This window comes from Microbacterium sp. NPDC003461 (assembly GCF_053588335.1).
Map to the genome: position 1 here is coordinate 1 of NZ_JBSFPT010000003.1, position 55685 is coordinate 55685.

General features: G+C 70.5%; 50 protein-coding genes. 18 read left to right on the plus strand and 32 right to left on the minus strand.

Going from position 1 to position 55685, the window contains the following annotated elements:
* Nucleotides 1-67 precede the first annotated feature (67 nt).
* Nucleotides 68-274 (plus strand): hypothetical protein, encoded by a 207-nt coding sequence (locus tag ACWDR7_RS02205; RefSeq protein ID WP_449853305.1) that lies wholly within the window; start codon nucleotides 68-70, stop codon nucleotides 272-274.
* A gap of 71 nt (nucleotides 275-345) precedes the next feature.
* On the opposite strand, the gene ACWDR7_RS02210 is transcribed toward ACWDR7_RS02205, so the two are convergent.
* Both ACWDR7_RS02210 and ACWDR7_RS02215 read right to left on the minus strand, forming a co-directional pair.
* Nucleotides 346-714 carry a hypothetical protein gene (locus ACWDR7_RS02210; protein WP_449853306.1) on the minus strand — a complete coding sequence of 123 codons (369 nt, stop codon included), beginning with the start codon at nucleotides 712-714 and terminating at the stop codon, nucleotides 346-348.
* 49 nt (nucleotides 715-763) lie between these two features.
* Nucleotides 764-1102: a hypothetical protein gene (locus ACWDR7_RS02215; RefSeq protein ID WP_449853307.1), complete on the minus strand. Its 339-nt coding sequence runs from the start codon at nucleotides 1100-1102 to the stop codon at nucleotides 764-766.
* A 297-nt stretch (nucleotides 1103-1399) separates the two neighbouring features.
* Here ACWDR7_RS02215 and ACWDR7_RS02220 point away from each other — a divergent pair, with 297 nt between their 5' ends.
* Both ACWDR7_RS02220 and ACWDR7_RS02225 read left to right on the plus strand, forming a co-directional pair.
* Nucleotides 1400-1894, plus strand: a complete 495-nt coding sequence (locus ACWDR7_RS02220) for a hypothetical protein (protein ID WP_449853308.1) — start codon at nucleotides 1400-1402, stop codon at nucleotides 1892-1894.
* A gap of 50 nt (nucleotides 1895-1944) precedes the next feature.
* Complete coding sequence (locus ACWDR7_RS02225) at nucleotides 1945-2439, plus strand: N-acetyltransferase family protein (protein WP_449853309.1); 495 nt, start codon at nucleotides 1945-1947, stop codon at nucleotides 2437-2439.
* Nucleotides 2440-2460: 21 nt separating this feature from the next.
* On the opposite strand, the gene ACWDR7_RS02230 is transcribed toward ACWDR7_RS02225, so the two are convergent.
* Together ACWDR7_RS02230 and ACWDR7_RS02235 are read right to left on the minus strand one after the other, a co-directional pair.
* Nucleotides 2461-3540 (minus strand): DNA polymerase IV, encoded by a 1080-nt coding sequence (locus ACWDR7_RS02230; protein WP_449853310.1) that lies wholly within the window; start codon nucleotides 3538-3540, stop codon nucleotides 2461-2463.
* 96 nt (nucleotides 3541-3636) lie between these two features.
* Complete coding sequence (locus ACWDR7_RS02235) at nucleotides 3637-4296, minus strand: transglycosylase family protein (protein ID WP_449853311.1); 660 nt, start codon at nucleotides 4294-4296, stop codon at nucleotides 3637-3639.
* A gap of 227 nt (nucleotides 4297-4523) precedes the next feature.
* Between ACWDR7_RS02235 and hrpB the strand changes: the two genes are divergently transcribed.
* Nucleotides 4524-7070, plus strand: coding sequence for an ATP-dependent helicase HrpB (hrpB, locus tag ACWDR7_RS02240; protein WP_449853312.1), 2547 nt, complete (start codon nucleotides 4524-4526; stop codon nucleotides 7068-7070).
* Nucleotides 7071-7132: 62 nt separating this feature from the next.
* Here hrpB and ACWDR7_RS02245 read toward each other — a convergent pair whose 3' ends face one another.
* The 4 genes from ACWDR7_RS02245 to map all read right to left on the minus strand — a co-directional run bounded on the left by ACWDR7_RS02245 (nucleotide 7133) and on the right by map (nucleotide 9841).
* Nucleotides 7133-7876 carry a formylglycine-generating enzyme family protein gene (locus tag ACWDR7_RS02245; RefSeq protein ID WP_449853313.1) on the minus strand — a complete coding sequence of 248 codons (744 nt, stop codon included), beginning with the start codon at nucleotides 7874-7876 and terminating at the stop codon, nucleotides 7133-7135.
* 34 nt (nucleotides 7877-7910) lie between these two features.
* Nucleotides 7911-8324 carry an iron chaperone gene (locus ACWDR7_RS02250; protein ID WP_449853314.1) on the minus strand — a complete coding sequence of 138 codons (414 nt, stop codon included), beginning with the start codon at nucleotides 8322-8324 and terminating at the stop codon, nucleotides 7911-7913.
* 99 nt (nucleotides 8325-8423) lie between these two features.
* Complete coding sequence (locus tag ACWDR7_RS02255; protein WP_449853315.1) at nucleotides 8424-8897, minus strand: hypothetical protein; 474 nt, start codon at nucleotides 8895-8897, stop codon at nucleotides 8424-8426.
* A 164-nt stretch (nucleotides 8898-9061) separates the two neighbouring features.
* The gene (gene map, locus ACWDR7_RS02260) at nucleotides 9062-9841 is read right to left on the minus strand and encodes a type I methionyl aminopeptidase (protein WP_449853316.1); all 780 of its coding nucleotides are present in this window, start codon (nucleotides 9839-9841) and stop codon (nucleotides 9062-9064) included.
* Between the two features lie 45 nt (nucleotides 9842-9886).
* Between map and ACWDR7_RS02265 the strand changes: the two genes are divergently transcribed.
* Together ACWDR7_RS02265 and ACWDR7_RS02270 are read left to right on the plus strand one after the other, a co-directional pair.
* Entirely contained in the window at nucleotides 9887-10153 is a 267-nt protein-coding gene (locus ACWDR7_RS02265; RefSeq protein ID WP_449853451.1) for a helix-turn-helix domain-containing protein, read from the plus strand.
* Nucleotides 10154-10222: 69 nt separating this feature from the next.
* Nucleotides 10223-10915 (plus strand): esterase/lipase family protein, encoded by a 693-nt coding sequence (locus ACWDR7_RS02270; protein WP_449853317.1) that lies wholly within the window; start codon nucleotides 10223-10225, stop codon nucleotides 10913-10915.
* A 29-nt stretch (nucleotides 10916-10944) separates the two neighbouring features.
* Here the strand turns inward: ACWDR7_RS02270 and ACWDR7_RS02275 are convergent, their stop codons facing one another.
* The gene (locus tag ACWDR7_RS02275; RefSeq protein WP_449853318.1) at nucleotides 10945-12429 is read right to left on the minus strand and encodes a DUF222 domain-containing protein; all 1485 of its coding nucleotides are present in this window, start codon (nucleotides 12427-12429) and stop codon (nucleotides 10945-10947) included.
* 286 nt (nucleotides 12430-12715) lie between these two features.
* On the opposite strand from ACWDR7_RS02275, the gene ACWDR7_RS02280 reads away from it, so the two are divergent.
* Nucleotides 12716-13009, plus strand: a complete 294-nt coding sequence (locus tag ACWDR7_RS02280) for a cupin domain-containing protein (RefSeq protein ID WP_449853319.1) — start codon at nucleotides 12716-12718, stop codon at nucleotides 13007-13009.
* A 194-nt stretch (nucleotides 13010-13203) separates the two neighbouring features.
* Here ACWDR7_RS02280 and rpsA read toward each other — a convergent pair whose 3' ends face one another.
* The 5 genes from rpsA to ACWDR7_RS02305 all read right to left on the minus strand — a co-directional run bounded on the left by rpsA (nucleotide 13204) and on the right by ACWDR7_RS02305 (nucleotide 23300).
* Nucleotides 13204-14667 carry a 30S ribosomal protein S1 gene (gene rpsA, locus ACWDR7_RS02285; RefSeq protein WP_449853320.1) on the minus strand — a complete coding sequence of 488 codons (1464 nt, stop codon included), beginning with the start codon at nucleotides 14665-14667 and terminating at the stop codon, nucleotides 13204-13206.
* 287 nt (nucleotides 14668-14954) lie between these two features.
* On the minus strand, nucleotides 14955-17084 hold the full coding sequence (locus ACWDR7_RS02290; protein ID WP_449853321.1) for a hypothetical protein: 2130 nt from the start codon (nucleotides 17082-17084) through the stop codon (nucleotides 14955-14957).
* Between the two features lie 74 nt (nucleotides 17085-17158).
* Complete coding sequence (locus ACWDR7_RS02295) at nucleotides 17159-20260, minus strand: type I restriction endonuclease subunit R (RefSeq protein WP_449853322.1); 3102 nt, start codon at nucleotides 20258-20260, stop codon at nucleotides 17159-17161.
* Nucleotides 20260-21567 carry a restriction endonuclease subunit S gene (locus ACWDR7_RS02300; RefSeq protein ID WP_449853323.1) on the minus strand — a complete coding sequence of 436 codons (1308 nt, stop codon included), beginning with the start codon at nucleotides 21565-21567 and terminating at the stop codon, nucleotides 20260-20262. The genes ACWDR7_RS02295 and ACWDR7_RS02300 overlap by 1 nt, the downstream gene beginning before the upstream one ends.
* On the minus strand, nucleotides 21564-23300 hold the full coding sequence (locus ACWDR7_RS02305; protein WP_449853324.1) for a type I restriction-modification system subunit M: 1737 nt from the start codon (nucleotides 23298-23300) through the stop codon (nucleotides 21564-21566). The genes ACWDR7_RS02300 and ACWDR7_RS02305 overlap by 4 nt, the downstream gene beginning before the upstream one ends.
* Before the next feature lie 129 nt (nucleotides 23301-23429).
* On the opposite strand from ACWDR7_RS02305, the gene ACWDR7_RS02310 reads away from it, so the two are divergent.
* The 3 genes from ACWDR7_RS02310 to ACWDR7_RS02320 are packed head-to-tail and all read left to right on the plus strand — an operon-like array spanning nucleotide 23430 to nucleotide 27922.
* A complete protein-coding gene (locus ACWDR7_RS02310; RefSeq protein ID WP_449853325.1) occupies nucleotides 23430-25493 on the plus strand; it encodes a GmrSD restriction endonuclease domain-containing protein in 2064 nt (687 codons plus the stop codon).
* Nucleotides 25494-25553: 60 nt separating this feature from the next.
* Complete coding sequence (locus ACWDR7_RS02315) at nucleotides 25554-27299, plus strand: NERD domain-containing protein (RefSeq protein ID WP_449853326.1); 1746 nt, start codon at nucleotides 25554-25556, stop codon at nucleotides 27297-27299.
* Nucleotides 27278-27922, plus strand: coding sequence for a hypothetical protein (locus tag ACWDR7_RS02320; RefSeq protein ID WP_449853327.1), 645 nt, complete (start codon nucleotides 27278-27280; stop codon nucleotides 27920-27922). Before ACWDR7_RS02315 ends, ACWDR7_RS02320 begins: the two co-directional genes overlap by 22 nt.
* 5 nt (nucleotides 27923-27927) lie before the next feature.
* Here the strand turns inward: ACWDR7_RS02320 and ACWDR7_RS02325 are convergent, their stop codons facing one another.
* Both ACWDR7_RS02325 and ACWDR7_RS02330 read right to left on the minus strand, forming a co-directional pair.
* Complete coding sequence (locus ACWDR7_RS02325; protein WP_449853328.1) at nucleotides 27928-28410, minus strand: hypothetical protein; 483 nt, start codon at nucleotides 28408-28410, stop codon at nucleotides 27928-27930.
* Nucleotides 28407-29822, minus strand: a complete 1416-nt coding sequence (locus tag ACWDR7_RS02330) for an ADP-ribosylglycohydrolase family protein (protein ID WP_449853329.1) — start codon at nucleotides 29820-29822, stop codon at nucleotides 28407-28409. Before ACWDR7_RS02330 ends, ACWDR7_RS02325 begins: the two co-directional genes overlap by 4 nt.
* Nucleotides 29823-29945: 123 nt before the next feature.
* On the opposite strand from ACWDR7_RS02330, the gene ACWDR7_RS02335 reads away from it, so the two are divergent.
* From ACWDR7_RS02335 to ACWDR7_RS02345, 3 genes are all read left to right on the plus strand, one after another.
* Nucleotides 29946-30701, plus strand: coding sequence for an NUDIX hydrolase (locus tag ACWDR7_RS02335; protein WP_449853330.1), 756 nt, complete (start codon nucleotides 29946-29948; stop codon nucleotides 30699-30701).
* A 150-nt stretch (nucleotides 30702-30851) separates the two neighbouring features.
* A complete protein-coding gene (locus tag ACWDR7_RS02340; RefSeq protein ID WP_449853331.1) occupies nucleotides 30852-31250 on the plus strand; it encodes a DoxX family protein in 399 nt (132 codons plus the stop codon).
* A gap of 116 nt (nucleotides 31251-31366) precedes the next feature.
* On the plus strand, nucleotides 31367-31570 hold the full coding sequence (locus ACWDR7_RS02345; protein ID WP_449853332.1) for a hypothetical protein: 204 nt from the start codon (nucleotides 31367-31369) through the stop codon (nucleotides 31568-31570).
* Nucleotides 31571-31625: 55 nt separating this feature from the next.
* On the opposite strand, the gene ACWDR7_RS02350 is transcribed toward ACWDR7_RS02345, so the two are convergent.
* On the minus strand, nucleotides 31626-33563 hold the full coding sequence (locus ACWDR7_RS02350) for a glycogen debranching N-terminal domain-containing protein (RefSeq protein ID WP_449853333.1): 1938 nt from the start codon (nucleotides 33561-33563) through the stop codon (nucleotides 31626-31628).
* Between the two features lie 184 nt (nucleotides 33564-33747).
* Between ACWDR7_RS02350 and ACWDR7_RS02355 the strand changes: the two genes are divergently transcribed.
* Nucleotides 33748-34653, plus strand: coding sequence for a DUF72 domain-containing protein (locus tag ACWDR7_RS02355; protein ID WP_449853334.1), 906 nt, complete (start codon nucleotides 33748-33750; stop codon nucleotides 34651-34653).
* On the opposite strand, the gene ACWDR7_RS02360 is transcribed toward ACWDR7_RS02355, so the two are convergent.
* The 11 genes from ACWDR7_RS02360 to ACWDR7_RS02410 form a co-directional block, all read right to left on the minus strand.
* Entirely contained in the window at nucleotides 34638-35090 is a 453-nt protein-coding gene (locus tag ACWDR7_RS02360) for a hypothetical protein (RefSeq protein ID WP_449853335.1), read from the minus strand. The two genes, ACWDR7_RS02355 and ACWDR7_RS02360, sit on opposite strands and share 16 nt — an antisense overlap.
* Nucleotides 35091-35251: 161 nt before the next feature.
* Nucleotides 35252-36355, minus strand: a complete 1104-nt coding sequence (locus tag ACWDR7_RS02365; protein ID WP_449853336.1) for an NAD(P)-dependent alcohol dehydrogenase — start codon at nucleotides 36353-36355, stop codon at nucleotides 35252-35254.
* A 118-nt stretch (nucleotides 36356-36473) separates the two neighbouring features.
* Nucleotides 36474-37238, minus strand: coding sequence for an amino acid ABC transporter ATP-binding protein (locus tag ACWDR7_RS02370; protein ID WP_449853337.1), 765 nt, complete (start codon nucleotides 37236-37238; stop codon nucleotides 36474-36476).
* On the minus strand, nucleotides 37235-38089 hold the full coding sequence (locus ACWDR7_RS02375; RefSeq protein ID WP_449853338.1) for an amino acid ABC transporter permease: 855 nt from the start codon (nucleotides 38087-38089) through the stop codon (nucleotides 37235-37237). The genes ACWDR7_RS02370 and ACWDR7_RS02375 overlap by 4 nt, the downstream gene beginning before the upstream one ends.
* A 16-nt stretch (nucleotides 38090-38105) precedes the next feature.
* Complete coding sequence (locus tag ACWDR7_RS02380) at nucleotides 38106-38996, minus strand: ABC transporter substrate-binding protein (protein WP_449853339.1); 891 nt, start codon at nucleotides 38994-38996, stop codon at nucleotides 38106-38108.
* Nucleotides 38997-39227: 231 nt separating this feature from the next.
* Nucleotides 39228-40253, minus strand: coding sequence for a ketol-acid reductoisomerase (gene ilvC, locus ACWDR7_RS02385; RefSeq protein ID WP_449853340.1), 1026 nt, complete (start codon nucleotides 40251-40253; stop codon nucleotides 39228-39230).
* A 92-nt stretch (nucleotides 40254-40345) separates the two neighbouring features.
* Nucleotides 40346-40855: an acetolactate synthase small subunit gene (ilvN, locus tag ACWDR7_RS02390; RefSeq protein ID WP_449853341.1), complete on the minus strand. Its 510-nt coding sequence runs from the start codon at nucleotides 40853-40855 to the stop codon at nucleotides 40346-40348.
* A 1-nt stretch (nucleotide 40856) separates the two neighbouring features.
* On the minus strand, nucleotides 40857-42650 hold the full coding sequence (locus ACWDR7_RS02395) for an acetolactate synthase large subunit (protein ID WP_449853342.1): 1794 nt from the start codon (nucleotides 42648-42650) through the stop codon (nucleotides 40857-40859).
* A gap of 47 nt (nucleotides 42651-42697) precedes the next feature.
* Nucleotides 42698-44410: a dihydroxy-acid dehydratase gene (ilvD, locus tag ACWDR7_RS02400; protein ID WP_449853343.1), complete on the minus strand. Its 1713-nt coding sequence runs from the start codon at nucleotides 44408-44410 to the stop codon at nucleotides 42698-42700.
* Nucleotides 44411-44487: 77 nt separating this feature from the next.
* Nucleotides 44488-45279, minus strand: coding sequence for a trehalose-phosphatase (gene otsB / locus ACWDR7_RS02405; RefSeq protein ID WP_449853344.1), 792 nt, complete (start codon nucleotides 45277-45279; stop codon nucleotides 44488-44490).
* Nucleotides 45276-46754 carry an alpha,alpha-trehalose-phosphate synthase (UDP-forming) gene (locus ACWDR7_RS02410; RefSeq protein ID WP_449853345.1) on the minus strand — a complete coding sequence of 493 codons (1479 nt, stop codon included), beginning with the start codon at nucleotides 46752-46754 and terminating at the stop codon, nucleotides 45276-45278. The genes otsB and ACWDR7_RS02410 overlap by 4 nt, the downstream gene beginning before the upstream one ends.
* A gap of 131 nt (nucleotides 46755-46885) precedes the next feature.
* Between ACWDR7_RS02410 and ACWDR7_RS02415 the strand changes: the two genes are divergently transcribed.
* The 3 genes from ACWDR7_RS02415 to ACWDR7_RS02425 all read left to right on the plus strand — a co-directional run bounded on the left by ACWDR7_RS02415 (nucleotide 46886) and on the right by ACWDR7_RS02425 (nucleotide 48626).
* Nucleotides 46886-47143: a hypothetical protein gene (locus tag ACWDR7_RS02415; RefSeq protein ID WP_449853346.1), complete on the plus strand. Its 258-nt coding sequence runs from the start codon at nucleotides 46886-46888 to the stop codon at nucleotides 47141-47143.
* 71 nt (nucleotides 47144-47214) lie between these two features.
* Nucleotides 47215-47745, plus strand: a complete 531-nt coding sequence (locus ACWDR7_RS02420; RefSeq protein ID WP_449853347.1) for a hypothetical protein — start codon at nucleotides 47215-47217, stop codon at nucleotides 47743-47745.
* Between the two features lie 401 nt (nucleotides 47746-48146).
* A complete protein-coding gene (locus ACWDR7_RS02425; RefSeq protein ID WP_449853348.1) occupies nucleotides 48147-48626 on the plus strand; it encodes a hypothetical protein in 480 nt (159 codons plus the stop codon).
* A gap of 154 nt (nucleotides 48627-48780) precedes the next feature.
* Here the strand turns inward: ACWDR7_RS02425 and ACWDR7_RS02430 are convergent, their stop codons facing one another.
* Nucleotides 48781-50049, minus strand: coding sequence for a CDP-glycerol glycerophosphotransferase family protein (locus ACWDR7_RS02430; protein ID WP_449853349.1), 1269 nt, complete (start codon nucleotides 50047-50049; stop codon nucleotides 48781-48783).
* A gap of 109 nt (nucleotides 50050-50158) precedes the next feature.
* Between ACWDR7_RS02430 and ACWDR7_RS02435 the strand changes: the two genes are divergently transcribed.
* Nucleotides 50159-51271, plus strand: coding sequence for a glycosyltransferase family 2 protein (locus ACWDR7_RS02435; RefSeq protein WP_449853350.1), 1113 nt, complete (start codon nucleotides 50159-50161; stop codon nucleotides 51269-51271).
* Nucleotides 51272-51334: 63 nt separating this feature from the next.
* Here the strand turns inward: ACWDR7_RS02435 and ACWDR7_RS02440 are convergent, their stop codons facing one another.
* From ACWDR7_RS02440 to ACWDR7_RS02450, 3 genes are read right to left on the minus strand one after another with little or no spacing between them, the layout of a single operon-like run.
* Nucleotides 51335-52765 (minus strand): CDP-glycerol glycerophosphotransferase family protein, encoded by a 1431-nt coding sequence (locus tag ACWDR7_RS02440; RefSeq protein ID WP_449853351.1) that lies wholly within the window; start codon nucleotides 52763-52765, stop codon nucleotides 51335-51337.
* Entirely contained in the window at nucleotides 52762-54030 is a 1269-nt protein-coding gene (locus tag ACWDR7_RS02445; RefSeq protein ID WP_449853352.1) for a CDP-glycerol glycerophosphotransferase family protein, read from the minus strand. The genes ACWDR7_RS02440 and ACWDR7_RS02445 overlap by 4 nt, the downstream gene beginning before the upstream one ends.
* 45 nt (nucleotides 54031-54075) lie before the next feature.
* Nucleotides 54076-55584 carry a S1C family serine protease gene (locus ACWDR7_RS02450; RefSeq protein WP_449853353.1) on the minus strand — a complete coding sequence of 503 codons (1509 nt, stop codon included), beginning with the start codon at nucleotides 55582-55584 and terminating at the stop codon, nucleotides 54076-54078.
* Between the last annotated feature and the right edge of the window lie 101 nt (nucleotides 55585-55685).

Genomic DNA, 55685 nt, shown 5'->3' on the forward strand with positions numbered 1-55685 from the left:
CCCGCGGCTACCGCAACCGGCACAACTACCGGCTCCGCATGCTCCTCGCCGCCGGCGGACTCACCCCATGACCCCCACCGGATGTCCGAAGAGCCGCTTATCGCCCCCGGCTCGGCTGCTGCGAGTTGCGGCGGGCACGCTGACGGCGTCGACGACCCGGCAGAGCAACGCGAAGAGCATGACGGCGGACAGCGCGGCGAAGCAGGCGACTGTGGGTGCGATGCGTCAGTGCTCCACGCTGGTCGTCATCATGACGACCAGCGTCGCACTGTGATGCTCGTCCGCGACCCCTTCTCCCCCGCTGGGCGCGGCACTGCGCCGTGCGGCACGCCGCGGCGTGTTCACTCACGGCCCTCGCGATGGCATCGATGAGCTCGGGCAGTGGCTCTGCGGATGTGTCTGCCTCGGCGTCGACAAGCCCGAGTCCCCGAGCCGGTTCACAATCGCGCGCTTCGCGTCCTCGCGAGCGCATTCGGCGGGCAGCGCGAACGCCAGCACGTCGAAGTCGCGTTCCTCGAATCCTGGGACGGTCGCCCTCACGCGACCGAGCGACGGATCCCAACTCGTCAGGTGCATGTGCACCCGCAGCTCGGGATCGTAGCCGGTGCCGCCGACGTGAGCGACGCTGCCGTCTGCCGTGTCCATCCACACGTACAGCCACGAGCCGGTCGGCTGGATCCGGCCCCGGCGAACGGGGATGATGCGCGGCTGCATGGATCGACCGTACCGGCGTGGGGACAAGGTCGCCCGACTGCCGTGCCGCTCAACCCTGGCCGGGCAGGCCCCACATCCCGCCGCCGGGTGGTGTCGGGCAGGTGGCCGACTCCGTGAGGGCGGCGATCTCGGCCCTCACCGCGACACCGTCGCTCGTGCTCACCACCGTGTAGACGATCCCCTGCTGGGATCGATCAGCGGGCGTGTAGCCGACGGTCGCCGCGTCGCTCGGAGAATCGGTCGGCACCGGGCCCACCGCGGTCGTGACCAGGTCCGCGGTGGGATTCGCCATCAGCCAGTTGGCCGTGTCGGCGATGCTCATGTCCGGGATCGTCCAGTACGCCTCGAGTTCCTCGATGGGGCCGCACGGCCACCCGGTCCACGACATGAACGTTCCGATTCTCTCCTCGGACGGCGTGGCTCCCGGCGGAAGCGTCGCCGCGTCGAGCCACGCCTGCGCCTGCGCAGCTGCGTTCGTCGTCTCCGTGCTCGGGCTCGGGGCCGGCGCCGGCGTCTCACCGGCCGCCGCGCCTCCCCCGCCATGGGCGCTCGTGGCGCAGCCTGACAGGGAGAGCGCTAGGGCCAGCACACTCGCGACATGAGCCGGGCGAATCCGCATGGCGCCCACCATAGTGCCCACGAGGTTCCGAGGTGGGAACTGCCCTGCTCCCCCTACGCTCCTCGTATGACGGCGCCCCGGACCCCGCGAGCCCACGCGATCGCTCTCGTCGGCACGACCCTCGTGGTCCTCTACGCGGCGTTCGCCGCCCTGCAGATCCTCGTGCTGAACCCTCTGGCCGCCGTGCCGGGCAGAAGCCTCGCGGAGATCCAGGCGGACATGGCGGCCGCCGGCGAGCCGACCGGCGCCGTGCCGGCGTTCATCGTGCTCGGGATCGGCGTAGCACTGGCGCTGGCGTTCCTGGTCGTCGTGTTCTGGCGCGGTGAAGCCAGGCCGGGGGCAGCGCTGCTCGGCTACGCGCTGCTGCTCGCGTGCGGCGCGCCGGCCTACTTCTTCGCGTCGCTCGGGGCGGGGATGTCGCTCGCCGACACGTACGGCATCTCGGGCGGCGACCACGCGCCGTGGGCGAAGATCCTCTACCTCGTCAGCGCCGCCGCGCTGGTGGTCGGCGCGGTCGGCGCGGCGAGGGGTACACGGCGGCGCGGTCTCGAGGCCGCCTGACGCGCTCGCGATCCGCGTGCACCCCTCGCACGCGCTGGCAGGATGAGCGCATGACGTTCACGATTCGACAGCCCGCACCGCCGGATGCGGCGGCGATCGCGGATGTGCACGTGGGGTCGTGGCGCGAGGCGTACGGGCACCTCCTGCCCGCGGATTTCTTCACCGAGGAGTATGTCGCGGGCCGGCGCCGTATGTGGGACCAGGTGCTGAGCACCCCGCGTGACGACGTCGAGGTGCGGGTCGCAGAGAGCCGGGACTCGATCGTCGGGTTCGCCTGGGTCGGGCCCACGCTCGAGGCCGAGGGTGCCACTCCCCCACGCGACCGGCAGCTGTACGCGATCTACGTACGTGCCGCCCACCACGGCACGGGCGCCGGCCAGGCGCTGCTCGACGCGACCCTCGGTGACGCCCCCACGATGCTCTGGGTCGCGAAGGCGAACCCGCGGGCGATCGCCTTCTACACCCGAAACGGGTTCGTCTTCGACGGCGCCGAGCAGAGCGACCCTCGCACGCCGGAACTCGCCGCCCTGCGCATGATCCGCTGACCCATCCTTGGCCGGCTGCCCTCACAGGCGCCCGCGCACCGGGGTGCGCTCGGCGGGGTCGCCGGCGTCGGGCATGGCCATCTCGGCGCGGACGCCGAGCAGCCGGATCTCGCGGTCCTCGAGTCGGTCGCACAGGGCGACCGCCGCCGACACCACGTCCTCCGCACGCGTCGTCGGCGCCGGCAGCTTCCGTGCGATCGTGCGGGTCTCGAAGGGCGCGTACCGCACCTTGAGGTGCACGCGGATCACCGGGCGCCCCTCCTCGGCGCAGTCGGCTGCGGCCTGCTCGGCCAGCCGGCGCACCGCCTCGCGCACCTCCCCCGGCGTGGTGAGGTTGCGCTGGTACGTCGTCTCGCGGCTGTGGCCCCGCGCGATCCAGGGTGAGTCGTCGACGACACTCGGGCCGATGCCCCGCCCGAGCTCGTGGTACCAGACGCCCATCTTGGGCCCGAACTCCGCCACGAGCTGCGGGGGGTCCGCGTCGGCGAGCTCGCGCACGGTGCCGATCCCGAGCGCCGCGAGGCGCTTCTCGACGCGCGAGCCCACGCCCCACAGCGCGCGGGTGGGCCGCTCCCCCATCACCTCGAACCAGTTCTCGGCGGTGAGGCGGAAGACGCCGCGCGGCTTGCCGAACTCCGTCGCGATCTTCGCGCGCACCTTGTTGTCGCCGATTCCGACTGTGCAGTGCAGGCGCGTGGCCTCCCACACGGCCGCCTGGGCGCTGCGGGCCACGCCCTCGGGATCGGCGGTGCGCACGCCCAGGAAGCACTCGTCCCAGCCGAGCACCTCGAGCACCACGCCCGGCAGCGCGCGCAACGCCGCCATGACCTCGTGCGAGGCGGCGTCGTACGCCTCCCGGTCGACGGGAAGGAACACGGCATCCTCGGGCGCCTTGCGTGCCGCGATCTTCAGCGGCATGCCCGATCCGATGCCGTGGACGCGGGCCTCGTACGAGGCGGTGGAGACGACGGCGCGCTCGGTGGGATCGCCCCGGCCGCCGACGATGACCGGGCGCCCGGCGAGCTCCGGGCGGCGGAGCACCTCCACTGCCGCGATGAACTGGTCCATGTCGACGTGCAGGACCCAGGCGTCGTCGCGCATGCCACGAGTGTGGCGCGTCGCCGATCGCGATGCCAGGGGCAGAGAAACGCCCCGCGGGCGCCGCCGGTGGGGCGGGCACCCACGGGGCGCGGGGCGTCAGGACGTCGGGAGGACGAGCTCCTGGCCGACGGTGATGACGTCGGGGTTGTCGATCGTGTCCTGGTTGACGGCGAAGACGCCGAGCCAGCCGCTGTCGAGCTCGTGCTCCTGCGCGATCTCGAACAGCGTGTCGCCCGCCTCGACCGTGTAGGTCTCGTCGGACGGCTCGACGTCGGGCAGCGTGTAGGCCGGCTCGGGCGCGGCCTGCTGTGCGGGCTGCTCGGCGGGCGTCGCGGCCGGAGCCTCGGCGGGCGCCGGAGCGGGCGCGGCCTGGCTCGGCTCCGCAGAGCCCGAGGCGCCGATCTGCGCCGAGCACGACGGCCACGCACCCCAGCCCTGGGTCGCGAGCACGTTCTCCGCGACGCGGATCTGCTCCTCGCGGGAGGCGTCGGCGGGGTTGCCGCTGCCGCCGTTGGCCTGCCAGGTCGACATCGAGAACTGCAGGCCGCCGTAGTAGCCGTTGCCGGTGTTGATCGACCAGTTGCCGCCGGACTCGCACTGGGCGAGGGCGTCCCACGTGGCGCCGTCGGCCGCGTTGGCGGCCGTCGGCATCAGCACGGCGCCGGCCAACGCGGCGCCCGCGACGGCGAGGCCGCCGGTGGCGACACGCGCGGCGCGCGACAGGGACGGGCGGTTGGTGTTCTTCTTCGGGTTCACGCACACCTCCGTGGCCCCGTCTTCCCGCGTCGGACGCGGGCTCCGCCCGGCCGGAGCTGACTCGAGGTCATGGATGCGAGGGCTCTCGGGCGGATACGACGGCGGCCCTCGCGATGGGTCCGGCCACGATACGCACGGTTACGAAGAGGTAACGAACCGATCCAGCGTCTTGTCAGCGACCTGCCCCGCGATGCTCAGGTGCATCGGCGGCCTGAGAGGATGGCGCGGTGGCACCCCGCACGCACGTCTTCGACCTCGACGCGATCGGCGCGGGCCTTCCCGTGGCCGCCGCCCGCGCGGAGATCGAGGCCGCGCTCGCCGCCGGGGCCGCGGTGATCACGGCACCGCCGGGCACGGGCAAGACGACCTTCGTGCCGCCGCTCGTCGCCGGTCGCGTCGCCGGCCGGGTGCTCGTGACGCAGCCGCGTCGCGTGGCCGTCCGCGCCGCGGCACGGCGGATCGCCGAACTGGACGGCACCGCGCTGGGCGGCTCGGTGGGCTTCACCGTTCGCGGCGACCGCGCGGTCTCCGACGCGACGCGCATCGAGGTGGTCACCCCCGGCGTGCTGCTGCGGCGGCTGCTCGACGACCCGGCGCTGGACGGCGTGGGCTCCGTGATCCTCGACGAGGTGCACGAGCGCTCCCTCGACGGCGACCTGCTGCTCGGCATCCTCGCGGAGGTGCGCGCCCTGCGCGACGACCTGCTGCTCGTCGCCATGTCGGCCACCGTCGACGCCGACGCGATCGGGCGACTACTGGGCTCCGGCTCCCCCGCTCCCGTGGCGGACGTGCCGTCCGCGCTGCACCCGCTCACGGTGGAGTATGCGCCGGGCGACGCCCCGCGCCTCGGGCCGCGGGGCGTCACGCGCGAGTTCCTCGAGCACGTCGCCGCGACGGCGGTGCGCGCGCAGGCAGCGGCCGGCCACGACGCGCTCGTCTTCGTGCCCGGCGCGCGCGAGGTGGACGACGTCGTGTCGCGCATCCGGGCGCGCGCCCCCGGCGTCGAGGTGCTTCCGCTCCACGGGCGCCTCTCCCCCTCCGCGCAGGATCGGGCGGTCGGCGGGCGGCGGTCCCCGGCGGATCCGCCCCGGATCGTCGTCAGCACGTCGCTCGCCGAGAGCTCCCTCACCGTCCCCGGCGTGCGCCTCGTCGTCGACGCCGGGCTGTCGCGGGAGGTCCGACGGGACCGGGCGCGCGACATGACCGGTCTCGTCACCGTGAGCGCCTCGCGGGCGAGCGCCGATCAGCGCGCCGGCCGCGCCGCGCGCGAGGGACCGGGGCGCGTCGTGCGCGCCTACGCCGAGGCGGAGTACGCCGCCTTCCGTGCCGCGCACGATCCCGAGATCACCTCCGCCGACCTGACGGACGCGGCGCTGCTTCTCGCCGCGTGGGGCACGCCCGAAGGCCGGGGTCTGCCGCTGCTCACGGCGCCGCCGGCGGCGGCCATGACCCGCGCCCGCGAGGCACTGGCCGCGATGGATCTCGTGGACGACGACGGGCGCATTACCGCGGAGGGCGCGCGCGTCGCGCGGCTGCCGCTCGGCGCCCGGGAGGCCCGCGCCCTCCTGGGCGCCGCGCACGAGGGGATCGCGGCCCGCACGGCCGCCGAGGTCGTGGCGGCGCTGTCGGGCGACCACCGCGACCCCGGGGCCGACCTCGGCGGCCTGCTGCGTGCGCTGCGGCGCGGTTCGGCCCCCGGCGCCGAGCGCTGGCGGGCCGAGGCGCGTCGCCTCGAGCGACTCGCCGGGGCCGCGGCGGGGCCGGATGCGCCCGCCGACCCCGCCGGCGTGATCGCGGCCCTCGCGCGCCCCGAGTGGATCGCGCGCCGCGTGGGCGAGGGCTCGCGTGCGTACCTGCTGGCGAGCGGCACGCGCGCCGCACTGCCCGAGGGCAGCCCGCTGCTGGGCAGCGACTGGATCGCCGTGCACGACGTGCAGCGGGCCGAGGGGCGCGCGGCCGACGGCACGGGCGCGGTGATCCGGCTCGCGGCCGCGATCGACGAGGCAGCGGCGCTGCGGATCGCGCACGGGCTCGTGCGCACCGAGCGCCGCTCGGAGGTCGAGGGCGGCAGGCTCCGCGTGCGCGAGGAGCGCCGCGCGGGCGCGATCCTGCTCTCCTCCACGCCGGTCGTGCCCGGCCCCGGCGACGCCGCGCGGGCGTTCACCGCGGACATCCGGCGGCGCGGCCTCGCGGCGCTGAGCTGGACGGCCGACGCCTCGGCGCTGCGCGCCCGACTCGCCCTGCTCCACCGCGAACTGGGCGGTCCGTGGCCGGACGTGTCGGACGACGCGCTGCTCGACCGCCTGGGCGACTGGCTCGGCGGCGCGCTCGACGCGCTGGCCCCGGACGCACCCCTGTCGCGCGTGGACACGGCTTCGGCGCTGCGAAACCTCCTCCCCTGGCCCGAGGCCGCCCGCCTCGATGCCCTGGCGCCCGAGCGGCTCGAGGTGCCGTCGGGGTCGCGCGTGCGCATCGAGTATCCGGATCCGTCCGACCCGCAGGGCCCGCCCGTGGTGGCGGTCAAGCTGCAGGAGGTCTTCGGCCTCGCCGAGACGCCGCGACTCGTCGACGGCCGCGTGCCCGTGCTGTTCCACCTGCTCTCCCCCGCGCGGCGCCCGTTGGCCGTCGCGGGAGATCTGCGCTCCTTCTGGGCGGGCCCATACCGCGAGGTGCGCAAGGAGATGCGCGGCCGCTACCCGAAGCATCCGTGGCCCGAGGATCCGTGGACGGCGCCGGCGACCGCCCGCACGACGCGCGCCCTGCGGAAGGACTGAGGCGCCACGGCATATGCCCGAATTGGAATACTGAGCGCTCGGGATGCTTAAGAGCAGGACCCTCAGCGCCGCAACGGGGTCCAGCCGAACGGCACCGGCCCATCCCAGAGGGCGCGCTCCTCGTCGGCCCGCGCCGACCAGCCCTGCGCCTCGCCCTCGGCGTCGAAGCCGCCGCGGGCCACGCGGAAGCCGATGTCGTCCTGCTGCAGGCGCGGCGCGCCCCCGCGCCGGGTCGAGGCGCGCACGCTCCACTCCGAGTCGGCGAACCCGCCGCCGCGGAAGACGCGGTACTCGCCGTACCGCGCCGGGTCGAGCAGGTCCCAGCACCACTCCCACACGTTGCCGAGGGTGTCGAACAGCCCGTGCAGGTTCGGCAGCTTTCCGCCGACCTCCTGCGGATGCGTCACGCCGTCGCGCTCCGTCCAGGCGATATCGGCGAGCGGGCCGTAGTGCGGGCCCACCGACCCGGCGCGGCACGCGTGCTCCCACTCCGCCTCCGTCGGCAGCCGATATCCGTCGGAGTCGACGTGCCAGGTGACGTCCTCGCCCTCGAACGTGTAGGCGGGGTCGAGCCCCTCCCATTCGCTCGCGGCGTTGCAGAACGCGATGGCCCGCTGCCAGGAGACCTCCACGGCGGGGCGGCGCGGATGCTCGGCCGTGACGCCGAGCATCTCGGCGAGCTGGCCCTCGGTGACGGCGAACACGCCGATCTCGAAGGCCTCGAGCGTCACCGCGCGGCACGCCTTGCGCCGCGCGTCGTGCAGCGTGACCGTGCCGGCCGGGATCGAGGCGAGTTCCAGGTCCACCCGAGAACCCTACTCGCGGGCCCAGCCGGTCGGGTCAGGAGACGGCCTTGCGGATGAGCGCGGCCAGCAGATCCTCGTCGGCGGGCGTGAGCTGCGTGACGGCGAAGCTCACCGGCCACATCGTGCCCTCGTCGATCGCGGCGGCCTCGTCGAAGCCGACGGTCGCGTAGCGGGCCTTGAACTTCGCGGCGGCCTGGAAGAAGACGACCACCTTGCCCTTGCCGTTCTTCCATGCCGGCATGCCGTACCAGGTGCTCGCCGCGAGATCCGGCGCGTGCTCGGCGACGAGGTCGCGCACGCGCTCTGCGATCGTCCGATCCGCGTCCGGCATCTCCGCGATGGCCTCGGCCTGCGCCTCCGCGTCGTTCTTCTTCGGGCGGCGCCGCTCCTTCGCGGTCGCCTTGATCGCCTCCCGCTCCTCCGCGGTCAGCCCCTCGTCCTTCGCCATCGTGACTCCTCTCGTGTCGCTCGTCCCACACGCTACGCGCGGCGCCGCCCGGCCGCTTCTTGAATCCTGATCGGTCCGCGGCGCCCCGCGCTCCCGGCGTCAGGAGGAGGGCATCCGATCGGTGAGCACGATGATGCAGTTGCCGAAGTCGCGGTAGTCGTCCGGCGTCTGCGGATCGTCGTCGCCCTCCAGGCCGGCCTCGTGGAACGCGTCGTAGATGCTCTGCTCATAGGGCGTCAGCTCGTCGTCGTTGTCGCGCAGGCGCTCGCCGCTGTCGGATGTGAAGCAGAAGTGGACCGAGCCGTCCTTGCCCATCTCGTCGTAGCGGGCGCGAGTGGTGGTCAGCAGATCGCGGACGACGCCGCCCGCGACAACCTGCGGGGTCTCGAGGTTCACGTGGATCTGCTGGCAGAGCTGCTCGCAGCTGGAGCCGGAGCCGTAGACGTCGGTCACCCGGTAGTCGCGAGGCAGCTCCGCCGAGATGGCGGCCTCGAGGTCGTCGAGGTCCTGCGCGGAGAGGCGGTTGTCCAGGTCGAACAGGCCGCGGAAGCCGAGCACGGCGAGCACGACCACCAGCGCGGTGACGAAGCAGCATGGCGCTGCAGCCGATGCCCAGGCCGAGTGCCCACCCGTTGACCTTGCGGCGCGGCCGTGGCGGCGGCGGCGCGGGCGGTCGTACGGGAAATCCGTACTGCGTCACGCCTGGCTCATCTCGGTCCGTCCTCCCCTGCGGATCATCATGCCGGGTTTCGCGGGAGGGTGAGAACCTCGCATCCTTCCTCCGTGATCGCCACAGTGTGCTCGGTGTGCGCCGTGCGGGCGCCGGTGGCGCTGCGCAGGGCCCAGCCGTCGGGATCCACGACGAGTTCATCGGTGTCGGCCATCACCCACGGCTCCAGCGCGAGCATGAGGCCGGGGCGCAGCCGGTATCCGCGGCCGGGCCGACCGAGGTTGGCCACGTGGGGGTCCTGATGCATCGTCGTCCCGATGCCGTGTCCGCCGAACTCGAGGTTCACCGGATAACCCGCGTCCGTGAGCACGCCGCCGATCACGTGCGAGAGGTCGCCCACGCGCGCTCCCGGGCGCGCGACGGCGATGGCGGCGGCGAGGGCGCGCTCGGTGGTCTCGATGAGGTGCGCGCTCTCGGGATCGCGCGCCTCGCCCACGATGAAGCTGACGGCGGCGTCGGCCGCCACGCCGCGCAGCGAGACCGCGAGGTCGAGGGAGAGGAGGTCGCCGTCGGCGAGGCGGTAGTCGTGCGGGCGGCCATGCAGGACGGCGTCGTTCACCCCGGTGCAGATGTGATGGCCGAACGGTCCGCGCCCGAACGGCGGGGCGTAGTCGAGGTAGCAGGATTCTGCTCCCGCCTCGCGGATGAGCGCGGCCGTCCATCGGTCGATGTCGAGCAGGTTCACGCCCGGCGTCACGCGACGCCTGAGGGTCTGGAGGATGTCGCCGACGAGCGCGCCGGTATCGCGGGCGCGTCGCAGCTGGTCGGGGGTGAGGATCTCGATCATCCAATAACTATACCGGTCAAAGAATCCCGCTACCCTGGAGTCATGATGGTTCGCCTGCCCCTCACCCATGAGGACCTCGCGCGCGGAGAGCGCCTCGGCGCGGTGCTGCGGCGCGCCCGGGGCTCCCGTACGATCCTGGAGCTCGCGAGGGAGGCCGATGTCTCCCCCGAGACGCTGCGCAAGATCGAATCGGGCCGCGTGGCCACGCCGGCCTTCCCGACGATCGCCGCGATCGCCGACGCGCTCGACATCTCGCTCGACCAGATCTGGGCCGAGATGCGCGCGTCGGAGCCGGAGTCGCTCGCCTCCTGACCGGGCCTGGTCCTCCGCCGAGGTGTCAAGAGGTCGCGCGCTCGGCGCGCAGCGGAGAGGATGGCCACCATGCCGATCGCACCCGTGCCCGCCCTGCGCGCGGCCGGGTGGTGGGTCCGCGACTACGCATACGCCGCCGTCTGGCAGGCCCGCGCGTTCGCGAACCGCACCGATCCACGGCGGTTCCGCGCGGGAGGGCTCGCGCCGGTGCTCGTGATCCCCGGGGTGTACGAGACGTGGACGTTCCTGCAGCCGCTCATCGTCGCGCTGCATGAGCGGGGGCATCCGGTCCATGTCGTCGATCCGCTGCGGCACAATCGGCGGCCGGTCGCGACGGGCGCGCAGCTCGTGGCGGAGTACCTGGAGGCGCACGACCTGCACGACGTCGTGCTCGTCGCGCACAGCAAGGGCGGTCTGATCGGCAAGCATGTGATGGCGCTGACGCCGGCGGCCGCGCGCGTGCGCGGCATGATCGCGGTGGCCACGCCGTTCGGCGGATCGCGGTACGCCCGCCTGATGGTCTCGCCCACCCTGCGCAGCTTCTCGCCGCGCAATGCGACGATCCTCGCCCTCGCGCGCGAGACGACGGTCAACGCGAGGATCGTCTCGCTGTACGGCCGCTTCGACCCGCACATCCCGGGCGGCAGCGAGCTTCCGGGGGCGCACAACGTGATGCTCGAGACGGGCGGGCACTTCCGGATCCTGGCGCACCCGCGCGTGATCGCCGAGGTTGCCGCGATGGCCGAGCCCGCGGCCGGCTGAGGCGGGCCGCATCGCGCGCACACCGCGCATCAGAGCGAGGCGGATTCGGGCTCCGCGTCGCTTCCGGCAAAGCGGTCGTCAGCGGCGACGGTGGTCTCGGTGAACCGCACGCCCGATGTCGGTCGGCCGGTGTAATGGTGGCCGAGGGGGCTGGTCCATTCGAGCTCTCCCCCGCCGAGATGTCGCACCTGCCAGGGCGAGTGGTGTTTCAGCATGTGATGCCGCTTGCACAGGCTCTCGAGGTTGGTCACGTCGGTGGGCCCACCCCGAGAGTGCGGGTGGATGTGGTCGGCGTCGCACCGTCGGGCGGTCTGCCGGCATCCGGGGAAGCGGCAGTGCTCGTCGCGGGCCCGGAGGAACCGCCGCTGCGCCGCAGTGGGCGTGTAGTGATCGACGGTCAGCAGCGCCCCGGTGTTCGGGTCGAGGAACAGCCGCTCCCACGCGGTGACCTCGGCCGCGAGCCGGCGGGCCGTGGCCGGATCGATCGGCTCCCCGCCCGCCGTGGGGACGCCGCTCGGGCGCCGGGCGCCGCGGTGCAACCCGGAACTCCCGCGCCGCTCGTGCCGGTGCTCGCGCATGGAGTTGCCGGCAGTCATGCCGGGAACCGCGTGGGCGTGGATGCGGCCGTCGGTGAGGACGTGGGCGGGGATGGTGACGTGGATCACGCCACGCACCTGCGCGAGCACGTCCTGCCCGGTCCCGTCCTCGACGATGTGCCCGGTGGGTGCGCCGGCGAGCAGCAGGTCACACGCCAGGTCGGCGCGCAACTCATCGATGCGGCGCTTGTCGGGCCCAGCCGCCGCACCGGCACCCTCCCCCGTCCCCGCGTCCGTGTCGGCAGCCCGCCCGAAGGCGTCGCGCTCGGCGATCACCGTCCGCGCCATCGTGGTCAGCCGGTCGTGGATTCCCTGCACCAGCGGCACCGGTGCGGTCAGGCGCAGCTCGGCCATCCCGTCCTCCAGCGCCGTCACCCGCACACCCCGGCGGGCCCGGGCCGCCTCGTGGCGTTGCGCGAGGGACTCCTCCAGGAACGCGTCGGCGATCGCCCGGCACATCGGCTTGAGGCCCGCCACCGTCGCCTCCTCCGCCACCCCCAGCGCCCGGGCCTCGTACTCCCGCCGATCCGCGGGATCCCCGATCCGTGTGCCCTCGGCCACGATCACCGCGGCGTGACGGCCGGGCAGGCGGCCCTCCTCCACCTGCGCCAGCGTCGCCGGGAAGTCCCGCACCAGCAGGCCCGCATCCACCATCCGGTTCTCCACCGTCCGCGGCCCCTCCCGCAGCGCCGCGGCGACCTCCGCCGCCATCGACCGCACCGGCATGTCCCACTCCGGCGGGGCACCCGCCCGCTCCACCTGCCCGACCGCGATGTCCAACGCCCGGCCGAGCAGGCGCGCCTCCTCGGCCTCCAACCGCGCCCGCTCCGCCCGCACCACCTGCAGGCGCGACACGATCCGGCCCGCCTCGGCGCGCTCCGCCGCGGTGGGCTCCCAGAAGACCGTGTCTCTTTCCATGCATCAATTCTCCCAGCCACCACCGACAACCATCGAACATCTCTTCGAGATGTGGATAACTCGACGACCCACTCGCCAGGCCGATCTGGCGCGAGCCACGCGCCCGACGACCGCACCAACTCGCCGGTAGTGTGGCACCCGCGACGAGCCACTCGCCCACCGGACCCGACCCGAGGAGCACGCCATGCACCCCCTCAGCACCACGTCGATCAGGGCGGAGCTCGAGCACGTCACCGAGCACTGGACCCCGCGGGTCATCGGCCGCGTCAACGATCAGTAGATCAAGGTGGCCGAGCTGCTCGGCGAGTTCGTGTGGCACGCGCACGAGGACGAGGACGAGATGTTCCTCGTCGTGTCGGGACATCTGCGCATCCAGCTGGAGGGCGATGAGGAGGCCCGCTTCGGCCCTGGCGAGTTCTTCGTCGTCCCCCGCGGGGTCCGGCACAATCCCGTCGCCGACGAGGAGGTCGAGATCGTCCTCATCGAGACGGTCACCACCGCGCACACGGGCGATGTCGTCGTCGAGCGCACGGTGCCGCTCGACCGGCAGACCGACGCGTTCCGCGAGCGATCGTCGTAGGGGTCGCACGACTCCCGCCCGGGACTCCCCCGCCACCCGCGGCCCGCCATGCCCGATCCGGACTCGCGATCAACGACCCGCGGTCCGCACCCCGCGATCCTCACCCCACGATCCGCACCCCGCCACGATCCGCCCATATACGCCAAAAGGCCGGACCCCCGAAGGGATCCGGCCTCTTGAACTAGAGCGGCTGCTTACGCGCCGGCGAGCTTCTCGCGCAGAGCGGCGAGGGCCTCGTCGTCGGCGAGCGTGCCGGCACCGGCCGACTCAGAGCTGAAGCTCTGGCCAGCGGCGGCGGCGCCACCGAAGTCGTCGCCCGCGGCGGCCTCGGCCTCGAGCGCCTTGGCGACGAGCGCCTTGTGCTGCTCCCAGCGAGCCTGCGCGGCGGCGTACTCGTCCTCCCACTTCTGGCGGGCCTCGTCGAAGCCCTCCAGCCACTGGTTGGTCTCGGGGTCGAAGCCCTCGGGGTACTTGTACTCGCCGTTCTCGTCGTACTCGGTGGTCATGCCGTACAGCGCCGGGTCGAACTCGGTGCCGTTGGGGTCGACCATCTCGTTGGCCTGCTTGAGCGAGAGCGAGATGCGGCGGCGGTCGAGGTCGATGTCGATGACGCGGACGAAGACCTCCTCGCCGACCGAGACGACCTGCTCAGCGAGCTCGACGTGCTTGTTCGACAGCTCCGAGATGTGCACGAGGCCCTCGATGCCGTCGGCGACGCGAACGAACGCACCGAACGGAACGAGCTTGGTGACCTTGCCCGGCGTGATCTGGCCGATCGCGTGGGTGCGGGCGAAGACCTGCCACGGGTCCTCCTGCGTCGCCTTGAGCGACAGCGAGACGCGCTCGCGGTCGAGGTCGACCTCGAGGATCTCGACGGTGACCTCCTGGCCCACCTCGACGACCTCGCTGGCGTGCTCGATGTGCTTCCACGACAGCTCCGAGACGTGGACGAGGCCGTCCACGCCGCCGAGGTCGACGAACGCACCGAAGTTGACGATCGACGAGACGACGCCCTTGCGGACCTGGCCCTTGTGCAGGTTGTTCAGGAACTGCGTGCGCGTGGCCGACTGCGTCTCCTCGAGGAGCGCGCGGCGCGAGAGCACGACGTTGTTGCGGTTCTTGTCGAGCTCGAGGATCTTCGCCTCGATCTCCTGGCCGAGGTACGGCGTGAGGTCGCGGACGCGGCGCAGCTCGATGAGCGAGGCCGGCAGGAAGCCGCGCAGGCCGATGTCGACGATGAGGCCGCCCTTGACGACCTCGATGACGGTGCCGGTGACGACGCCGTCGTTCTCCTTGATCTTCTCCACGTCGCCCCAGGCGCGCTCGTACTGCGCGCGCTTCTTCGACAGGATCAGACGGCCTTCCTTGTCCTCCTTCTGGAGAACAAGCGCCTCGACGACGTCGCCGACGCTGACGACCTCGTTGGGGTCGACGTCGTGCTTGATGGAGAGCTCACGCGAGGGGATGACGCCCTCGGTCTTGAAGCTCACGTCGAGCAGAACCTCGTCGCGGTCGATCTTGACGATCGTGCCCTCGATGATGTCGCCGTCGTTGAAGGACTTGAGAGTCTTCTCGACCGCGGCCAGGAAGTCCTCAGCAGAGCCGATGTCGTTGATCGCGACCTGCTTGGTGGCCGGGGCGGTCGTTGCGTTAGTCATGTAGTTGGTTTGCCTTATGGGGTTGAAGTCGGGCCTCGGATCGGGATCCCTCACGGACGTGCGGGACCGCGGATGAACCGAAGCGGTCTGGTTGGTTGTCGTACGTCACCCGGTGGGCCTGCCCGGCGAGCACGCCAGACCCCACGCACACGCGTGACACTTCAGGTTACCAGAGGGAACGCGGGGGTTGGGGTGGGGTATTCCCGGACCTGCTTGGGCGGCCGTGATCACCCATGGGCGCACCCCACTCGCACATCCGTCGCTGCGCACTGTATGCGGCTGGATCCTCACAACTGGGGCAGGTCCACGATCAATCCTGTTAGGCCCGAGACGAGTCCCAGCCCTTCCATCACAACGCCGAGAATGGCACCGGTGAACCGTTCACTCGAGTTCGTGCACCACTTCGTCAGGCCCCAGCCGAGGCAAACTGCGCCGATTACAGCCCCCACGACGATTACCCAGGACCCCGCCCCCCAGACGCCGAGCACCACGCACAGCACGGCAACCGCGACCGAGGCGAGCCCTCCGAACGCCACGGCCGACGAGACAAGCACTCGACGCAACTGCTCCGATTTCCATGCGAGTCGCTCGTTGACAGTACTCAATTCGCTCTGCTTGTCACGAAGCTCGGACTCGCGTGACACGAGCTGTTCTGTCGCAAGACGCTCCTTCGCCAGTGCAAGCTCCTCGCGCTCTCGCGCCGCAACCTTCGACAGCTCGGCCGTTCGCACCGCATTTGCCGTCATCACATTCACGCGCTCCACCCGAGCGCCAAGAACCTCGGCCGCCAAGGATGTTGTCGTGCGGTTCGACGCTGACGCCAGGGCGCTATCGAGCGTAAGTTGAGCACGCCGAATGTCGGTCGCCGAGCCTCGCCCGCGGGGACCGACCTTGAGCGCGAGCTCATATGCAGTGTCGAAGGGGAACCGGGAGGGCAGTAGCCACATTGCCTCGTCAATCAGCTGAGAGGCAGCGGCCTCCGCTAGAGCGACCACCTCGGCGGGTCGAACAACCGCAGAAGCCAGCGTGGACCATTGAGACAGCGTCATCGTCAGTGGCACCCTGTCGTGACGAACCAGCTGCTGATATGCGGGGGCAAGGTGCCGGTCAGGAGTGATGATCCACCCGCCGGGCCACTTGCTATCGGCAGACTCGCGTCGTCGGCGCCGCCATATCATTGCCATCGACTCGGCATCTCGCTCTACCGCACGATCCGAACGGCGGCGCGAGTTTCCGAGGTCGTCGCGCAGCGCCTGTTCGCACTGGTCGACGCGTCTTCTGTCGCCATCGTTGTGGTGATGTCGGACCACCACTCCAAGTTCTTCGAGCAGGGATTCTACATTACTCCCCGCCCGAATCATGTCATGCGGGTGCCGGTACTTTCGCTCGCGGTGGGCCTCCAGCCAGTACGTGGGCAGCTCTTCGGAGGTGAGCGACGCTATCCACTCAGCGCGCAGCCCATTCTTGTGAGCCTGCTCGAAACCGCGCACGAGGTTCGGCACTTCGCTCTCTAGGAGTACTTGCAACTCGTCGATGGAGTGGCGAGCGACGACAACCTCCCAGCCCGCGTCCACCGCTGACGTGATCGACCTAGCAACAGCTTCGCTCACGCGCGAGGGTCCAACTAAGTCAAGCAAGACCGGAGTATCCAGCAGTGCCCTCTGACCGTTCGGGAGACCGAGTTCGTCAATCACCGCGGCAGAGTCACGGCCCGCAACATACGAGTGAAGCACGCAACCCGTCGTGATGTGGTGAACGAGCTCATTCGCAAAAGGATCGACAGGATCGAGAGCCGCGATGGCTGCCGCCTGCAGGAAGTCACGAACAGCCGAGTCCGAGGCGACGTCGTCGATCATGGCTGCGACCACAGCTCGGTCAATCGTCTTCGGCGAGAGGAGCTTTCCGGCGCGCTGCTGAACGCGACCAAAGTACGCGTCTTGTGCGGCGGTGATGCCAGAGATAAGAGCGCGAACAATAGCGTCCAGCCAAAGCTCCGCTCGCGCCGTCGAGACGTCAGCACCGCTGTCCTCATATGCCATGCGTCGTAAAGTTGCGACAGCCTCGGCTCTATGGGCCGACACCCACTGTTCCTGCTCCTGTATCTCGCGGAGCCCTTGTCCGGTGAGTCCCCAAAGCTCCACCCCTCCGATGCCGGATGTGCTCATTACGACGTCAATCTCGGCACCCAGCTCGAGCGCCTCGTGAACGACAGTCTGATCGACACGAGCTCCCGGCCACACGCGTTCGATCACGGCAGCAACTTCACCCAGAGTCTTACCGCCGTGCTTCATCGCATGGCAGGCTGCAGCGAGAATCAGGTCCGCTTTGGTCGCAGCTCGCTCAACGGAAACGAGCTGGTGCACCGCGCCAACGAGCGCATATCCGTCGTCGAGCAGCGTGTGATCGTTCTCGTCCACATAACTCGGCTCGGGTTGAGAAGTTCCGGCGGGTCCCGACGTCACCGACCACCCCGGCTCCCGCGCTCCGGCTGTCACGCCGCCTCACCCCTCGCCGCCTCGTAGAAGTACCGCAGCAGCGCCTTCTTGACCTGGGCTGTCGCGGGGTCCGTGCTGAAGAAGAAGTCCACCAGCTTGGCGTGAGACTCGTGCGTGTCCGTGACCGCGGCCGTGAGGGCGTCTTCAAAGTCGGGACTATCGGCGAACTGGGTCGGCGTGTTAGTCCGCGCCTGTGTGACGAGCTGCTTGTCGTCCAGAAGCGACTGGGTGACCTCCTGCAGCCAGGACTCGTTGTGCGCGTCGGGATGGCCGAAGCGCTCGTTCAGCAGCTGCAGCACCTCGGCCAGCGCGACCATCTTCGGGTCCCGTGCTTCACCGCCACCGACGCCGACCGGCTTGAGCGCCTCCCCGCCCGTGAGTGAGACGTCGACCTTGCCCTCGTCGCGCAGCTGGAGCTTGGTCAGCTCGATGTCGGAGAAGTCGATGCCGGGGATGAGCTGCTCGGTGCGAAGGTGTGGTGCCAGCAGGCGGAGATAGATGTGCTTCTTCGCGATGTCGGTGTCGCCGTAGTCGAATACCTGGCTCATGAAGTCGTAGAGGCGGATGAACGAGCCGACGTCCTTGCGGAAGAGTTCGAGGAGCTCGCGCTCGACCTTGTCGTCGCTGTCGACCGCCGCCTGCCAGCGCCCACGGAAGCGGTCCTTCGCTGGTCCCAGCACCGCGGCGAGCTTCGAGTTCACCTTCGAGCCGGCGCCGACGCCCTCGGTGAGCATGACGTTCACCGTCTGCTCGACCTCGTCCTGCGTGTAGATCCCCGCCATGTCGAGCTTCGCCAGCAGATCGTGCACGAGGTTCGGATCGGTCGTCTCCTCGACGTGCGCGCCGACGAAGTACGGCTCGAAGGCGGCTTGGATCTCCTTCGGGTCGTTCACGAAGTCGACGACCTGCGTCATCGACGCATCCTTGACGACACCACCACGCGTGACGTGCGTGCGGTTGAGGCGCGAGAGCGTCTGCACCGCGGTGATCCCCGACAGCTGCTTGTCGACATACATCGCGCACAGCAGCGGCTGGTCGAAGCCGGTCTGGAACTTGTTGGCGACGATCATCACCCGGCAGTTCTCGTCGCGGAACGCCTCACGCAAGTCGCCGGCGCCGGGATTCATCGACGCCTCGGTGAACTCGTCCGGGCCCGACTCCTCGTCGACAACGGATCCGCTGAACGCGACGAGGGTCTTGTAGCCGAGGCCCTTCTTCGCGATGTACTCGTCGATCGCCAGCTTGTACCGGACGGCGGCCTTGCGGGACGGGGCGACGACCATCGCCTTCGCCTCGCCCTCGAGCAGGTGAGCGACGTTGCGGGAGAAGTGCTCGACGATGACGGCGGCCTTCTGCGAGATGGTCTGCGGGTTCACCCGCACCCACTGCATGATCTCCTTCGCCGCGCGTGCCTGGTCGACCTCGTGGTCGCGCCCGCCCGCCGCCTTCTCCCCCAGCTCGAAGATCATCTTGAACGAGTGGTAGCCGCGCAGCACGTCGATGATGAAGCCCTCTTCGATTGCCTGCTTCATCGTGTACAGGTGGAAAGGCTCGGGCTTGTCGCCGCCGTCGGGCACACGCCCGAACAACTCGAGCGTCTTGGACTTCGGCGTGGCGGTGAAGGCGAAGAACGAGATGTTCTCGCTGTTGGCGCGCTCGCTCATCTCGGCCGCGAGCACCGCCTCGATGTCGATCTCACCGCCGTCCTCGAGTTCCTTCGCCTCGTCGGCACTCAGCACGGCCTTGAGCTTCGCGGCCACCTGACCCGACTGCGACGAATGTGCTTCATCGGCGATGACGGCGAACCGCTTGCCCTTGAGCCCCTTGTTCTTGCGGACCTCTTCGAGCACGAACGGGAACGTCTGGATCGTCACGACGATGACGAGCTTCCCCGTCGCGAGTGCCTGCGCGAGCACGCCCGACTTCGACGTGCCGGCCGCCCGGGTCGTCTTCTCGTCGACGGTGACGACGATGTCCTGCTTGTCGAGCTGGCGGACGGCGTCCTGCAGCTGTGCATCGAGCACGGTGCGGTCGGTGACGACGATCACCGAGTCGAAGACCTTCTGGTTGTCGACCTGCAGGCGTGCCATCCGGTGCGCGGTCCAGGCGATCGAATCGGTCTTACCGGATCCCGCGGAGTGCTGGATGAGGTAGCGCTTGCCGACGCCCTCCTCGGCGACCGCGGAGCCGAGCTTCTCGACAGCCTCCCACTGGTGGAACCGCGGGAAGCGCAGGCTCGCGGTCTTCGTGGTCTTGCCGGTCTTGGGATCGATGCGGCTCTCGTGCTTCACGTACATGAAGCGGCCGAGGATCGCGAGCAGCGCGTCCTTCTGGAACACGCGCTCCCAGAGGTACCAGGTCTTCCAGCCGTCGGGGTTCAGCGGGTTGCCGGCGCCGCCGTCCTCGGTACCGCGGTTGAACGGGAGGAAGTGCGTGCGCTCACCGTCGAGCTTGGTGGTCATCCAGACCTCGTCCTCAGAGACGGCGAAGTGCACGAGAGCGCGCGTGCCGAAACCGAGCAGCGCGTGAGTCGCGCCGTTCTTCTCCTTGGGCAGTCGGTCGCGCTTGTACTGGTTCTTCGCGTTCTCGATGGACTGCGTGTTCTCGGTCTTCAGCTCGGCGGTGGCGACCGGCAGCCCGTTGACGAAGAACACCAGGTCGATCGAACGGTTGTCGCCGGGCGCGTAGTGCACCTGGCGCACGACGCGCAGCCGCATACCCTCATACTTCTCGAGAGCGGCGGCGTTCAGCGTGGTCTCGGGCTTGAACTGCGCCACCTGCAGCTGGCCGGAGTTCAGGAACTTGAAACCGTTACGCAGCACGTTGAGTGTGCCACCGCCGGCAGTCATCGACTTGTCCAGTTCGGCAGCAAGCCTGTCGAGCAGCTGTGCCTTCTGTTTCTCGACGTCCTTCGACTCGAGCTTGATCACCCGGGCGAGCGCGTCGGGGTTCGCGGCCTTGAGCCAGGCGAAGACGTCCTCGGGGTAGAGCGCTCGGGTGCGGTCGTAGCCCTTGTCGTCGCGCGAGTAGAGCCAGCCGTTCGCCTCGAGGTACTCGCAGATCTCGCGCTCGTACTCGATCTCGTTGTGCTGTGCCATCACGCCGCCTTCCACACGTCGATCTGTCCGGTCACCGCGGCGGTGATCAGCGCCGCGCGCCGCTCCTGCGAGAGCTCGATGAGGCGCTCGGACTTCTGGATGAGAGTGTCTATCGCGGCGGTTTGCTCCAGGATCGCGCTGCCGATCGCCCGCTGTTCGTCAATTGGAGGCAGCGGCCACGGAAGGTTCGCCAACTCCTCACGGTTGACTTTAGGCATCTTGACGCGCATGGAACGCTCCGTCACGTAGTCCAGTACGGGCTGACTCAACATGTAGAAGAGCCCGAAGGTCGGATCGACAGCCGCCGACAGGGTAATCGGGTACATATCCGCGCTGCAGAGGCAGTCCAGCGGCGCGATCACGGCTTTATTCAGGGCCGGGCGAATCTTCGAGTACACGAGCTCACCACGGCGAACACGGTACTTGTTGGAGTCCGCGCCCTGGTCCGCAACGGTCTCGGTAGCAAGCAACCGGCCAGTACCACTCTCGACATGATTGGGTGCAATGAGGATCTCATTCGACCACCTGGGATCCGCCGGGTCCACCATTTCCGCCGCGATGTGCGCGACGAACCGAAAACGCGACAATTGCCAATGGGGGGGGATCTTATCCAGCCACCGATTCGCGACCGGCTTAAGCGGAGATGCGCCAACGCCATGTGTGACGGTTCTCGTAATTACGGCGGTACGGCGCTCGCGGAGAGTGGCGATGAGGTGCTGCTGCCTGGCGATCAGGGTGTCGATCTGCGCGGTCTCACGGTCGAGGAAGTCCGCGATCGCCCGTTGCTCGTCACGCGGCGGAAACGGGATCTTGATTCGATTGATGTCGCGCTGGAATAGGTGTGGGACACCCATCCCATCGCGCAGCCGCCGAAAAATTGACTGAGCATACTGGCTCGCAATCACCCAATACAGAAACCGGCCTTCAAGCGAGGGCTTCGGCGTGATCACCGCGATCGAGCCGTTCACCGTTGCAGGCTCGGGCAGCTCGCGGACTATGTTCACCGTGCCGATGGTCGAGCCGTCCTTCGTAAGGAGGATGTCCCCCTCAGAGAGCATGATCTCGGGCGATTCCTCGTATCGTTCCTTCGAGATTCGCGCTGCACCGAGGAAATCGATGTCGCTCCCCTTGATGTTTGGGGTCGAGAGCATTGGGTGTCCCCCAATCTCGACATACTCTGAAGCGGTCAACCCTTTCCACCCAAGACGCGCACGTACCCAGGCTTCCCGGCCAATCGACCGCTCACCCCAATCCGCAGGAAGACGCCCCAGCCACTCAAGAGCCGTGGAACGGAATGAGCGGCTCACGCCTCCACCTCCCGCAGGAGATCCAGGATCTCGGCGATCTGCTGCTCGAGGTCGCGGTCGATCTCCTCGAGCGGGCGCGGCGGGGTGTAGGTGTAGAAGATCCGCGTGAACGGGATCTCATAGCCGACCTTCGTCTTGGCGGTGTCGACCCATGCGTCCGGGACGTGCGGGGCGACCTCGGCGGCGAAGTAGGCAGCGATCGTTTCATCACGTCCCCCGTCGCCCAGGGTGTTACCGCCGTACGTGAAGGGCACGTTCTCGGTGTCGCGCTTCTTCGCGTCGGGCTTGGGCTTGCCCTTGCGGTCGCGCACGACTTTGCCGTTCTCGTCGAGCAGCGGACGCTCGACGGTGATGGTCCAGTACCCGAACTCGTCGGTCCGGAGGATCTTCGACCTCTCGCCGTCCTCGAACGCGTCGTAGAGCTTCACGATCTCGTCACGCTGCTCGGCGCTGATTTCGCGGCGCTTGGATCCCATGCCCTTGCGCATCTTGACCCACATGCTCGTGGCGTCGATGAGCTGCACCTTGCCCTCACGTTCGGGCTTCTTCTGGTTGTCGAGGATCCAGATGTAGGTGGCGATGCCGGTGTTGAAGAACATGTCGGTCGGCAGCGCGACGATCGCATCGACGAGGTCGTTCTCGAGCAGCCAGCGGCGGATCTCGCTCGGCCCGGATTCCGCCGCGCCGGTGAACAGCGGCGATCCGTTGAGGACGATTCCGGCCCGTCCCCCACCGTCGTACCGCGGGCGCATCTTGTGCGCCAGGTGCGTGAGGAAGAGCATCTGCCCGTCGCTGATGGGCGGGAGGCCGGGAGCGAAGCGGCCGGCGGCGCCGGTCTTCGCGCGCTCGGCCTTGACCGCGGCTTCGCTCGCCTTCCAGTCCACGCCGTAGGGCGGGTTGGACATGCAGAAGTCGAAGGTGCGGTCGTAGAACTTGTCGTCGGCAAGGGTGTCGCCGAGGCGGATGTTGTCGACATCCTGCCCCTTGCCGATCATGTCGCTCTTGCAGATCGCGTAGGACTGATCGTTGATCTCCTGGCCGTACAGACGCAGGCGCGCGTTCGGGTTGCGCTCGTACAGGCGCTCCTCGGCGACGCTCAGCATGCCGCCGGTTCCGGCCGTCGGGTCGTAGATCGAGCGGACGACACCCGGCTCCATGAGCGTGTCGCTCTCCTCCGCGAAGAGCAGATCGACCATGAGTCGGATCGCGTCGCGCGGCGTGTAGTGCTCGCCGGCCTCCTCGTTGCTGGCCTCGGCGAACTTGTAGATGAGGTGCTCGTACAGGTCGCCCATCGCGGCGTTCGGCACGGCATCGGGGTGCAGGTCGATCTCGGCGAACTTTGACACCACCAGGTAGAGCCGGTTCTTCTCGGCGAGCTTGTCGATCACCTGTTCGAAGCCGAACCGCTCGAACACGTCGATGTTCGCGGAGAAACCGGCGACGTAGTCGATGAGGTTCGCCCGCAGCCCCTCGGGGTCCTGCAGCAGCCGAGCGAAGTCGTACTGGCTCGTGTTGTAGAACGCGAGCCCGGTCTTCCGCTTCACCTGCGCGTCGAGCACACCGCCCTCGAACTTCGCGGCCAGCTCGCGCATCGTGTCGCGCTGGCCGTCCATCATGCAGTCCAGACGCCGCAGGATCGTGAACGGCAGGATGATCCCGCCGTACTGATTCGGCTTGTAGACCCCACGCAGCTGGTCGGCGATCGACCAGACGAAGCTCCCCAGGTTGCTCAACTTGCTCCTTCTCGCCGAGATTTTGCACGCCGCGGCACATCTGCCCGGGTGCATATGGATACTTTCATAGGCGTCGGACATTCGGGGGCGCGCAACGTCGCCTCCCGCCCCTCTACCAAAGGAGCCCGCATGGACGTTTCCGAGCTGACCCTGCGATCCGTCCTGGAGGGCCGCAAACAGTATGTCGTGCCGCTGTACCAGCGGCGGTACAGCTGGGAGCACAAGAACCACCGCCAGCTGTGGGACGACATCCTCATGCTCACGGAGCACCGCGAAGCCGTTCCTCATGGCACGCACTTCACGGGATCCCTCGTGCTCTCGGTCGACGTCGCTTCACCGGGCAGCACCACGTTCCTCGTCGTCGACGGGCAGCAGCGGTTGACCACTCTCACCGTCATGCTCGCTGCGCTCCGGGACCACTGGGCGGAGGAAGACGAGGCAGAGCTGGCCGAGGAGATCGGCCAGGAGTACCTCACCAATCGCTATGTACGCGCTGCCGAACAGCGCCTCAAGGTCGTGCCGACGAAAGCGGATCAGGAGCTCTACGCATCGCTCCTCAACGGCGCGCACCGCGACGACCCGACGTCACTGCTCGATGACGCCTACCGCTATTTCCGCGGGCGCATCAGGGAGGCGGCCGTCGAGGGAACCGACCTGGAGTCGCTCCGAGACGCGGTGCTCGATGGGCTGATCTTCGTGTCGATCGTCGCGCGCGGCGACGACAACGTCTACCGCATCTTCGAGTCGCTGAACAACACGGGCGTGCGGCTCTCGCAGGCCGATCTCGTGCGCAACCTCGTGTTCATGAACCTCGGCGACGCCGGCGAGCCGGTGTACCAGCAGCACTGGTTGCCGATGCAGGCGGGCCTCTCCGATGAAGACCTGACAAACCTCTTCTGGTTCGACCTCGTGTGGAAAGACCACCTGATCCCGTTCACGAGCACGTACGAGGAGCAGAAGCGCCGCATCGCCGACATGTCGACCGCGCAGATCATCGAGTTCGTCGAGGTGATCGCGCGACGGGCCCGCTCGCTGAAGCGGATGCGCCAGCCGCAGCTCGAGGACTCCCCTGAGGTGCAGTTCTACCTCTACCGCCTGCGCGAGTGGGGCGCGTCCGTCACCGATCCGCTCGTGCTGCGCATCCTCGACCTGCGCGAGTCTCAGGCATGCACCTCGGCTGAGGCGGCCGCCGCGCTGGGTGTGCTGGAGAGCTACCTCGTACGGAGGTTCCTCGTCCACCCGCGCGGCCAGGGACTCAACCGGATCCTGGCCGAGGCGGCTGGGAAGCTGAGCGGAGAGGAGCCGCCGGCCGACGCTCTGCGCCGGATGCTGTCGGAAGGACGCAAGTACTTCGCCACCGATGCCGAAGTCCGCGAGGCAGTGCTCAATCGCCCCTTCTTCACGGAAGGAGCCGCGCGCATCCGGCGCCTCGTCCTCACCTGGCTGATCCAGCTCGCCGCTGGCAAGGAACACGCCGAACTCGGCACGATGTCGATCGAGCATGTGATGCCGCAGACCGACACTCCGAGCTGGGTCGAGATGCTGGCGAAGACGCTCCCGGAGGGCGCCGACGTGACGGAGACCTACGGCGCACTCGTGCACACGCTCGGGAACCTCACCTTCAGCGGGTACAACTCGGAGCTGAGCAACAGGCCGTTCGGTGAGAAGCGGAAGCTCCTCGCCGGCAGCGCGCTGACCGAGAACCACCGCATCGCCAGCAATGAGCGATGGGGCTACGACGAGATCCGTGCACGCGGTGAAGAGCTCGCTGCCCGGGCTATCGCGCATTGGAGCGGCCCTGACCCCGACCTGGTGTCACGCGGCAGCGGGAAGGACTGGCGGCTGCACGACCAGATCATCGCGCACATCCCCGAGGGATTCTGGACGTCGTACTACGAGCTGGCGCAGGCAGTGGAATCGCACCCGATCGCGGTGGGCCAGCGCATCGCCAGTCACCCTGTCGAGGGCGCATGGAGGGTCATGACCTGGGACGGCCGGGCGTCCGCCGGCTTCGCCTGGCCCGACGGATCGCCCCACGAGGGTCGAGATGTGGTCGACGTGCTCCGCGAGGAGGGGATCCGGTTCGGCACCGACGGAAAGGCGGATAAGTCGCAGCAGCTCGGGTCGTCCGCTCTCCTGGCGCTGGTCGGAGCCGAGCGCGACGACGATGAGTTCGGCGCCGAGAGCGAGTGAGGTACGACGAATGACGTGCATGGCGCGGGTCGCGGCAGAACCTGCTCGGGAGGTTCTCGCATGGCTCGCATGATCCCCGCTCGTCCGCGATCCGGGGCGAACGGATCCGAGCGTCGCGTGTTCGACGCGTTCGCGGGCGCACGCGGGATCGACGACTGGGTCGTGATCCATGGGCTGCAGATCCGGCGACACGTGGGGCAGTTCCAGGGCGAGGCCGACTTCATCGTCATCGTCCCCGGGCGCGGCATCGTGGTGATCGAGGCGAAGAGCCCCGAGTACGTGGAGTACCGCGACGGCGAATGGACGCTCGACCGCGTGCCGAACCCCGGCAAGAGCCCGTTCGACCAGGTGGACGGCGCGATCCGCAGCCTGCGCGGCTTCCTGAAGTCGCGCGAGCTGCTCGTCGGGGCCGAGCCGATCGCGCGGCTCGTGTGGTTCACGTCGCTCGGGCGCCACTTGTTCGAGAACCGATCCCCCGGTGACATGCAGTTCTTCGAGTGGGAGCTGGCGTTCCGCGACGACCTGCGCGATCCTGTGGCGCTGGTCGAGCGCGTGCTTGGCGAGCACGATGCCTGGTACGCGGCCGTGGAGGGCGTGGAACACGATCCGAGCGTCATGACGGCCGAGCACTCGGACGCCATCGCTCGCGCGCTGGTCGGGGACTTCGCCGGTGGGCGCACCGCTGCCGATCGGAAGCTCGAGCGCCGCGACGACGAGGAGAAGCTGCTGAAGTCACAGCGCGTGATCCTGGACGCCGTCGCACGCAACGGCCGCCTCTGCTTCGAGGGGCCCGCCGGCACCGGCAAGAGCTACCTGCTCACCTCGCTCGCGAAGAGCTGGGCGGCGGAGGGCGCGCGCACGCTGCTCACGTGCTGGAACGTGCTCATGGCCGACGAGCTCGTCGCGGCCGGGCGCAACCGGCCGACGCTCGAGGCGATGAGCCTCAACGCGCTCATGCTCCGGATGGCCGGCGTCGAGAAGAACCCTGACGATGCCTCGCGTGGCTGGTACGAACAGGAGCTGCCGAAGCGCGCGCTCGAGCGGCTGCGCGCCGACCCCTCGCTCGGTGGCTACGACGCCATCTGCGTCGACGAGTTCCAGGACGTCGCGGGCTTCCCCGACGTCATCGCGCTGCTGCGGGAGCTCGCCGATCCGTCCGCCGGCTCCGCGCCCGCGCGTGTCGCGGTCGCCGCCGATCCGCGCCAGCAGATCCTGCGCCCGGCGGAGACGCATGCGGATCCGTGGGCGGTCGCGTCGGAGGCGTTCCCCGGCATGGTGCACGTCGCGATGCGGCAGAGCGTGCGGCAGGTGCGCGCGCTCTCGTCGGCGGCCGAGGAGCTGCTCGGGCGACGCTTCGGCTACACGGGGCACCGGCTCGTCTCGAACGATGTGGGCGGGATGCGTGTGGTTCGCGTCGGCGACTCCCCCACCTCGGCGCTGGCCGGCACCCTCCGCGACCTGCTGCAGCAGCATCCTGCCCACGACATCGTGGTGCTCAGCCCCTTCGGCGAGCGCCGGTCGCTCGTGGGGCGGATGCTCGCGAGCCCGCACTTCACGAAGGACGAGAAGTGGCTGCGCGCGCAGCTGCGCCACGTGGGCGACGCCCCGGATGACGCGCGCCCAAAGGGCGCCGTGCGCTGGGGATCCATCGGCAAGTTCAAGGGACTCGACGCCGAGGCCGTCATCCTCACCGACATCGGCGACGACGGCCTGGCCTTCGCGAAGGAGACCGGCCTGCCCTGGTTCGACCTGCTCTACGTCGGCCTCACGCGCGCGAAGTACCGGTGCGTGGTGCTGCCGAACTGAGCGGCACCGAGCAGGCAGACAGCGCTGACGAAGGAGAAGACATGATCAACGACCTGCGCGACGCATGTGAGGCGTGGCAGGGCGGACGCGACGGCGGGTCCTCGCCGATCCGCGCGGGAGCCCGCGTCCTCACGAACACTCGGCACTACTTCGCCGCCCCGTTCATCGCCGAGCACGAGCGGAAGGCGCGAGCCGACGAGCGCACGCTCGCACGTGCACGAGCCCTGCTCGCGCACCTGGACGTGGCTCCGTCATTGGACGCGGCAGGCTGGGCGGCCTCGGTCGGCTCCACCAGCGTCTGGGCAGGCCGAGGGATCAAGAGCGGTGCGCAGGACTCGCAGATTCTCGAGACGCTCGAATCAGGCGAACTGCGCATGCCCCTGTGGGGCGTCAGTCTGGACGAGCGCGTGGCTCGATCGTTCGGCGAGCGCTTCGTCTTCCAGTTGCTCGGTCCCTTCCCCGCCATCGCCGCGTGGCTGCATTCCGGCGTCAAGGACGAGGAGCAGGAGCTGATCGCGGGCGGGCTCTACCGCGTCCACGATCTCGCTACGCGCGGCGAGACGACGCACGTCCAGCTGCGATTCGAACGAACCCTCGCCCCCGAGCTGTCGGAAGTCAGCTGAACGGCTCATGCCGCTCCAATGACGTGAACCCACAGGTCGGCGTCGTCGAGCACCCGGCCCGCGGGAGCATGCGGCACGAAGGCCGCCGCGACCCTCGCTCGCACCTCCTCGTCCGTCAGGACCGCCGCCTCGCTGGCACGCAGTTCCAGTCGACGCACAAAGAGGGCTCGCAGCTCAGGAGCGAGCGGTCGCACCGGCTTCGCGGGTTCGGTCTCCGCCGCCACCAGCGTCTCGCCGTTCGGGCCCTCCAGGCCGCGGAAGTCGAAGCGCCAGAAGCCATCGATCTGCGTCTCGCTCGTGCACTCGTAGACGGCGTGGAGGCTGAACTGGTGCGGCTGGCTGAGTGGCATGCGCATCACCACGCCGGTGAGCTTCGTCCCCGACAGTGTGGCCGGCAGGTCGCCCGACTTGAGTCCGTCGCGCGGGCCTCCGAAGAACGCGCAATAGAGCGACGGCTCATCATGCGCGGCGGACGCGGTCTTGCTCATCGGACGATCCTCTCGACGGCGTCGCGCAGGAAGCGCGCGGGAGCGAACTCGGGCAGAGTGTTGCGGACGTCCTCCCAGGCCTGTGCGGCCGGAACGCCGCGGTGGCGGATACCGTACAGCGCCGCCACCGCGGAGGTGCGGCTCCGAGCCTCGGCGCAGTGCACGAACACCCGCTTGCCCTCCCGGCGAAGCGTCGCGATGACGTCGGCGGCCTCGGCCAGGACGAAGTCGAGGTTTGCGTTGCGGCCATCCTGATCGATGAGCCAGACCTGCACGCTCTCCGCCACTGACGGCACCTGCTCTGTACCGACGCGGCAGAGCGACACAACCGCTTCGACCTCCTGAGGAAGCCTGTCGAGCGCGGCGATCGATCCGAGCATGACACCCGGATCATGGGGATGCGGACGCAGCCAGTCCCCCGCATAGGTACGCGCGCGAGCCGCCAGAGGCCATCCCTCCCCATCCGCTTCTCCCCCGCGCGCCGCGAGCACGGCGAGACGCACGAGGTCCCCTGCACGCAGCGACGGCCACCCGTGCAGGATCCGCTGCCAGCCCAGCGGAACCGCGCTCCCGCCGCGAAGCGAACCGGCGAGCGCTCCCGCGATCGCCGCCACCGTGTCGGTGTCGTGCCCGCCACGCACCGCCCGCTCGAGAGCGTCGACGAGGGAAGATGCTCCGGCGACTGCCGACAACGCTCCCTGCAGTGCCGCCACGACCCAGCCGTTCTGCGCCGAAAAGCGACGAGGATGCGCGTCCGCGGCGAGGGCGTCATCCAGCAACGACGACCAGCGTCCACGACGCTCCTCGGGGATCCACCGCAGCTGACCGCGAAGGTCGAGCTCCCCGGTCAGGATCGCGTGACGAATGGCGAGGCACCACAGCGCGCACGCGTCGCCGTTGTCCTCGTCCCAGTGGGTCAGCCGCGCGATGCGCCTCGCAGTGGCCGCCAACTCCGCCGGATCGCGTTCCAGGTAGCCGAGAGCGAGCGGCCCCGTGCGCATGAGCGCGCCATTGCCGGCGCTGCGACCGGTTCGCTCGTGGAGCGTATGCGAGAGGGCGACGGCCTCTTCCTCAGACGGCTCGGCGCTCAGACCATCGAGCACAGCACGGGTCTGGATGCCCACGTCCTTGGCGCCCTTCGCCCACTCTCGCCATGCGACCAGAATCCCCCCGATCGTGGCCCGATCCTCGATGCTGCGCCCCGCGGCCAGCGCCTGCAGGATGGGCATCGCCATGCTCGTGTCATCAGTCCACTCGCCGCGGGCATGCCCGAATGTGCCGACTCCGAAGTCGACGACGGCGTCGTCGCTGAGCGCCGCCCCGAACTCGTAGTGAGAGCCCAGTGCGTCACCGGCTGCGGAGGCCAGCACGGCCCCGACCGCACGGTCGAACTGGAGGCTATCGAGGGTCATGGGGTCTCCTTCTTCGCGGCACGCGATCCGGGGTGCCTATTTTGCTCACATTCACGCTAATTGCCCGATGAGATCAGTATGCACGCCTCCCGCAATTCACGCAACCATGATTGAATTACCGCTATGACCGAGACGCCGCAGTACCGAGACAGTGCCGGGAAGACCCTCGCGGACTACCCCCGACCTTCGGTCGCCGTCGACACTGCGGTCCTCACGGTGACTGACGACGGCCTCCTGAGCGTCCTCCTCATCGATGACGGCGAGCGCCGCCTGCCCGGCACATTCGTGCACCCCGGTGAGACCCTGGCGGACGCCGCTCTGCGCGCCCTTCGCACGAAGGCCGGAGTCGACGGGCTCGCACCCCGGCAGCTGCACGTCTTCGACGACCCGTCTCGCGACGATCGCGGATGGGTGATGAGCGTCGCGCATTACGACGTCGTGCCCTCGTCGCACCTCTCGGAGAAGCATCTGCTCCCGGTCGATGCTCTGCCGCCGCTGCCCTTCGACCACGAGCAGATCGTCGCTCATGCTGTCGCCGCGCTGCGCACCGAGTACGGATCGACGCCCGATCCGCGGGGTCTGGTGGAGCAGCCCTTCACGATGCGCGAACTCCGACGGCTGCACGAGGCCGTTGCCGGCCGCCCCCTGCAGCCGGACACTTTCCGGCGCGCGATGCTGCCCGGTCTCGCGGCCACCGGCGCGGTGAAGCGCGAGGGGCGCGGCCGGCCCGCGGAGCTGTACAGCACGCTCGGCGACACTCCATCCCCGCTCCGTCATGCGCGCGCACCGAAACGCTCGTTCGTGGATCTGGATGCCCCGACAATCGGTGGCGATCTCGCGTCAACGGTCCAGGCGATGCGGGGCGAGGAGAAGCGCTGAGGCGCAGGCGCCACTTGCGTCCGCCTATACCGTCGCGCCGGTACAGCGCCGGCGCTGCTACCACCCTGGTCCGTACGGATAGTGACCGCGACCCGACGTAATTGACTCGCATCTTCCTCACGCCACCCACTCCCCCGTACCCTCACTCCCATGACCGTCCCGCGCCGCATCGCCCGCGTCCTGCTCGGCACTGCCCTCGTTGGAGCCGGGGTGTCGCACCTCACCGTGGCGCGGAAGGAGTTCCGGGCGCAGGTGCCCGAGTTCGTGCCGCTCGATCCCGATGCCACCGTCGTGATCTCGGGCGTCAAGGAGATCCTGCTCGGAATGCTGCTCGTGTTCGCGCGCAAGCGGCGGCGGCTGGTGGGGCGGATCGCCGCCGCGTTCTTCGTCGCGATCTTCCCCGGGAACATCGCGCAGTGGGTGCACGAGCGCGACGGGTTCGGGCTCGACACCGAGGAGAAGCGGTTCGCGCGGCTGTTCTTCCAGCCCGTGCTCGTCGCGTGGGCGCTGTGGTCCACGCGATCCGGGAAGCGCCGGCTCAAGGGCTGAGAGCAAGCGGAACGCCCCGAGGATGTCCGTGCGCGCCGATACACTCGCCGCGTGACCCCGCTTCCTCCGCACCAACCCTGCCCACCGGGCGGGAGTTGTACCGGAAGGAAGCACACATGGCAGAGAACACGTGGCCGCTGAAGAACAAGCTGCCCGAGGGACATCTGTTCCTCACGAAGGCCGAGTTGATCGAGATCCTCGACGAGGTCGACGACGAGACGCCGCTGTGGATCAACAACTACTGGCAGCCGATCCGCCAGATCACGCAGCGCCCGGTCGATCTGATCGCGATCCGGCCCGACGGGGTGCATCTGGGCTGAACGACGGCACGGGCGGGCCCTGCGGCCCGTCGGACCCGCCCGTGCCCATCCCGCCCTACCGCGCCCGCACCGCCGTGAGCGCCGTCACCGCCGCCGCGGCCGACCACGCCTGCGGGCGGCACGCGGCCGGGTAGGGCGTGGGCACGTCGGTCTCGGAGCGGGGGTCGCCGCTGTGCAGCTCGGGCACGCGGTAGACGAAGCCCTCCGCCGCGTCGAGCATGCCGTCGACCACCCGGTTCGCCTCGTCCACGAGGCCGGCGCGCACCATGCCGTGGACCGCGATCGCGGTGTCGTGGGTCCACACGCTGCCGCCGTGGTATGACAGCGGCCAGTAGCCCGCCGCTCCCGTCGACATCGTGCGGATGCCGAAGCCCGAGGCCATCGACTCCCCCAGCAGCAGCGCGGCGACGTGGCGCTCCTCGTCGCGCTCCAGGATCCCCGTGCCGATGAGGTGGCCGACGTTGCTCGTGAGCGTGTCGACCGGGCGCTTGTCGCGATCCAGCGCCACCGCCGGGTAGCGGCCCTCCGGCGTCTCCACCCAGAACGACTCCGCGAACCGCCGGCGCAGATCCGCCGCCCACGCCCGCAGCTGCGCCGGGCCGTGCGGCTCGTCGCCCTCGCCGAAGCGCTCGAGCAGCTCGGCCCCGGCGAGCGCGGCCTCATACGCGTAGGCCTGCACCTCGCACAGCGCGATCGGCCCCTCGGCCAGGCGCCCGTCGCGCCACTGGATCGAGTCGCCCGAGTCCTTCCAGCCCTGGTTCGCCAGGCCCTTGCCCGTGCGGTCGATGTAGTCGATGAAGCCGTCCCCGTCGCTGTCGCCGTACTCGATGAGCCACGCCAGCGCGCGCCGCAGCGCCGGGATGAGGGGGCGCACCTCGTCCTCGGGCATGCCCGCCCGCCACGCGTCGTGCAGCAGGCACACCCACAGCGGCGTGGAGTCGACGCTGCCGTAGTACAGCGGCGGCAGCGACACGTTCTCGCCCGGGATCTCGAGCGTCGACGAGCGCAGCTCGTGCAGGATCTTGCCCGGCTCCTGGGCCGTCGCCGCGTCGTCCGCGTCGCCCTGCAGGCGCGCGAGCACCCGCAGCGTCGAGGCGGCGATCGCCGCGTCCAGCGGCAGCATCAGCCGCGCCGCCCAGATGGAGTCGCGGCCGAACAGCGTGAAGAACCACGGCGCCCCGGCGGCGTAGAACTCGTCCTCCGGGTTGCCCGGCAGCGCCAGGCGCAGTGCATCGAGGTCGCCCAGGGCCGTCTCGAGCCAGCGCGCCAGGCGCGGGTGGCGCTGCGTCACCTCGCCGATCACCTCGCGCGCGTCCCAGGGCGCGGGGCGTCGCGCCGGCTCCATCACGAGCGTGTCATCGTGCAGCTCGAGCCGCCATGACGCCCGGGCCTCGCCCCGCGCGGTCGCCTCGAGGCGCCACGTCGCGACGATCGCGCCGCCGTCCTCGCGCAGCTCGGCGCCCGGCGCCGACAGCACGAAGCTCTGCGCACCCGCGACCACCTCCGCGTCGCCGTCCCGGATCGTCGTCTCGAACGCTCCGGGCACCGATCCGCCCGCCTTCACGGCGTGCAGCGACGCGAACTCCGGCACGAACCGGATCGACAGGGTCGTTCCCACCGGCACGCTGCGCCCGTTGCGCAGCACCCACGACTCGCTCACCCGCCGGCCGTCCACGGTGCGGTCTCGCACGATCCGCACCTTCGGATCGGCGACCCACTCCTCGTCCAGTCCGCGCAGCAGCCCCGCGAAGACGACGCGCGAGGGCCCGTGCGTCGACAGCGAGATCCACTCGATGCGCGAGTCGGCGCACGTCGTGGCGATCTCGCGCACGTGCCGCACGTCGCCGTGGAAGATGCCGTCGATCGCCGCGGCGCCGAGATCGCCGTCGCGCCCCGACCACACCTGGGTGGGCGCGCGCAGCGCGATGACGGCGTCGTCGAGCAGGGGCTGCAGCGGCGGCTGCGGCTCGGCAACGGTGGGGGCAGAGGTCATGGTGTCTGCTGGCTCCTTCCCTTGGCGTTCTGGGTCCGATGTGGGATGTCCCGGGATGAATCAGAACATCGGCGGGGCCTCGTTCCTTCCGAGCGATCCGATGGTGGCACATCGCCACGCCTGCCCTCATCCGGCGGACCGCAAGAGGCTTGTCCGTCGGCCGGACCGGTGGTTGCCTGCCGTCATGGCGGAGGGCGAGCACGGACCGGGCGCGGGGGCCGAAGGACGGATCCGGGTCGGGATCTCCGGGTGGCGCTACGCCGGGTGGCGCGGCGACTTCTACCCGCGCGGGCTGCCGCAGCGGCTCGAGCTGGCATACGTCGGCGAGCGGATGGACACGCTCGAGCTGAACGGCTCGTTCTACTCCCTGCAGCGGCCCGAGAGCTACGCGCGCTGGCGCGACGCCGTGCCCGACGACTTCGTGTTCGCCGTGAAGGGCTCGCGGTACATCACGCACATGCTGCGGCTGCGCGACGCGGGCACCGCCATGGCGAACTTCTTCGCCTCGGGCGTGCTCGCGCTCGGCCCGAAGCTCGGCCCGTTCCTGTGGCAGCTGCCCGAGCGGCAGGAGTTCGACGCCGACGGCCTCGACGCCTTCCTCGCCGCGCTGCCGCGCACCACGGGCGAGGCCCTCGCGCTCGCCCGGCGGCACGACGCGCGGCTCGAGGGCCGGGCGTGGCTGCAGGTCGAGGCCGACGTGCCGCTGCGGCACGCGCTCGAGCCGCGCGCGGCCAGCTTCGAGAACCCGGCCATGCCCGAGCTGCTGCGGCGGCACGGCGTGGCTCTCACCGTGGCCGACACCGCCGGGCGGTGGCCGCGCTTCGGCGAGGTGACGGCCGACTTCGCCTACGTGCGGCTGCACGGCGCGCACGACCTCTATGCCAGCGGCTACTCCCCCGCCGAGCTCGACGAGTGGGCCGCGCGGATCCGCGCGTGGGCCGACGGATCCGGCGCGCCCGACGGCCGCCCGCGCGACGTCTACGTCTACTTCGACAACGACGCCCGCGGCCACGCGCCGCACGACGCCGTCGCGCTCGCGGCGCGGCTGGGCCGGGTGGCCGCCGCGGCGCCCGGTCACGATCCGGCCTGATCCGGCCGCACCACCCGCGCCCCCGAGGACGAGAGCACCACCTGCCCGCGCAGCGCCAGCCCGGCGCCGTCGGCCGCCGCCGCGATGCCGCCGATCCACTCCCGCAGCCCGCCCGCCACGCGGTGCCGCCCTGGCCGCTCCCACACGAGCACCACGGCGGCGGCGCGCACGAGCCCCGCGAAGTCCGCCGCCCGCCGCGCCAGCAGCTCCGCGTGCGTGAGCGCGCCGAGCTCGGGTTCGCGCACGCGGGCCCGGGGGTCGCGTGGCAGCCCGTCGATCGGGAGGATCGGATCCGTCAGCCGCCCGCGCGCGTCGAGGAACAGCAGCCACACCCGCGGCGCGTAGGCGCCGCCGAGCAGCGCCCGCACGAGCTGTTCGAGGCCTGCGTCGTCGCGTACCTCGAAGGCGCGCAGGTCGTCGCCGGGAGCATCCGTCATGCCTCCCACGCTCGCCTCCGGCGATCGCCCGTGGGCCGCACCAGCGCCATCTGTGGACGGATCCGCCGCTCCGCGCGGCTGTGGACGCCCCGCACCGCACCCGAACAGCGAAACGGCCCCGTCCCGAGAACCGGGACGAGGCCGCCGCAGCGAAACGCGCGTCAGGGCATGACGAGCACGGCCTTGACCGTGGCACCCGACTGGGTGTCGGCGATCGCCTGCTCCATCTGCTCGAACGGGTAGGTGGTGATCAGCTCGTCGAACGGGAAGCGGCCGGCCTGGTGCAGCGCGACGAGCTCCGGGATGAAGTTCTGCGGGATCGCGTCGCCCTCGATCGCGCCGACGAGCGTCTTGCCCGACGCGGCGACGAGGCCGAGGTCGATCGTGCTGCCGGGCTTCGGCACGCCCACCAGCGCGATCCGCGCGCCGAAGGCCGTGGCCTGGATGAGCTGCTCGATCACGGGGGCGACGCCCGTCGTGTCGACCGCGTACGAGGCACCGCCGCCCGTGATCTCGAGGATGCGGGCCGTCGTGTCCTCCTCCTTGCCGTTGATGAGGTGCGTCGCGCCGAGGCGCTGGGCGAACTCGAGGCGCTCGGGGATCACGTCGACCGCGATGATCGTCGTGGCGCCGGCGACCTTCGCGCCCATGATGGCCGACAGTCCCACCGCGCCCGTGCCGGCGACGACGATCGACGCTCCCGCGGGCACGTCGAGCGAGTTCAGCACGGTGCCCGCACCGGTCTGGATGCCGCAGCCGAGCGGGCCCGCGAGCTCGAGCGGGGTGCCCTCGGGCAGCTTGACGACGTTCTTCGCCGAGGCGATCGCGTGCGTCGCGAACGACGACTGGCCGAAGAAGCTGCCGTGCACGGGGCTGCCATCGGCGGCGCTCAGCGTGGTGGTGCCGTCCTCGCGCACGCCGCCGAAGTTCAGCGGCATGAAGTTGAGGCAGTAGGCCTCGCGCCCGGCCAGGCAGTTGCTGCAGCGGCCGCACGCCGCGTACGACAGGCCCACGGCGTCGCCCACGGCGAGGCCGTGCACCGCCGAGCCGACCTGCTCGACGACGCCCGCGCCCTCGTGTCCGAGGACGAACGGGAAGGCGCCGGGGATGTGGCCGTGCTGCACGGCGAGGTCGGTGTGGCACAGGCCGGTGGCGACGATCTTGACGAGCACCTCATCGGGCTGCAGATCGCCGAGCGTGAGGTCTTCGAAGCGGAACGGCTCGTCGACGCCGTGTAGCACGGCCGCGCGAACGGATGTGGTCATCTCGAGTCCTTTCAGAGTGCATTCAGGTGGACGCACCATCCACGCTACGCCTGCCGGAGAGGACGGGATCAGATATCGCCGGAATCTGCCGGGAATCCGGCGCAACCTGCGCGTACGCTCAGCGCACCTTGCCGAGGAACTCCCGCGTGCGCGCGTGCTGGGGGCGCTCGATGACCTCGGCCGCCGGGCCCTCCTCGACGACGACGCCGCCGTCCATGAAGACCACGCGGTCGGCCACGTCGCGCGCGAAGCCCATCTCGTGCGTGACGACGATCATCGTCATGCCCTCGTCCGCCAGCTCGCGCATGACGTCGAGCACCTCGCCGACGAGCTCGGGGTCGAGTGCCGAGGTCGGCTCGTCGAAGAGCATGAGCTCGGGCTTCATGGCGAGCGAGCGCGCGATGGCCACGCGCTGCTGCTGACCGCCCGAGAGCTCGTGCGGGTACGCGTCCATCCGGTGCGCCAGGCCCACGCGCGTCAGCAGCGCCCGCGCCTCGTCCTGCGCCTGCGCGCGCGGCACGCCGCGCACCCCGATCGGTCCCTCCGACACGTTCTCGAGCGCCGTCATGTGGCCGAACAGGTTGAAGCGCTGGAAGACCATGCCGATCCTCTCGCGCCGCGCCGCGACCTCGCGCTCTCGCAGCTCGTACAGCCGGCCGTTGCTCTCGCGGTAGCCCACGTGCTCGCCGGCCACGCGCAGCTCTCCCCCGTCGATCCGCTCGAGGTGGTTGATGCAGCGCAGGAACGTCGACTTGCCCGATCCGCTCGGGCCGATGAGGCACACGACCTCGCCGGGCGCGACCGTGAGGTCGATGCCCTTCAGCACCTCGTTGTCGCCGAAGCGCTTGCGCACGCCGACGGCCTGGACGAGCGGAGCGTTCATCGGGTCCTCCCCGGCAGGATGCGGCGCAGCACGTCGCCGACGCTCGACGCGTCGCTCACCGACGAGTACTCGAAGCGCCGCTCGATGAAGTACTGGCCGATGCTGAACACGGTCGTGAGGATCAGGTACCAGATCGACACCGTCAGCAGCAGCTCGACCACGAGCAGGTTGTTGGAGTAGATGCCCACCGCCGACAGCAGCAGCTCGCCGTACTGGATCGTATAGGCCAGCGACGACGTCTTGAGCATGTTGATGAACTCGTTGCCCGTGGGTGGCACGATCACCCGCATCGCCTGCGGCAGCACGATCCGGCGCATGGTGCGTCCCGGCCGCATGCCGATCGACTTGGCGGCCTCCACCTGGCCCTTGTCGACCGACGCGATGCCCGCGCGCACGATCTCGGCCATGTACGCGCCCTCGTTGATGCCGAGCCCCAGCAGGGCCGCGAGGAACGGCGTCATGATCGTGTTCGTGTCGACGGATCCGGCGAACGGGATCCACACCTCGGGGAACACGAGTGACAGGTTGTACCAGAGCAGCAGCTGCACGAGCACCGGCGTGCCGCGGAACAGCCACACGTACCCACCCGCGACGGCGCGCGCCACGGGATTCGCCGACAGGCGCATGATCGCCGCCACGACGCCCAGCACGATGCCGAGCGCCTGCGCGGCGATGCTGATGAGCAGCGTGCCCGCCATGCCCTGCAGGATCGTCGGCACGGTGAGGAACCGCAGGGTCGCGTCGTACTGGATGTCGGCCTGCGAGAAGGCGTAGACGAGAGCGGCGAGCAGGACGAGCACCACGGCGCCCGTGATCCAGCGCCCCCAGTGCCGCACCGGGACCGTGGTCATCGTCCGCTCGTCCATGTCAGCCGCCGTTGATCGTGGCTTCGTCGACCGCGCCGAGCGGGGTCTCGTACTTCTCGATCAGCTCGCCGTACTCGCCGCCGTCGATCGCGGCCTGCACGGCCTGCTGGATCGCGTCGCGCAGCTCGGCGTCGTCCTTGCTCACGCCGATGCCCATCGGGCCGGCCTGCACCTGGTCGCCCACGACCTCGAAGTCCTCGCCGTCGCCCGACACGCGCGCGTTGTACGCGGCCACCGGGTAGTCCTGCATGCCGGTGACGGCGCGGCCGTTCTTCACCTGCAGCATCGCCTCGGTCTCGCGGTCGAACGAGAGGATCTCGATCGGCTCCTGGCCCTCGGCCTCGCACGTGGCCGACTGGTCCTGCGCGTAGCCCTCCTGCACGGTGCCGCGCTGCACGGCGATCGTCCGCCCGCACAGGTCCTCGATGCCCGTGAGGCCCTCGGGGTTGCCCTTCGGGACGAGCAGGACGGCGCCGGCCATGTAGTAGTCGACGAAGTCGATCTCCTGCTGGCGCTCCTCGTTGTCGCTCATCCCCGAGACGATGATGTCGATGCGGCCCGAGTTCAGCTGCGTGATGAGGCTGTCGAAGACGACGTTGTTCCACTCGAACGGCACGCCCAGCTGCTCGCTGAGGATGTCGGTGAGCTCCTTGTCGAAGCCGAGGATCGTCGTGCCGTCCTCGTCGTAGTACTCCATCGGCGCGTACGCGATGTCGCCGCCGACCACGATCTTGCCGGCGTCCTTGATGTCCTGCGGCAGCGCGTCGTAAAGGGGCGCCTCGGTGTCGACGGCCTGCTCGGGCGCGGCGCCCGCGCAGCCGGCGAGGACGAGGGCGGCGGTCGCGCCCGCGGCGGTCAGCGCCAGCGCGCGGCGAAGGGTGGGGATTCGCATGGACTTCCTCGTGGATCGATGACGCAAACCGCATCATTCTACGCGGCCGGCGCTGGACCCCCGTGCGGACGCAGCACGGCCCCCGCGCCTCGTGAGCGCGGGGGCCGTGTTGCGGTGGTCGCTTCATCTCCGGCCGCTAGCGCGGCCTCCGTTCAGCAACCGATGAGTGGAGCCCACCGGTTGCTGAACGGAGCGCCGCAGGCGCGGAGATGAAGCGACCAGCTGAAGCGATCAGCGGGCAGCGCTGCCCTCGACATAATCGTCGTCCGAGTTCTTCCACGAGAACAGGGCGCGCAGCTCCTTGCCGGTGGCCTCGATGGGGTGCGACTCCTCCTTCTCGCGGAGGGCCTTGAACTCCGGCGCGCCGGCGTCCTGGTCGTCGATGAAGCGCTTCGCGAACGCGCCCGACTGGATGTCGGCGAGCACGTCCTTCATGCGCTGCTTCGTGTCGGCGTCGATGACGCGCGGGCCCGAGACGTAGTCGCCGAACTCGGCCGTGTCGCTGATGGACCAGCGCTGCTTGGCGATGCCGCCCTCCCACATGAGGTCGACGATGAGCTTGAGCTCGTGCAGCACCTCGAAGTACGCGATCTGCGGCTGGTAGCCCGCCTCGGTCAGCACCTCGAAGCCCGCCTGCACGAGGTGGCTCATGCCGCCGCACAGCACGGCCTGCTCGCCGAACAGATCCGTCTCGGTCTCCTCGGTGAACGTCGTCTTGATGACGCCGGCGCGGGTGCCGCCGATCGCCTTCGCGTACGAGAGGGCGACGTCCCAGGCCTGGCCCGACGCGTCGTTCTCGACGGCGATGATGTCGGGGATGCCGCGGCCGGCCACGAACTCGCGGCGCACCGTGTGGCCCGGGGCCTTCGGGGCGACGAGGATGACGTCGACGTCGCTGGGCGCCTGGATGTAGCCGAAGCGGATGTTGAAGCCGTGCGCGAAGGCCAGCGTCTTGCCCGCCGTGAGCTTGGGGGCGATGCCCTCGGCGTAGATCGAGCGCTGGTGCTGGTCGGGCGCGAGGATCATGATGAGGTCGGCCCACTCGGTCGCGTCGGCGACCGACTTGACCTCGAAGCCGTCCTCCTGCGCCTTGGCCGTGGACTTCGAGCCGTCCTTGAGGGCGATGACGACCTCGACGCCCGAGTCGCGCAGGTTCTGGGCGTGGGCGTGGCCCTGCGAGCCGTACCCGACCACCGCGACCTTCTTGCCCTGGATGAGCGACAGGTCGGCGTCGGCGTCGTAGAGGATCTCGGTCACTGGTTCTCTCCTTGGGTGTTGCTGGTGGGCTTGCGGTGGTCGCTTCATCTTCGCGGCTTCGCCGCTTCGTTCAGCAACCGATGGAGTCGGGCTCAGCCGCGGAGGACGCGCTCGGTGATGGACTTGCCGCCGCGGCCCAGGGCGAGCAGGCCCGACTGGGCGAGCTCCTTGATGCCGAACGGCTCGACGGCCTTGAGGAACGCGTCGACCTTGCCCTTGTCGCCGGTCACCTCGATCACGAGCGCGTCGGGCGCGTAGTCGACCACGCGGGCACGGAAGAGGTTCACGACCTCGAGCACGTTGGAGCGGCTCGTGTTGTCGGCCTTCACCTTGACGAGCATGTGCTCGCGCTGCACCGACGAGGCCGGGTCGAGCTCGACGATCTTGATGACGTTGACGAGCTTGTTCAGCTGCTTGGTCACCTGCTCGAGCGGCAGGTCGTCGACGTCCACGACCACCGTGATCCGCGACAGGCCGGGGATCTCCGTCACGCCCACGGCGAGGGAGTTGATGTTGAAGCCGCGGCGGGCGAACAGCCCGGCCACGCGGGTGAGCAGACCGGGGCGGTCCTCGACGAGCAGGCTCAGCACGTGCGTCGACATCTCAGGCCTCCTCGTCGAACGTCGGCGCGTTGTCCCGCGCGTACTGGATGTAGCTGTTGCTGACGCCCTGCGGCACCATCGGCCACACCATCGCGTCGGCGCTCACGACGAAGTCGATGACGACGGGCCGGTCGTTGATCGACAGCGCCTCCTGGATCGCCGCGTCCACCTGATCCTCGGTCTCCACGCGGATCGCGTGGCAGCCGTACGCCTCGGCGAGCTTGACGAAGTCGGGCACGCGGATCGATCCGGCGCCCGTGTTCAGGTCGGTGTTCGAGTAGCGGCCGTCGTAGAACAGCGTCTGCCACTGGCGCACCATGCCGAGCGAGGAGTTGTTGATGATGGCGACCTTGATAGGGATCTTGTTGATCGCGCAGGTGGCCAGCTCCTGATTCGTCATCTGGAAGCAGCCGTCGCCGTCGATCGCCCACACCACGCGATCCGGCTGGGCGACCTTCGCGCCCATGGCCGCCGGCACGGCGTAGCCCATCGTGCCGGCGCCGCCGGAGTTGAGCCACGCGTTGGGTCGCTCGTACTTGATGAACTGCGCCGCCCACATCTGGTGCTGGCCCACGCCGGCCGCGTACACGCCCTCGGGGCCGGTGAGCTCGCCGATCCGCTGGATCACGTGCTGCGGCGCGAGCAGGCCGTCGCTCGTGGGCGTGTAGCCGAGCGGGTACTGGTCCTGCAGCCCGTGCAGGTAGGCCCACCACTCCTCGGTGTCGGCGCGCTCGGTGCCGCGCAGGGCGGCGTCGAGGTCGACGAGCACGTCCTTGAGGTCGCCCACGATGGGCACGTCGACGGCCTTGATCTTGCCGATCTCGGCGGGATCGATGTCGACGTGCACGATCTTGGCGTGCGGCGCGAACAGGCTCGCCTTGCCCGTGACGCGGTCGTCGAAGCGCGCGCCGAGGGCGACGACGAGGTCGGCCTCCTGCAGCGCGAGCACCGCGGGAACGGATCCGTGCATGCCGGGCATGCCGAGGTGCTGCGGGTGCGAGTCGGGGAACGCGCCGCGCGCCATGAGCGTGGTCACCACGGGCGCGCCGCTCGTCTCGGCGAGGGTGCGCAGCTCGGCCGAGGCCCGGGCGCGGATGACGCCGCCGCCCACGTACAGCACGGGCTTGCGCGCCTCGGCGATGAGCGACGCGGCGGCCTGGATCTGCTTGCCGTGCGCCTTCGTGACGGGCCGGTAGCCGGGCAGGTCGTACTTGGGCGGCCACGAGAACGTCATCTCGTTCTGCTGCGCGTCCTTCGTGATGTCGACGAGGACGGGACCGGGGCGCCCGGTCGTCGCGATCTCGTACGCCGCCGCGAGCGCGCCCGGGATGTCCTCCGCCGTGCGCACGAGGAAGGAGTGCTTCGTGATCGGCATCGTGATGCCCACGATGTCGGCCTCCTGGAACGCGTCGGTGCCCATCAGCGTCGAGAACACCTGGCCGGTGATCGCGAGCATCGGCACCGAGTCCATGTAGGCGTCGGCGATGGCGGTGACGAGGTTGGTCGCGCCGGGGCCCGAGGTCGCGATCGCGACGCCGAGCTTGCCGCTCGACGAGGCGTAGCCCTCGGCGGCGTGGCCGGCGCCCTGCTCGTGGCGCACGAGGATGTGGCGCAGCTTCTCGGCCGACATGAGCGGGTCGTAGACGGGCAGGATCGCGCCGCCCGGCAGACCGAACACGTCGGTCACACCGAGCATCTCGAGCGAGCGGACGACCGCCTCGGCGCCCGTGAGCACGGACGCGTTCGCGGTGCGGGCGGGCGGCCGGGGCACGGCCGGAGCGGTGTCGGATGACATGTGCATGCTTCCTGGATCTGATTGCGTGGGCTGCTCGCAGAGGCGCGTCAGCCCGTGACGGCGCCCTCCGCCGCGGAGCGGACGAGCTTCGAGTACTTCGCCAGAACGCCGCGGGTGTAGCGCGGGGGCAGGGGCTCCCAGCCGGAACGGCGGGATTCGAGCTCCGCGTCATCGACGAGTAGGTCGAGAGTGCGGGCCGCGATATCGACCCTGATCAGATCACCATCGCGCACGAAGGCGATGGGACCAGCGTCCACCGCCTCGGGTGCAATATGGCCGATGCACAGGCCGGTTGTGCCGCCGGAGAATCGACCGTCCGTCAAGAGTAGTACATCCTTGCCGAGCCCAGCGCCCTTGATGGCGGCGGTGATCGCGAGCATCTCGCGCATGCCGGGACCGCCCTTGGGGCCCTCGTAGCGGATGATCACGACGTCGCCCTTGTCGATCTCGCCGTTCGTGAGCGCGTCCATCGCCGCGCGCTCGCGCTCGAACACGCGGGCGGGGCCCTCGAACACCTCGGCGTCGAAGCCGGCGGTCTTCACGACGGCGCCCTCGGGGGCCAGCGAGCCGTTCAGGATCGTCAGGCCGCCGGTGGCGTGGATCGGGTTGTCGAGCGTGCGCACGACCTCGCCGTCGAGCGGGGCGACGTCGAGGGCCGCGAGGTTCTCGGCCACGGTCTTGCCGGTGACGGTGAGCGCGTCGCCGTGCAGCAGGCCGGCGTCGAGCAGCGCCTTCATGACGACGGGCATGCCGCCCACGCGGTCGAAGTCCTGCGCCACGAAGCGGCCGAACGGCTTGACGTCGGCCAGGTGGGGCGAGCGCTGGCCGATGCGGGTGAAGTCGTCGAGGGTGAGCTCGACGCCCGCCTCCTTCGCGATCGCGAGCAGGTGCAGCACCGCGTTGGTCGATCCGCCCAGCACCATCGCCACGGTGACGGCGTTCTCGAACGCCTTCTTCGTGAGGATATCCTTCGTCGTGATGCCCTTGCGCAGCATCTCGACGACGGCCTCGCCTGAGCGGTGCGCATACATGTCGCGGCGGCGGTCGGCGCTCAGCGGCGTGGACGAGCCGGGCAGGCTCATGCCGAGCGCCTCGGCGATGCACGCCATCGTGTTGGCCGTGTACATGCCGCCGCAGGCGCCCTCGCCCGGCGCGAAGCCGCACTCGATCCTCTTGAGGTCGGCCTCGCTCATCTGGCCCGCCTTGCAGGCGCCGACGGCCTCGAACGAGTCGATGATCGTGATGGTCTTCTCGGTGCCGTCCTCGAGCTTGACCCAGCCGGGGGCGATCGATCCGGCGTAGAGGAAGACGCTCGCGAGCTCGAGGCGGGCGGCGGCCATGAGCATGCCGGGCAGCGACTTGTCGCAGCCGGCCAGCAGCACGGTGCCGTCCAGGCGCTCGCCCATCACGACGGTCTCGACGCTGTCGGCGATGACCTCGCGGCTCACGAGCGAGAAGTGCATGCCCTCGTGGCCCATCGAGATGCCGTCCGAGACGCTGATCGTGCCGAACTGCAGCGGGTAGCCGCCGCCGGCGTGCACGCCCTCCTTCGAGGCCTGCGCGAGGCGGTCGAGGCTGAGGTTGCACGGCGTGATCTCGTTCCAGCTCGACGCGATGCCGATCTGCGGCTTCTCCCAGTCGTCGTCGCCCATGCCGACCGCGCGGAGCATGCCCCGGGAGGTCGTGGCCTCGATGCCGTCGGTGACGGCGCGGCTGCGGGGCTTGATGTCGATGGATGCGCTGGGGACTGCTTCGGCCATGATCCCGAGTCTAGAGCCGCCCGAACCGCGCCCCGCGCCCGGTGCGCGATCCGCTCGGGCGCGCCCGCGACGGGCTGTCAGGATGCCCGCAGATCCGCAAGTTCGGCGAGCAGGTCGGCGAATTCGCGGGCGTCCTGCACGCGCACGGAGGCCGACGTCTCCCCCGAGCCCACGCGCACCCCGAGGTCGGCGGGCTCGAGGCTCGCCAGGGCGTCCTCGTCGGTCACGTCGTCGCCCGCGAAGAGCACGGCGGTCGCCCTGGTCTGCTCGCGCAGCCGCGCGACGGCGGCGTCCTTGCCCTCGTGCCGCCACGTGTACTCCACGAGGTCGTGCCCGGCGCGGCGCCGCCAGCCCGGCGCCTCGCGCGCCACGAGCGCGTCGATCACGCCCTGCACGCCGTCGGCCATGTCGCGGGGCGTCAGGCGCGTGTGCACCGCGAAGCCCACCGACTTGTCCTCTATCCACGCGCCCTCGATGCCGTCGACGAGCTCCTTCGCCTCGGCCGCCAGGCGTGCCAGCAGCTCGCGCTCGTGTGTGTCGTCGGGCTCGTCGTCCGCGGGCACCTCCACGTCGGCGGGCCGCCAGTACTCCACGCCGTGCGATCCGGCCAGCCACACGCGCGAGGCGTCGTCGTGCTCGGCGATGATCCGCAGGTGCGGCAGGCTGCGGCCCGAGACGTACGCGACGATCGTGTCGGGCAGATCCGCCAGCCGCCGCACCGCCTCGGCGGCCTCGGGCAGCGCCCGCGACGTCATCGGGTCGTCCTGCAGCGGCGCGAGCGTGCCGTCGAAGTCGAGCGCGACGAGGAGTCGCTCGGTGTGGGCGATGCGCGGCAGCGCCGAGCGCCAGTCCGTCTGCGGTTGCGTCATTCGCGGGGCTTCTTCCTGAGGGTCGGCTTCACTTTCACTTCCGGCGGGATCGGGGCGCCGGTGGCCCGCGCGTGCCGGATGGCGTCGACCGCCTTGAGGAAGCTCTGCCCCCAGGCCTCGACGTCGTTCTCGAGCACGTTGCGGCGCAGCGCGCGCATGCGGCGCGACTGCTCGGCCGTCGGCATGTTGATGGCGCGCAGGATCGCCTCCTTCATGCCATCGATGTCGTGCGGGTTCACGAGCAGCGCGCTGCTGAGCTCATCGGCGGCGCCGGCGAACTCGCTCAGCAGCAGCACGCCCCGGTTGTCGGTGCGCACCGCCACGTACTCCTTGGCGACCAGGTTCATGCCGTCGCGTAGCGCCGTGATGAGCATGACGTCGGCGGCCAGGTACAGCGCGACCATCTCCTCGCGCGGGAAGCCCTGGTGCAGGTACCGGATGGCGGTGTGGTGCATCGTGTCGTAGTCGCCGTTGATGCGGCCGACCGTCAGCTCGATCTCGTCGCGCAGATCCTGATACGCCTCGACGCCGGGGCGGCTGGGGCTCGCGATCTGCACGAGCGTGACCTCGCCGACCGTGACCTTGCCGTCGTCCAGCAGCTCGCCGAACGCCTTGAGGCGGTGCCGGATGCCCTTGGTGTAGTCGAGCCGGTCGACGCCGAGCAGGATCTTGTCGGGGTTGCCCAGCTGCTCGCGGATCTCGGCCGCGCGCGCCCGCACCTCGGGGCGCTGCGACAGCTCGATGAAGGCCTGCGCGTCGATCGAGATGGGGAACGGCGCGGCGATCACGTTGCGCGAGCCGCCCTCGGGCGTCGGCACGGTGATCTCGCTCGCCCGCGTCGGGTAGCGGAAGATCCGCCGCACCGAGCGCTGGAAGTTGCCCGCATCGGCCACGCGCTGGAAGCCCAGCACGTCGGCGCCCAGCAGGCCCTCGAGCACCTGCCGACGCCACGGCAGCTGCGAGTACAGGCCGTATGCCGGGAAGGGAATGTGGTGGAAGTACCCGATCGTCAGATCGGGGCGCAGTTCGCGGAGCATCTGCGGCACGAGCTGCAGCTGGTAGTCCTGCACCCACACGAAGCCCTCGTGCTCGGCCACCTCCGCGGCGGCCTCGGCGAAGCGGCGGTTCACCCGCACGTACGCGTCCCACCACGAGCGGCGGTACACCGGCGCGGCGATGACGTCGTGGTAGAGCGGCCAGATCGTGCCGTTCGAGAAGCCCTCGTAGTAGTCCTTCAGCTCCTGGGCCGACAGGCGCACGGGAACGAGCACGGTGCCCTCGAACTCGAAGGGCTCCATCTCGAGGTCGGCCCTGCCGCCCCAGCCCACCCACGCGCCGTCGGTCTTGGCCATCACCTGCTCGAGAGCCGTGACGAGGCCTCCGGGCGATCGCCGCCAGGTCTCGGTTCCGTCGGGCTCCGTGACCCGGTCCACCGGCAGGCGATTGGCGACCACCACGAGATCGGCCTTCTGCATGACTCTGTCTCCTCGTACCGGGATTCGTCCTTCGCACCGGGTCGGCATTCGCCCCGGGACGGTCGTTGTGCCGGTATCGCCAGGCTAACAGCGGGGGCGTGTCGGGCATGTTGCGCGCTAGCGTGGTTGACATGGGGATGCGGAAGTATGTAGCAGGGACCGGGATCGTCGGCGCGGTGCTCAGCGGTGTCTCGCTGCTCCGCGGTGCCGGCGAGCAGCCGTTCACGTGGCGCGTGGCGCTGCAGTGGGTGAGCTGGGGCATCACGTTCGCGCTGGCCGTGGGCACGATCCTCGACATCCGCAAGGCGTCGCGCGGGCGCATGGTGCCGGACGACTCGCCCATCCACGGCAAGGAGTCGCGGTACTACCGGGCGGGCGCCGCGAAGTAGCTCGCGCGTCCGGCGCCGCGGCCTGTGGAGAGTCCCTGCGAGGATCGCGCGCGCTCGCTACCGTGTGTGGCATGTCGCGCCGGTCACTCGCCCTGGCTCTGCTCGCAGGCCTCGCCCTTGCACTGGCCGGGTGCGCCGCCGCGCCCGAGCCTGAGCCGACGCCGACCGGGTTCGCGAGCGAGGAGGAGGCCTTCGCCGCGGCCGAGGAGACGTATCGGGCGTATGTGGAGGCGGAGAACGCCGTCGATCTGAGCGATCCCGGGACCTTCGAGCCGGTCTATGCGCTCACGACGGGCGATTCGCTCGCCTCGGTCAAGGAGGAACTCACGACGCTTCACGCCGAGGAGATGCGCCGGGAAGGCGAGACATCACTGGCATCGATCAGCCCCCACGACGCGGATCTTGAGTCTGGCCTCGTGCGCATGGACGTGTGTTTGGACGTGTCGTCGATCGACGTGTTCGATGCCGAGGGGCGATCCGTTGTCAGTCCTGATCGTCCCGACGTGCAGCGACTCCGCGTGAGCTTCCACCTGCCGCCGGCCACGACGTCGGTACTCATCGCATCGACGGACGGCAGAGCGGATGGCCCCGAATGCCAGTAGCCAGTCGTCCCCTGCGATCGCGATCGGGATTGCTAGCCGCACTCGTTGCTCTCGCGGTCGTTCTCCTCGCGCCCGCGTCGCCTGCTGCGGCCGAGAGCGGATGCAGCCAAGTGTCTTGGTTCCACGCGTGCAACCCAGTCAACGATGGTGCCAGCGTGGACATCGGAGGGTCAGGCACTCGGCCCGGCGGCGGCGGTGGTTCGTCGGAGTCCGGCGGTGGGACGCAGCCGATCGCCGGCGACGGAGACGGGGTCGGTGAGGCGGCGCCGCCGCAACGCGACCCGCGGTGGGGACGATGCCGAGACGACCAGACCTCCCCACGCGCCGACGGACTCTGCTGGCAGGACTACGCCCCCGAACCACCCGCCGAGCAGACCGAAGACGCGCCGATCATCCCCGCCGTGCAGGCCACCGACGTCGCCCGATTCGCCCCCGTCACCCCCGCCATCGGCACCGAACCCGACGGCGTCGCCGTCGTCGGCATGCCCATGAACGTCCTCGTCACCGCCACCACCCACACCGCCACCGGCACCCTGTTCGACCTGCCCGTGTCCGTGCAGTTCACCCCCGTCCAGGCACGCATCGACTACGGCGACGGCACCACCAAGACCGTCCCCCTCGGCGGCGGCACCTGGGAACAACTCGGCCAGCCCGACTTCACCCCCACCGACACCAGCCACGCCTACAGCGCCCGCGGGCACTACCCCGTCACCGCCACCGTCCTGTCCGAAGCCGTCGTCGACTTCGGACCCTGGGGCACCCGACCCGTCGAAGGCCTCGTCGCCTCGCCGCCCGCATCCCGCACCATCCAGGCCGTCACCGCCCACACCGGCCTCGTGAAGTACACCTGCCACGAGAACCCCACCGGCCCCGGCTGCTGACCCGAGGCGGAGTTGCGGTGGTCGCTTCATCTCCGCGGCCTCCGGCCGCTCCGTTCAGCAACCGATCCGGTGCGACCTGGCGGATCCCGCGAGCTTGCGGTGGTCGTTTCATCTCCGCGGCCTCCGGCCGCTCCGTTCAGCAACCGATCGGGGGTCAGTCCTCGCCCTCGTCGTCCTCTTCGTCCGAGGCGGGCTCCTCCGTCGATCCCGCGTGCCACGTGTCCCACTCGCGCATGAGGTGCTCGATCGCCGCGTGGAAGCGGGCGGTCGGCGCGCCGGGCGAGGTGTCGCCGAAGTAGTGGCGCACCCAGTGCTGCAGGCGCTCGGTCGCCTCCGCGTCGCCGCGCACGCGCTCGACCTGTGCGATCACATCCGCCGCGTCGGCGGCGTCGAGCCACTCGCAGGCGCCGAGGTACCCGCCCTCGTCCACCTGCGCGCGCTCGTCCGCCGGCCGCGTCACGAGGAGCGGCTTGCCCGCGGCGAGACGGTCGTAGACCATCGCCGAGATGTCGACGATCGCCACGTCCGCCGCCGCCAGCTGCCAGCCCAGCTCCGGCCGGTCGTCGTACACGTGGTGCGCCGACGGATCGGCCTGGTTCGCGGCGCGGATGGCCCGGATGATCCGCCGGTTCGCCTCGCCGAACGCCGCGTCCACCACCCCGCTGCGCGGATGCGGGCGGTAGATGAGGCGGTAGCGCGGATCGGCCAGCAGCGCCGCGGCGAGCGCCTCGCCGTGCGAGAGGACCGACCCGTAGTGGGCGGCGGGGCGGTCGCCTTCCCACGTGGGCGCGTACAGCACCACGGTGCGGTCATCGGGCTCGTACGGCACGACGCCCGAGTAGTGGTCGGCCTGGGGCCGGCCGATCTCGATCGTGCGCCGCTCCACGTCGTAGTCCCACAGCGTGCGCGAGAGGCGATCGCGCGCGGCCTGGCCCGCCACCAGCGCGTAGTCGTACGCCTTGTACTGGTTGGTGGTCATGTACATCTTGTCGGACTCGCCGTGGTTGATGAACACGTGCCATCGGCGCCCGTAGCGGAACATCTGGAAGTTGCGCGTGTTCTGGTTCACGTACAGCACGACGCGGATGTCCTGCCGGCGCAGCAGCCGCTCGATGCCGCGCACCTCCGGGGTGTAGGCCACCGGCAGCGCGCCGTCGGCGATGAGCGCGCGCGCCCCCGCCGCGTTGCGCGCGATGACGAGCACCGGCCACGTCTTCGCCAGCTCCTGCAGCGGCTTGTACCACTGGCGCATCTGGTACATGTTCACGTCGCTGTCGGCGAAGTACACGGCGACCCGGTACCGATCGCGCTCGAGCGGGCCGCGCTCGCTCAGCGCGGATCGGACCGCCCGGTACGCGCTGCGACCTCGCAGCGCCTTGCGCACCAGCGCGACGGCCCTCTTCGCATCGTTCACGACTCCCACGCGCTCCACGCTATCCGGGCGGACTGGATTCGCCCTGGGACGGGTGCCGCCCGGGCGCGCCTCAGCATCATCACGGGAGCGGCATGCCGGCCCGTGCGATGATCGAGCCATGCACAGCGTCCCGGAGACCGGCCGCGCCCGCGTCCCCCGGCGCAGCGCCCCGGTGCCCCCGCCCGGCAGCGGCGTCTCGTTCGTGATGCCCGTGCTCAACGAGCGCGCGTACCTGCGGCGCGCCGTCGAGACCGTGCTCGAGCAGGAGGTCGACGGCCCCGTCGAGCTGGTGCTGGCGCTCGGCCCGTCGTCGGACGGCACGAACGACCTCGCGCGCCAGCTGGCCGAGGAGGACGAGCGGATCGTGCTCGTCGATAACCCCGCCGCCGACATCCCCGTTGGCCTGAATCGCGCCATCGGCGCCAGCCGGCACCCGACGATCGTGCGCGTCGACGCGCACTCCGAGCTCGCTCCCGGATACACAGCCCGCGCGCTCGAGACGCTGCGCCGCACCGGCGCGGCCAACGTGGGCGGGGTCATGCACGCCGAGGGGCGCACGCCCTTCCAGCGCGCGGTGGCGCGGGCCTACAACTCCCCCATCGGCCTGGGCGGCGGCGCGTACCACGGCGGCCGGCGCGAGGGCGAGGCCGAGTCGGCCTACCTGGGCGTCATGCGCCGCGCCGTGATCGAGGAGGTCGGCGGCTTCGACGAGACGATCCGCCGCGGCGAGGACTGGGAGCTGAACCTGCGGATCCGCTCCGCCGGCTACCGGGTGTGGTTCGATCCCGAGCTCTCGGTGACGTACTGGCCGCGCGACAGCTGGGTGCGCCTCGCCCGGCAGTTCCACGCCACGGGCACGTGGCGCGGCGAGCTCGTGCGCCGCTACGGGCTGCGCAACTCCCTGCGGTTCTTCGCACCTCCCGTGCTCGTGCTCGCGGTGCTCGCCGCGATCGTGCTCGGTGCGCTGCAGCTCACGCGCGCGCTCTCGGGGCTGTGGGCGGTGATCGCATCGGTGCTGTACCTGCCGGTGCTGGCCTACATCGGCCTCGTCGCCGTGGTGGCGGCCGGCAGGGGCGGAGGCACGGGCTGGCGCGACAAGCTGTGGACCCTCGCCGTGCTGCCCACGATGCACCTCGCGTGGGGCGTGGGCTTCCTGCGCGGCGTGCTGCGCGGCGCCCACGACACGGTCGACACCTCGCGCCTCTCCGGGCGCAACACCCCGCTGCCGTAGGCCGGCCGGCCTCTCGCTTCGCTCGCTCGGCCCGTCTCCGCCCCGGTCGACGAGCGGGAGGCGTCAGGCGCGGTCGAGGAAGCCCTGGTCGAACAGGCGGGAGACGACGCGCTCGGACGCGCGGCCGTCGTCGCGCGCGTTGAACTGGCGCCGCCACGCGTCGTACCGCCCGGCGTAGGCCGCCGGGTCGTCTCCGAGCGCCCCGAGGAGCTCGTCGTACGTGCGCACGAGCGGGCCGGGCGCCCGCGCCGCGAGGTCGAAGTAGAAGCCGCGCAGCCGGCCCCGGTAGTGCTCGAGGTCGGGCACGAGGAAGTACATCGGCTTGCCGGTGACGGAGTAGTCGAACATCACCGAGGAGTAGTCGGTCACGAGCGCGTCGGCCACGAGCAGCAGGCTGGCTGTGTCGGGGTAGCCCGTGACGTCGACGACGCGGGGGCCCGTGACGTCCTGGCCGGGCCGCAGCGTGCGGGAGTGCCCGCGCACGAGCACGACGGATCCCGTGTCGGCCGCGAGTCGGGCGGGATCGATGAAGTCGACCATCTCGAGCCGGTCGTCCCGCCACGTGGGCGCGTACAGCAGCACCCGCTCGTCCGGCCCGATCCCGAGCGACGCGCGCGCTTCGTCGCCCCCACCGGTCACGAGCACGTCGTTGCGCGGATAGCCCTCGACCCACACCGGGCGACCGAGGAAGGCGTATGCCTTGCGCAGGATGCGCTCGGCGTACGTGTTCTGCGCGAGCAGCACGTCCCACCGTCGCGACTCCTTGATCACCGCGCCCCAGCGCCGCGGCTGGAAGCCGGGCCGGTGCAGCGCGAGCCGCTTGAGCGGCGTGCCGTGCCACGTCTGCAGCACGCGCTGCCCCGCGCGGCGCGCGTAGCGCCGGCGCAGCCAGTCGTTGACGACGAGCAGCCGCGCCGCGCCCCGCGCGCGCCACCACTCCGGCGTGCCCTCCACGACGGCGGTCGCACCCTCCGGAACCCGCACCGAGCGGTCGACCACGCTCCAGTACCGGGTCACTCCGGGCGCCACGCGCGAGAGCTCACGGTCGATCGCGAGCGGGTTGCAGCCCGCCGCGCTGCCGTAGAAGCTCTCGAAGAACACGGCGTTCTCGAGCGGCGTCTCGTGCGTGGCGTACCGCAGCTCGAGCGCGCGCTGACCCTCGGGCGAGTCGTACGCCGGGTCGATCGGCGCGCCGATCTCCACCTCGCTCTCGACCGCCGAGGCGCGCAGCCCCGGCAGCATCGTGAGCGGCAGGCTCAGGGCCACGCGCTGCCCGGCGATCTCGACCCGGTAGGTGCCCGACGGCAGCGGCAGCGCCGGTCCGCCCCAGCGCGAGACCGTGAGGGCGAAGCGCGCCTTCCACGTCTTGCCGCGCCCCGTGAGGCGCCCGGTCACCGCGGCGCGGGGGCCGGTGAGGGTCGCACTCTCCGGCCGAGGCCCCTCGCCCTCGATGAGAAGCTCGGGTCCGTCGGGGATGAACCGGGCCGTCGTCATTCGCTGCCTTCCGTCGGCGGTCCGCTCCGCCCATCCAGTCGCGCCCGCACGATGTCGTACAGGCGGCGCGTGTTCCGTCCGTCACGATACGCGTGCACGCGGGCGCTCAGCGCCTCGGACCGCGCCACGCGCTCCGCCCGCGCGCGCGGATCGGCGAGCACCGCGTCCAGCTGCGCGAGCAGCTGCGGCCACGTGCGGGACGGATCGGGCCCTGCCACGTCGGCGTAGGTGCCGTAGAAGCCGCGCCGCGCGGCGTAGTCGTCCTCGTCCGGCGCGAGGAACAGCACCGGCAGCGGCACGAGCCCCGCGTCGTACGCGAGCGACGAGTAGTCGGTCACGAGCACGTCCACGCCGGGCAGCGCCGCCGTGATGTCGCCCAGCACATCGGATCCGAGCGCGCGCACCCGATCCGTCGCGAACGGCGGCACGTACTCGCCCGCCCCCAGCCGGTGCGAGCGCACGAGCAGCACGGCGTCGTGGCGCTCGAGGGCGTCTCGGATCCGCTCCCAGTCGGCCGCCGTCGGCACGGCCGGATCCGGCGCCCCGTCGCGCCACGTGGGCGCGTACAGGACGACGGGCGTGGTGTCCTCGAGAGGCCCCGCGGCCGCGCGCAGCGCCGCGCGGGCTCGGTCGCGCCGCTCGGCGGCGGTGCCGGCCGAGAGCGGGTCGACCCGCGGCTCCCCCGTCACGACGACGCGGTCGCCGGGCAGGCCGAAGGCCGACTCCAGGCGGCCGCGCACGAGGTGCGAGGCGGCCGGCAGCACGTCGATCCGCCGCTGCGACGCGCGGTACAGCAGGCCGAGCAGGCGGCTGATCGCGCCCGCGGCGACGGGGATCGGGCTGCGCAGCGTCTCGGGCGAGTCGAGGCCGATGCGCTTGAGCGGGATGCCGTGCCACAGCTGCACGACGAACGCGCCGGAGACGGCGTACGGGTTCACATCTCCCAGCCCGTATGCCACGACGAGCACCCGCGCGCGGGCCGTCGCCCAGAACCCGCGCAGCGAGTCGCGCCGCAGCGTGGGGATGCCGGCCTCGGCGGCGGCGCGCTCCTCCGCGTCCGAGCGGACGAGCCACACGGCGTCCACGCCCTCGGCCGCCGCCACGCGCCACAGCGCGAGCGGCCCGTCGCCGATGCCGGCGCCACAGCCGAAGACCCAGCGCCGGCCGCGCGGCACGACGAGGGTGACGAGGCGTCCCAGCAGGTACAGGGGCGCACGCAGCAGCTTCGCCGCGTTGCCCGCACCGAACGAAAACGAAGACGCCACTTCGCGAGACTATCTCGCGAAGCGGCGTCTTCCTCGAAGGGCGCCCTACTCGAGCGTGCCCAGCGTGACGTCGACCGTGTGCGCCTCGCCGTCGCGCACATAGGTGAGCGTGGCGTCGCTGCCGCCCGCGGCCGCGCGCACCTGGGCGGTGAGGTCGGTGGAGCTCGTGATGGGCACGCCGTTGAACTCGGTGACGATGTCGCCCTCGCGCAGCCCCGCCTCGGCCGCCGCGCCGCCGCGCACCAGCTCGGCGATCAGGGCGCCCTCGATCTCGGCGTCCTCGTAGGCCGCCGCGCTCGTCACGCTCGCCCCGAGCAGGCCGTGGCTGGCTGTGCCGTTCTCGATGATCTCGCCCGTGACCCGCTCGACCACGTTGGACGGGATCGAGAAGCCGATGCCGACCGATCCGGACTCCTCCGTGGTGCTGCCCGACGCCGTCGCGATCGCCACGTTGATGCCGATCAGCTGCCCCTCGGAGTTCACGAGCGCACCTCCGGAGTTGCCCGGGTTGATGGCGGCGTCGGTCTGGATCACCGCGATCGAGATGGTCTCGTTCGCGTTGCCCTGGTTCTGCTGCCCCGGGATGTCGAAGAAGAACGGCGAGTCCTCCCCCGATCCCCCGTCCGAGTCCTGCGGCTCGTCCGGGCTGTCGGGCGCGGCCGCCGAGGCGATCTGGATGCTGCGGTTGAGCGCACTCACGATGCCCGTGGTCACGGTGTTCGGCAGCCCGAGCGGCGCGCCGATCGCGACCGTCGTGTCGCCCACGTTCAGCTTCGACGAGTCGGCGAACTCGATGGGCGTCATGCCCTCGGCGCCCTCGAGCTTGATGACGGCCAGGTCGTAGACGGGGTCGGTGCCGACGATCTCGGCGTCGTAGATGCGCCCGTCCGAGTCGGTGACGCGGATGGTGCCGTCGGCCGACGCGCCACCGAGGGTGACCACGTGCGTGTTCGTCACGACGTAGCCGTCCTCGCTGAGCACCACGCCGGTGCCGCTGCCGCCCGAGTCGCCGGTCGTCACCGAGATCGTCACGGTGCTCGGCAGCGCCTCGGTCGCGATGGCCGTGGCCTCGTTCACCGATCCGGGGTTGTTCACCGTGATGGACGACGGGCTGTCCGATCCGCCGGTGGCCGCGGGCGTCGCCCACAGCTGCGTCCCCACGTACGTGCCACCCAGTCCCGACGCCCCGCCGACGACGGCGGCCGCCAGCAGCGCGCCCACGAGCAGCCCCCCGCGGCGCTTCTTCTCGGCGGGCCGGTCCTCCGGCGCGCCCGCCCGCACGCCGTCCCCCGGCGCGTCCGCGCCCACGCGGTCCTCGGGCGCGATGAACGGCGGCAGCTCGGCGGTCGCGCCGGTCAGCGGCACCGTGGGGTGCTCGTCGGCCCGAGCGGAGGCCCACGACGGCGAGAACGTCGGCGGCGCCGCGTGCCGGGCGGCCGCGTCGGCGGCCGACATCATCGGCCGCGGCGGGACCACGTGCGACGCGCGCGCCTCGGGCGTGCCGTTCTCAGCCGATGCGCTGTCGTTGCCGGCGCCGGGTACCTGGTTGTCCATCGGGTGCTCCTTCTGACGAGTCCCCTCCAGGGTGATCCGCCAACCTTTGCGCTTGCTATGTCCCGCTTCTGACGTCTCCGTGAGGGGCCGAGGGCCGCCCC

What these genes read in the sequence shown, in the direction of transcription:
- ACWDR7_RS02315 (WP_449853326.1), top strand. Translation starts at nt 25,554, where the DNA reads ATGGCTCGCATGATCCCCGCTCGTCCGCGATCCGGGGCGAACGGATCC.
- ACWDR7_RS02335 (WP_449853330.1), top strand. Translation starts at nt 29,946, where the DNA reads ATGACCGAGACGCCGCAGTACCGAGACAGTGCCGGGAAGACCCTCGCG.
- ACWDR7_RS02295 (WP_449853322.1), bottom strand. Translation starts at nt 20,260, where the DNA reads ATGGCACAGCACAACGAGATCGAGTACGAGCGCGAGATCTGCGAGTAC.
- ACWDR7_RS02220 (WP_449853308.1), top strand. Translation starts at nt 1,400, where the DNA reads ATGACGGCGCCCCGGACCCCGCGAGCCCACGCGATCGCTCTCGTCGGC.
- ACWDR7_RS02325 (WP_449853328.1), bottom strand. Translation starts at nt 28,410, where the DNA reads ATGAGCAAGACCGCGTCCGCCGCGCATGATGAGCCGTCGCTCTATTGC.
- ACWDR7_RS02435 (WP_449853350.1), top strand. Translation starts at nt 50,159, where the DNA reads ATGCACAGCGTCCCGGAGACCGGCCGCGCCCGCGTCCCCCGGCGCAGC.
- ACWDR7_RS02380 (WP_449853339.1), bottom strand. Translation starts at nt 38,996, where the DNA reads ATGCGAATCCCCACCCTTCGCCGCGCGCTGGCGCTGACCGCCGCGGGC.
- ACWDR7_RS02270 (WP_449853317.1), top strand. Translation starts at nt 10,223, where the DNA reads ATGCCGATCGCACCCGTGCCCGCCCTGCGCGCGGCCGGGTGGTGGGTC.
- ACWDR7_RS02225 (WP_449853309.1), top strand. Translation starts at nt 1,945, where the DNA reads ATGACGTTCACGATTCGACAGCCCGCACCGCCGGATGCGGCGGCGATC.
- ACWDR7_RS02205 (WP_449853305.1), top strand. Translation starts at nt 68, where the DNA reads ATGACCCCCACCGGATGTCCGAAGAGCCGCTTATCGCCCCCGGCTCGG.
- ACWDR7_RS02230 (WP_449853310.1), bottom strand. Translation starts at nt 3,540, where the DNA reads ATGCGCGACGACGCCTGGGTCCTGCACGTCGACATGGACCAGTTCATC.
- map (WP_449853316.1), bottom strand. Translation starts at nt 9,841, where the DNA reads ATGATCGAGATCCTCACCCCCGACCAGCTGCGACGCGCCCGCGATACC.
- ACWDR7_RS02450 (WP_449853353.1), bottom strand. Translation starts at nt 55,584, where the DNA reads ATGGACAACCAGGTACCCGGCGCCGGCAACGACAGCGCATCGGCTGAG.
- ACWDR7_RS02310 (WP_449853325.1), top strand. Translation starts at nt 23,430, where the DNA reads ATGGACGTTTCCGAGCTGACCCTGCGATCCGTCCTGGAGGGCCGCAAA.
- ACWDR7_RS02355 (WP_449853334.1), top strand. Translation starts at nt 33,748, where the DNA reads ATGGCGGAGGGCGAGCACGGACCGGGCGCGGGGGCCGAAGGACGGATC.
- ACWDR7_RS02415 (WP_449853346.1), top strand. Translation starts at nt 46,886, where the DNA reads ATGGGGATGCGGAAGTATGTAGCAGGGACCGGGATCGTCGGCGCGGTG.
- ACWDR7_RS02440 (WP_449853351.1), bottom strand. Translation starts at nt 52,765, where the DNA reads ATGACGACGGCCCGGTTCATCCCCGACGGACCCGAGCTTCTCATCGAG.
- ACWDR7_RS02365 (WP_449853336.1), bottom strand. Translation starts at nt 36,355, where the DNA reads ATGACCACATCCGTTCGCGCGGCCGTGCTACACGGCGTCGACGAGCCG.
- ACWDR7_RS02265 (WP_449853451.1), top strand. Translation starts at nt 9,887, where the DNA reads ATGGTTCGCCTGCCCCTCACCCATGAGGACCTCGCGCGCGGAGAGCGC.
- ACWDR7_RS02350 (WP_449853333.1), bottom strand. Translation starts at nt 33,563, where the DNA reads ATGACCTCTGCCCCCACCGTTGCCGAGCCGCAGCCGCCGCTGCAGCCC.
- ilvD (WP_449853343.1), bottom strand. Translation starts at nt 44,410, where the DNA reads ATGGCCGAAGCAGTCCCCAGCGCATCCATCGACATCAAGCCCCGCAGC.
- ACWDR7_RS02420 (WP_449853347.1), top strand. Translation starts at nt 47,215, where the DNA reads ATGTCGCGCCGGTCACTCGCCCTGGCTCTGCTCGCAGGCCTCGCCCTT.
- ACWDR7_RS02345 (WP_449853332.1), top strand. Translation starts at nt 31,367, where the DNA reads ATGGCAGAGAACACGTGGCCGCTGAAGAACAAGCTGCCCGAGGGACAT.
- ACWDR7_RS02210 (WP_449853306.1), bottom strand. Translation starts at nt 714, where the DNA reads ATGCAGCCGCGCATCATCCCCGTTCGCCGGGGCCGGATCCAGCCGACC.
- ACWDR7_RS02250 (WP_449853314.1), bottom strand. Translation starts at nt 8,324, where the DNA reads ATGGCGAAGGACGAGGGGCTGACCGCGGAGGAGCGGGAGGCGATCAAG.
- otsB (WP_449853344.1), bottom strand. Translation starts at nt 45,279, where the DNA reads ATGACGCAACCGCAGACGGACTGGCGCTCGGCGCTGCCGCGCATCGCC.
- ACWDR7_RS02375 (WP_449853338.1), bottom strand. Translation starts at nt 38,089, where the DNA reads ATGACCACGGTCCCGGTGCGGCACTGGGGGCGCTGGATCACGGGCGCC.
- ACWDR7_RS02275 (WP_449853318.1), bottom strand. Translation starts at nt 12,429, where the DNA reads ATGGAAAGAGACACGGTCTTCTGGGAGCCCACCGCGGCGGAGCGCGCC.
- ACWDR7_RS02395 (WP_449853342.1), bottom strand. Translation starts at nt 42,650, where the DNA reads ATGTCATCCGACACCGCTCCGGCCGTGCCCCGGCCGCCCGCCCGCACC.
- ACWDR7_RS02360 (WP_449853335.1), bottom strand. Translation starts at nt 35,090, where the DNA reads ATGACGGATGCTCCCGGCGACGACCTGCGCGCCTTCGAGGTACGCGAC.
- ACWDR7_RS02215 (WP_449853307.1), bottom strand. Translation starts at nt 1,102, where the DNA reads ATGTCGTGGACCGGGTGGCCGTGCGGCCCCATCGAGGAACTCGAGGCG.
- rpsA (WP_449853320.1), bottom strand. Translation starts at nt 14,667, where the DNA reads ATGACTAACGCAACGACCGCCCCGGCCACCAAGCAGGTCGCGATCAAC.
- ACWDR7_RS02410 (WP_449853345.1), bottom strand. Translation starts at nt 46,754, where the DNA reads ATGCAGAAGGCCGATCTCGTGGTGGTCGCCAATCGCCTGCCGGTGGAC.
- ACWDR7_RS02330 (WP_449853329.1), bottom strand. Translation starts at nt 29,822, where the DNA reads ATGACCCTCGATAGCCTCCAGTTCGACCGTGCGGTCGGGGCCGTGCTG.
- ACWDR7_RS02370 (WP_449853337.1), bottom strand. Translation starts at nt 37,238, where the DNA reads ATGAACGCTCCGCTCGTCCAGGCCGTCGGCGTGCGCAAGCGCTTCGGC.
- ilvN (WP_449853341.1), bottom strand. Translation starts at nt 40,855, where the DNA reads ATGTCGACGCACGTGCTGAGCCTGCTCGTCGAGGACCGCCCCGGTCTG.
- ACWDR7_RS02340 (WP_449853331.1), top strand. Translation starts at nt 30,852, where the DNA reads ATGACCGTCCCGCGCCGCATCGCCCGCGTCCTGCTCGGCACTGCCCTC.